Below are 55588 nucleotides of genomic sequence, written 5' to 3'. Positions count from 1 at the left end.
GGATTCGACGTCGAACGTCCGGACCTCGGTCCCGTTTTCCGCCTCGACGACCGTCCACTCGGAGCCGGAGATCGACGTTTGCTGCACCGAGTCAGCGTGGATCCCGTAGATGGGTTCGACCGCGAGTTCGTACTCGTCCATCGACGCGAGCCGCCGTGTGACGGTCTCGTTGTCGCGCGCGATCTCGAGGGCGCGGTCGCGTTCCGCGTCCGTCAGCGGATCGGCCGGTTCGGAATCGACGGTCAGTCGCCCGTCGGCCGCCGCGATCTCGATCGACTCGGTTCCGGAGACGTTCTCGAGGACGGTGACCTCGCGGTCGCCGTCCGAAAACGTCACGTCGGTTTCGGAGACGCTGAACTCGCCGCCGGGGCCGGCCGCGATCGGGTCGCCGAGCCCGACGGCGGCCCCCGCCCACGCCGTTCCGACGCCGAACGACGCGAGAGCGAGCAACGCGATCACCCGGACGACCACGGGACGGTTCATACGTACGTCGTTGTCCGGAAGCCCCCATCAACGTTGTGTCGAAACTCGTTTGAAACGCGTTTCAGGCCTGTTTCAGGGTCGTTTCACGGCTGTTTTCCCGAACCGAATCGGAGGTCATTAGGAGACGTGTTCGAATGGCGACCTATGGACCTGCGGGCCCTCCACACCAGACAGCTCTTCGCGGCGGTCCTCTTTCTCGCGTCGACGATCGTACTGGCGATCCAACTGATCAACCCGTCGCCGGTCATGGTCACGGTCGGCGAAAACGGGACCGAAGTCGCCGAACTGGGCGGCTACTTCGAATACGCCGACGTCGCAGTGATCGCGGTCGCGGCGTGTTCGCTCGGCGCGAGCGGCACGTACATCCTCCTCGGAGACGGAGGCGCGGACTCCGGCACGGCGCGGCGACGGCCGAACGGCGACGAGGAACAGGCGGGACCGGCTCCCGCCGAAACGAAAGCCGACGGCGAACCGAGCGACGAACTCCTCGAGGCCCGCCGCCGGGAGTGGGAGGAGACGGCCGAGCGACTCGCGAACAACGAGCGCGAGATCTACGAGACGCTGCTCGAGGCCGACGGCGTGTTGCCCCAGAGCGAGATCGTCGAGCGGACCGACCTGTCGAAAGCGACCGTCAGTCGGGGATTGGACGGCCTCGAGACCAAGAACCTCGTCGAGCGGAAGCGACGCGGGATGGGGAACACGGTCCTGCTGTTGTAGGGATCATCCGCAAATCTGCCGAAATGCCGCCCGTAACCGTTCCGAAACTCGTTTTCAACGGGTGCCTAAGGGGGCTTTCAAACGACCCGTAACCGGGCGACGCGAACGACCGACCCGGCGGAACGATCGACGCCCGTCGACGGCCGGTCGTCGCGATCGCCCGAGAGACATCATGCAAACGAAAACGAAACTGACCGCACTCGCGCTCGCGGTATTGCTCGCCATCGGGACCGGTGGCGTCGCCGCCGCGACCGGCGCGAGTTCCGGGACTGACGAACCGGCCGACGAACCGCACCACCAGTCGACGATCGACGTCGACGGATACGAGTTTACGGTTTCGAACGAAGACGACGGGTTCGGCGCGGATCGAACCGCCGAACTCGAGGCGATCCCGGCGATGGTACTGAACGACGACGAGGCCGGGGACTGGCTCCGCGATCACGTCGAAACGGACGACCTAGTCCTCGAAGTCTACGGCTCGCTACAGCGGGACGACGACAGCGCGCACGTCCGCATCCACCCGGATCGAACGGCCGAACACGGGGACGCGCGTCCCCTGCTGGAGGCGACGGTCGACACCGATACCGGCACCGTCGACGTCGTCGGCACCGACACCGATCCCGTCGAGTCGGATACCCGACTCGAGGCCACGGAAGCGACCGATATCGACGTGTCCGACCGGCGGATCGAACTCGTCGACGACGGCGCAATCGTGGACGACCTGTCGACCGACGTGGCGTCCACCGTGGAGTCTGTCACCCGGTTCGACGTCCGGTCGGTAGCGACCGGCGACGACGGGGAGACGTTCACCGTCGATACCGACGCCGACGACACCGACGGTGCGTCGACCGACGCCGAACTCGCGGTCCGCGATCCGGACGGCGAACTGACCGACGCCGAACTCGAGACGGTTCGAACGCTCGTGACGAACGACGAAGAGGCGACGGAGCGGTTACGGGATCGGTTCCCGACCGCCGAGACGATCACGCTGGCCGTCCACGGCGTCGAGCCGACCGGTGACATACACGTCGACGCTACTGCACCGGGTGACAACCACGAGACGGCGGTCGTCGTCTCCCCATCTAGCGGCGACGTGTCGGTCGATGCGGCCACGCTGCTGGAAACCAGTGAGAGTAGCCGGATCGATACCGACGGCTCGACGGTCGTCTGGAAGAGTAACGACACATAACGGACCGACGCTCACCGACATCCGGTGAGCGCGACTCGAATCGGCGCTCACGCCGATCGCACGGCCGCCGTGCGATCGGTTGTGACACTGTCAGCAGCGATCACTTGGATCGGTTGCGACGCGCGGTCGAAATCGACCGGCGAACGGACGACTCAGACGTACTCGGAGAGGACCTTCTGGTAGCCGACGCCGTACGCACCGGCATACAGCATGAGGCCGCCGAGCGCGCCGAGCCACAGGGCGATCATCGCCTCACCCGCACCGAGGTGCTGGAGGCTCGCCTGTTCGACGAGGACGCCGCCGACCGTCAGGGCCCCGGCGACGACGGTATAGAGGAGCAGTTGCAGTGCTTCCGCGAGCAGTTCCGGCCCGATGGATGTCATCAGTGTCCCCAGTACCCACCCACACAAGGTAAACCTGTCCCCTCGCGTGCGACGCGTCCGCACGGGCGGCGACGACGACTCGACCGGCAACCGCGACCGGGAACCGACTCGGCTAAACCGCTGGGGACGTAGTCCGGACCGTGCCCGCGTCCGATTCCGAGACCGACGCCGACGACGGTTCGGCGACCGGCGACGACCCTCCCCTCCCGACCGACCGCAACGTCCTCGAGCCCGACTGCACGCGCTGTCCTCGACTGGCCGAGTCCCGCGAGTGCATCTCGTGGGGGACCGGCCCGCCCGACGCGAGCGTCGTGGTCGTCGGCGAGGCCCCCGGCTACGGGAACCCCGAGGCGGACCGCTGGCGGGGCGGTAACTGGACCGGCAAGGCCTACACCTCGAGACACTCCGGTCGCCGAATCCGGCGCATACTCGCCGAGGTCGGCTACGGCGACGACGCCTACTACACGAACGCGGTGAAGTGTTTTCCTGCGGACGCCGACGACCCGACCACGAACCGCGAGCCGACGCCCGAGGAGCGCGCGGCCTGTCGATCGCACCTACTGACCGAACTCGAGGAGATCGATCCGATAGTCGTTCTGGCGACCGGCAAACACGCGACGAAGACGGTACTCGCGGCCGAGGGGCGAGACCTCGGGGGCTTTCTCGACAGCGTCCTCGAGCCGGTCCGATGCGACGAGCTGGACGTGTGGCTCGTTCCGGTTCTACATCCCTCGTATCAGGACGTGTGGATCGGCCGGTTGGGAGACGAACCCGCGGAGTACCTCGGCGCGATCGGCGAAACGCTCGACGACCTGTGTCGCGGCCCGGCCCGCGGTGACGGCGAGTAAGCTTCTTACCACGAGGCGACACATACCCGCGTATGAGTACGATCTTCAGCCAGATCGTGGAGGGTGAGATCCCCGCGCGGATCGTGTACGAAGACGAGACGACGATCGCCTTCCTGGACGCCAACCCGCTCGCGCCGGGCCACACGCTCGTCATCCCCAAAGACGAGTACGAGCGGCTGAACGACGTCCCCGACGACGTCGCCGCGGACCTCTACGACACCGTCCACCGCATGGTTCCCGTCGTCGAGGACGCGGTCGACGCCGACGCGACCACCGTCGCGTTCAACAACGGCGAGGAAGCCGGCCAGGAAGTGCCTCACGTCCACTGTCACATCGTCCCCCGGTTCGAGGGCGACGGCGGCGGCCCCATCCACGCCGTCGCGGGCGAGCGGCCCGACCTCTCCGAGGACGAACTCGACGACATCGCCGACGACATCGAATCTCGAGCCTGACATCGCGACCCGATTCTCGCGCGGCCGGCGGCGTCTCGAGCGGGCCGACCGCGTTCCGCGAGCTGCTCGCGGCCCACGATCTCCGCGGGGCGAACGCGGAGTACGACACCGACGCGGACAACCCCTCGTTCGCGGGCGAGTTATAGTAGCTCTTGAAAGTCAATGCACACCCGATCGCAGGACAGCGTTGTGAGCGGTGTGTAAATCGTTTCAAGAGCTACTATAGAGTCTGGGCCCCGCCACCAGTTCGTCGATACCGAAACGCGGGGCGACGATCAGTCCTACGTCGTCGGTTGAGCGCCGACGCCGGCGGTGTCACGCGATCCGCGCAAGAGACCGCCGTGACGTTTTTGCCGTCCGCACGCGACCCTCGCGTATGGCCATCGCCGGCATCGTCGCCCAGTTTCGCGCCCACCCCGTCGCCACGATCCTGGAACTCGGCAGCGTCCTCGTCTGCTGTCTGCTGTTCGCCGGCACCTTCGTCCTCCTCTCGACCGGCGTGCCGACCGGACGGGGCGGTCCGTGGCTCGTCCTGATCGGCGCGGGCGTCGCCTTCGTCCTCTTCTGGACGGCGCTGGTGCCACTCTACGAGCGGACCCTAGAGTAGGGTCCCGAGCAGGAGGTCGCCGTAGACCAGCGCGATCACCAGTCCGGCGAAGATCGGCACCAGGAACGGCGTTCCCGGCGATATCCAGACCGTCTCGTTCTCGGAAAGCACCTCGAGTCCCTCCCGGAGTGTCTCGGGCGTCGTGCCGTAGGCCGATCCCTCGATGTCGTCCAGGAACGCCTCGGCACCCCACGGATCGTCGACCGCGGGCGCTCCCCGCGCGTCGGACGCCGCGGTCGCGGCCGTCTCGGCCTCGGCCCCCTCGAGCGTCCCGCCGTCGCCCCGGAGGTCGACGTCCGCGGTGACCGCGCCGTCGGTCGGCGGATTCGGCTCGTTCGGGAGGGTCGCGGGGTCGCGGTACCGCTCGGGGGCCTCACGTAGCTCGGCCAGTGAGAGCCCGCGCCAGCGCAGGTACATCCGCAGGGCATCGAGGTCGAGGCCGCCCCGCGAGAGCCCCGTCGGCGTCTCGAGCAGGCGGCCGTGGGTCTCCGGGATCCGGTCCCACGAGACCGGCCAGCCGACGAACATCACCGGCGCGATCCGACCCGCGGCGGCGTTGCGGATCGCCAGCGCGACCGGGAGCGCGACCGCGACGAGGACGGCGTTGGTCAGGATCGTGAACGAGAAAGCACCGATCCGGGTCGGCTCGAGCGGCAGCGTCGCCGCTCCCAGCGCGTACTCGGGGAACATCGGGAACAATACGGCGAGAACGAGCAGGGCCTTCGCGTCGGCTCCGCCGAAGCCGCCGACCCACCAGAACAGGTAGGCGATGGGGACGACCAGTCCCAGGCTGATCGCCGTCGGGACGAGGAAATCGTAGGTCCAGGCGGTCCCGCCGGCGGTCCAAGCGAGCCAGCCGTCCCAGACGAGTAGGACGGTTCCGAGTACCGAGAGGGGGATCCAGACGGTACTCGAGACGCGCCTGGACTCGATGTCGCGGTAGGCCGTCCAGGCGAAGACGGGGACGGCGACGAGTCGAAGGAGGTCCGGCCACGTCGCCACGGTACCAGCGAGTGTCACGGCCGTTCCTCCGAAGCGCGGTGCCGTTACGTTTTCGGCCTCCCGGCGATCGTCACAGCAAACGGCAGATCCGCCCGTCCGCCGAACGTCTCGAGCAAGAGAGACGGTGCGGCCTTCTCGACCCACCGGCGTTTTGCTCGCGGTGCCGGGCCTGCTGGCGTGGGTGTCCGGGCAGGCGCTGCTCTTTCCGAGTCTGGGGCCCACGGCGTTCCTGCTGGCGACGGTCCGCGAGGGGGAGGTGACCGCGCCGTGGCGGGTGATCGGCGGCCACGCCGTCGGGATCGTCGCCTACCACACCATCGCGCCCGGGCTCGAGGTCACGACCGCCGCGCCGACGTTCGTGGTCGACCAGCTTCGGCTGGTCACGAGCGGCGTCGTCGCCGTCGCGGTGACCGCGGGCAGGATGCTCGCGATCGAGGCGGTCCGCGCGCCGGCCTGCGCGACGATCTTGATCGTCGCGCTGGGGCTGCTGGCGTCACGTTCGAGGGCGCGCTCATCGCGCTGCCCGTCGTCCTCGTCGGCGTCCACGAACTCGTCACCCACGATCGGCCGGTCCGCGAGTCCGTGCCGACCGGACGCTGAGGCCGGCGTCAGGCGTCACTGAACTCGTCGAACAGCGCCGAGAGAACGTCGAGTTCGTCCTCGAGATAGTGCTGTAATCGGTCCGTGGCGAGTGTCATCACCAACAATTGAGAGTTAGATCAATTAATTATTGTGGTCGAGATTCGAACACGCCCTATTCATTCGTTTTAAATCGGATAGTCGAGGAGTGAATCATGAAGCAGTGGACCAAGTTATTGAAAAAGAATTCAACTGATGGATCGCGGAGAGACAGTGGCCCGGCCGGGAACAACGGCCGGGACGACCGGCAGGGAGAACTCGTGGCGGGGCAACGACTCCGCTCTCGAGATGAACGGTGTCACGCGCGAACGGCCGGGACCGATGGAGCGGGGAAGAGCGCTATAGTAGCCGCTGAAACGATTCACACACTGATCGCAACGCTGTCGTGCGATCGGGTGTGCAATGACTTTCAGCGGCTACTATAGGATAACCGAACCCGACGAGCCGGTGACTGCGGAACCAACGGAGCGGCGGAAAACGCGACCGAAAGAGAGGTCGCCCGTCACAGCGCCGGTGCGCTGTTTAAATGACGCGGTTCTGCAGGTAGTCGAGGTGCTTTGCGTTGTAGACGATCTTGACCTCGTCGGTCTCGGCCGAGCCGATACAGGTCAGGCGGACGTTCTTCTCTTCGACTTCCTCGTCGGAGAGAATCTGCTGCATGTCCATGTCGATCTCGCCTTCCTTGACGATCGCCGCGCAGTTCGCACAGGCACCTGCGCGACACGAGAAGGGCCAGTCGTAGCCCTGAGCCTCGGCCGCCTCGAGGATGTATTCGCCCTCGGCGACATCGAGCGACCCGTAGTCCTCGTCGTCGAGGCCCGCGTCTGCGGCCTCATCGAAGAGGTCGTCGTCGTCCATGTCCCAGCCGTGGTCGTCCAGTACTTCGTAGTTGAGGTATTCTACCGTGGGCATCAGTCTTCGGTTCGAGTCCCGCACTGGTATAGCTTGCTGTTCAGTCCTAAATTGTCTATGAGTCAGAATCGACCAATTCGAAGGAAAGAATCACCCTGTTCGTTACAGGATCGGCGGACAGTCCCGAGAACAAAAAGAAATGTGGAACGGAACCCGTCAAGTAGTGGTTGTATTTGCCGAATCCGAAATCAACCCCGACACGGAGGTGAATCGTCGCTGGTCGCCGAGGCGGTGGCCTCGGACCACGTTCGGTCCTCCTCGGGGAGACACGGAAGAACGCATCGAACGGTCCCGGTCGGCACAGAGGGCCTCGGGACGCGATAAACTGGCCGTCGATCCGCGAGCGGTCAGAACCCGAAGATCGGGACGAATCGGAAGGTGAAGTAGGCCCCGACCGTCGAGATGGCCGGGACGACGTTCTGCATCAGAATGACTCGAGCGGTCGTCGAGGGATCGAACAGGTCCGAGGCCTTGGGGATGTCCTCGACGTCTTCCTCGCCGATTTCGGGGGAGCGTTCGCCCTCCTCCTCGGCGGTCAGCGCGCCGACCGAGACCCGGGTCTCCTCGCCGCGGGCGGCGTCGGACAGCGTCGTCGTCCGGGTGGCCCGACCCCAGCCCAGCCCGACGATGCTCATCGTCGCGATGACGACGAAGCTGGCGGGGACGCCGATCGACGACAGCCCGATGACGATCCCCGAACTGATGACCGCGACGACGATCGCCGCCGTCAGCGGCAGGTTCGTGATGTCGTTGCCCAGCGTGTCGAGCGTCCGGCGGGCGATCGTGAAACAGCCGACCGCGACCGCCGCCGAGCCGATCAGGATCAGCGGCACCATGTCGACGTCGCCGGTGCCGTAGATCGGCGCGATCGCGTTTGCGATGTTGCTCGTCCCCGAGGAAAAGCCCATGAGACAGCCGATCGCGACGACGGTCAACGCCCCCGTGATCTCCCGGCGGTCGGCGTCGGCGCCGAACTGGAGTCGCGGGACGAGTCCGGACCGGTCGATCGAGACCATCGGTCGACCCCCCTCTTTCGATTCGATGGCGATCCAGGCGTTGATCCGCGGGTAGAAGTACCGGCCGACGACGCCGGCGACCCAGAACCCGAGGATCGGCGCGACGATCCACCAGACGACGATCTCCCCGAGAACGTCCCAGTTGAGTTCGCCGGTCGCCATCCCCAGCGCGGCGATGGCACCGACCGCGGTCATCGACGTCGATGCGGGGACGCCGGCGTAGTTGCCGACGAACAGCGCGCCGCCGATAAAAAAGAGGACGGCGACGTTCGAGCGCAGCGTGAAGATCGAGGTGTCGGTAACGAGTTCTTCGCCGAGCGTCGTGACGACCTGCGGGCCGATGGTGTAGGCCCCGACGAAGAAGAAGATCGACATCAGGCCGGCGGCCATCACCTTGGTGATCACGTTCGCGCCGACGGCCGGTCCGAACGCGGGGCCGGTCGTCGAACCACCGATGTTGAATCCGACGAAGACGGCGACGAGGAGCCCCACGATAAGCAGTACTTCCGGCACGTTCGGACGTGACGAGAGCCGACCCTAAAAATCACGCTATTCGAGCGGACCGTTCAGGGATCGGACGCGAATCCGGCGGCGGGCGCTTCGCCCGTACAAAGTAAATCGCACCGAACGGGAAGACGGGCGACGACGCGATCGGCGTAGGAGCGTCGTATCGGTTGTATCACCACTATTACAACGAGTACGGTCGCCGTCGGAGCAGTCGTTGCTCCTAGTCCATGGATCCTGCCCCACCCGCACGTCCGAACGGTACCGACGGGGATGCGGTCGTCCTCTCCGCGTCCCCGGTCCCGAGTTCCGACGCCTGCGTTCGATCGCTGGCGAACGCCGGCGTCACCACGATCGTCGCCTCGGAGACGCCGACGGCCAAGACCGTCTGTTCGAAATACTGCGACGAGGCCGTGCTGGTTCCGGACCCCGAGACGGCGATCGACGAGTACGCGAACGCGCTGCGGTCGCTCGCGCGCCGGGAGGACGTGCGAACGATCATCCCGCTTCGCGAGGAGGACGCGTACGTCCTCTCGAAACACCGGGCGGCGTTCGCCGATCACGTCGCGACGCCCTGGCCGTCCCTCGAGGTCCTCGAGGGCGTTCACGACCGACTCCGCCTGCGTGACGCCGCGGACGCGGCGGGCGTCCCGGTCCCGCGAACCGTCCCGGTCGGCGATGTCGGAACGGTCGAGTCGCGCTCGATCGTCAAATCGCGGTACAATCTGGTGGTCGACGAGTACGTCGACGCCGAGACGGCCGGCGCGGCGGTCCGGAACAAGACGGTCGAACACCTCGAGCCCGGGGAGGCGCCCGACCGCGCGCGCCTCCGGGAGGCGTTCGGCCACGAGCCGATCGTCCAGGAGTTCGTCCCGATCGCTGAGGAGTACATGGTCGGTGCCCTCTACGATCACGGCGAGCCCGTCGCGACGTTTCAACACGAACAGATCCGAGGGAGCTCCTACGTCGGCGGGGGCGGGGTCTACCGCGAGTCCACCTTCGACCCGGAACTCGAGGACGTCGCGCGTCGGTTGCTCGAGGAACTCGACTGGCACGGGCTCGCCTGTATCGAGTACATGCGCCACCCCGAGACGGGGGAGTTCTACCTCACGGAGATCAACCCCCGGATGTGGACCTCGCTGTCCGCGAACGTCCAGATGGGGGCCGATTTCCCGCGGTACTATTGGCAGCTCGCGACCGGTCGCGAGGACGAGATCGATCCCGACTACGAGCACGGCGTCGGCTGTCACTACCTGAAGGGGGAACTGAACTACTTGCTAAGTCTCTATCGCGACGAATCGCCCCTCGTCGATCGACCGGGGCTGCTCCGATCGATCGGGGAGATAGCGGCCTCTTGCTACCGGCAGCCGAGGTTCGACGTCTTGAGCCGGGACGATCCGCTGCCGTTCGTTCAGGACGGACTCGTCGAACTCGACGAGCTGGTGCCCGCCGACGTCGGGGTGGCCGAGTGGGGCCGTCGGCTGTGCGGAGCCGAGCCGCCGGTCGACTGGCGCGAGTCCGGGTCGCCCCGACGACCGCGGAGCGAGCCGCCGTGATCGGGTGCGGAGACGGCAGTGACCGCGAAACCGTCGCCTCTACTCGCGCCGCCCTCGCGAACTCGAGTGTGGCCGACGATACGAGCGGCGAGTTCGAAGTGATTCCGGCGGTCGACATCTCGGACGGAGACGTCGTCGAGTTGGTTCAGAGGGAAGGCGGTACCGAGAAGCGCGACGGCGAGCCGGTCGAGGCCGCCCGGCGATGGATCGACGCCGGCGCGGGGTCGCTGCACCTGGTCGATCTCGACGGCGAGCGGCGAAACGCCGACGCCATCGACGCGGTGATCGACGCCGTCGACGTGCCGACGCAATTGGGCGGGGGCATTCGGACCGTCGGCCTGCTCGAGCGCGGCGTCGACCGGGTCATCCTCGGGACGGCGGCCGTCGAGGATCCCGACATCGTCACCGAGATCAGCGAGGACCACCCCGACGGCGTCGTGGCGAACCTCGACGCGAAGGACGGCGAGGCCGTCGTCGAGGGCTGGACCGAAGTGCCGGGATCAACCCCGTGGACGCCGCAGGGCGGTACGAGGACCTCGGGGCCGCCACGCTCCTCTTTACGAACGTCGAGGGACGGCTCGAGACGCGGGTCGGTCCGGGCCGATGGCAACGGCAGGTCGTCGGCTTACCGGACGACCACGACGGGAACCGAAGACCGCCGGAATACCTTCTCGGCGACGTTACCGACGAAGATGCGGTCCGAAACGGACCCGCTGTGAGTGCCGATGACGACCGTCTCGTAGTCGTCGGTCCGATTGATGATTGCACGAGCGGGATGGCCGAATGCGATCACGGTCTCGAGTGTTGCGTCGCCGCCGGCGTCCGCGACGATCTCGCGTGCGCGATCGAACACGTTTTCGGCGCGTTCCTCCGCCGCCTCCTCGAGATCGTCGGCGAGCGCGAGTCCCGTCGCGTACCCCCACATCTGGGACGGTTCGCCGACGACGTGTAAGACGGTTATCTCGGCGTCCGGAAAGACCTCGAGGGCGTACTCGAGGGCGCGTTCGCTCATTTCCGAGTCCTCCATCGGAACCAGAACGCGTGAAACCATACGTCCCGTTCCACACCGAGAGGAATAAACACGCAGGGCGGCGCGGTCCCGGATCGGATCGAAGACCGAGCGGGTACGGGAGACGGCCTCGGGCGCTGCCGAGCGCGATACTCGGCCCCGAGTCCAGCACGGCGAACTGAGAGGGCGCCTCGAGTCAGAGTCCGAAGAACGGAACGAACCGAAACGTGGCGTACGCGCCGGCCGTCGCGATGACCGGGACGACGTTCTGCATGAGGACCACGCGGGCCGTCGTCGCCGGATCGAAGAGGTCGGACGCGCTGGGAACCCGTTCGGGGTCCTCGTCGCCGATCGGCGGCAGCGCTTCGCCCGCCTCGTCGGCGGTCAGGGCGTCGACGGAGATCGGGACCGACCCTTCGCCCCGGACGGCGTCGGTCACCGTTATCGGACGCGTCGCCCGTCCCCAGCCGAGACCGATGATACACATCGTCGCGATGATGACGAAACTCGCGGGAATGCCGATGACGGAGAGGAAGATCACGAGCGAGGCGCTCACCGTCGCGGTGACGATCGCCGCCGTCAACGGCAGTTCCGTGAGATCGTTCCCCATCGTCTCGAGGGTGCGCCGCGCGATCGTGACCGTGCCGATCCCGACCGCGGCACAGCCGATGACGATCGCGGGATTCATCGCGAGTTCGCCGCTGCCGACGAGCGGGGCGACCGCGTTCGCGATGTTCGAGGTCCCGGAGGAGAAGGCCATCAGACAGCCGATGACGATCACCATCGCCACGCCCCCCAGTTCGCGCCGGTTCGTGGTCTCGGTCGGCACCGGAATCGGAACGCGACGGGACCGATCGAGCCGGTAGAGGGGGCCCTCACTGCGCGCCATCGCGAGCCGTCGGTTGAGCCACGAGTAGAAGTAGCGGCCGATGATCAGCGAGACCCAGAAGCCGATAAACGGAGAGACGATCCACCAGATGGCGATCTCGCCCATGACCGCTACGTCGAGTTCGCCGGCGGCGAGTCCGAGTCCCGCGATCGAACCGACGGCAGTCATCGACGTCGACGCGGGGACGCCGAAGAAATTGCCTACGAACAACGCAGCGCCGATAAAGAAGAGGACGCCGATACTCGCCTCGAGCGTGAAGACGCCGGGATCCCGGACGAGTTCACGGCCGAGGGTATCGACGACGCGGCGACCGATCGTCCACGCCCCGACGAAGAAAAACACCGTCATCAACACGCCGGCCGCAGTCTTCGAGATCGCATCGGCACCGACGGCCGGGCCGAACGCGGGGCCGGTCGTCGCACCGCCGACGTTGTACCCCACGAAAACAGCGACGAGAATTCCGACAAGAAGCAACGCGGACACCATACTGAGAGGGCTATCACGTCGATTCGGATATTCGTTATGCCGTCTCGTACGCAGAGAGGATCGACGGCCGCAGGACGCGGGATTTCGATCGGCGAAACGCATCGGTGACGAGGGGCTATCGAGCGGCGTCGCCGGTCTCGTCCGGTTCGTCGGCGTCGACGACCGTCTCCTCGAGGAGATCCTCGATTTCGTCCTCGCGTGGCCGACGGTCGATCCGTTCGTCGACGGTTTCGATCCGTTGCTGGACCGTGTCGACCTGCTCGCCGATCGTCTGTTCGACGGCCTCTTCGACCGTCTCTTCCATCTCCCCCGTCATCCAGTCCGGATCGAAGCGCGCCATCTTCCAGATCACGTGTAACGCGTACGAGACGAGGACGCCCAACCCGAGCGCTAACCCGACCCGCGTTCCCTCGACGACGATCAAAACGACCGAGACGAAAATCAGGCCGCCGTAGGCGAGATCGATGATTGCGTCGATGTAGCGCGGCTTCATCGCTCGATCAGCCCCGTCAGCGCAGTCGCCGGTCGGTCTCGAACTCGATCCATACGGGAACGGACGACGTCCTGTCATTTCAGGGTAACGTGTGAGATTACTGTGGGGAACACCCATCAGACGCCCCAGAAGAACGCGATGCCAAGCACGGTGACGATCGACAGCAGCAACTGCAGCGGCGCGCCGACTCGCGCGTAATCGCTGAAGCGATAGCCGCCCGGTCCGTAGACGAAGAGGTTCGTCTGGTAGCCGATCGGGCCGAGGAAGGCGGTACTCGCGGCGAAGGTCACCGCTAGCACGAACGCGAACGGGTTCGCGCCGATTCCCGTCGCCGCGGCCGCCGCGACCGGGATCAGTAAGACGACGCTCGCGTTGTTGCTGATGACCTCCGTGAGCAGGCCAGTCAGAACGTAGAACAGCCACAGGACGACGAGTGTCGGCAGGAACCCCGCCGATTGGACGACCAGCCAGGCGAGATACGCTGCGCCGCCGGTCTCCTCGAGGGCGATGCCGAGCGGGATCACGCCGGCCAGCAGGAAGATGATGTCCCACTCGACGGCGTCGTAGAGTTCGTTGGGCTCCAAGACGCCGGTGACGACCATCGCGACGACGCCCGCGAGTGCGGCGACGAGGATCGGATAGATCTCGAGGGCGGCGACGGCGACGACGCCGATCATGATGGCGACGGCGATCGGTGCCTTATCCGCACGGTACTCGGGTCGGGGCGGCTCGCGCGCGACGATCACGTCGTCGCGGCGGGCGAGTCGGTCGAGCGTGTCCGGCGGCGCCTGAACGAGCAGGGTATCACCGACGTCGAGGCGCGTGCCGACGATGCGGTCGCCGACGAGTTCGCCCCGGTGGCGAAGCCCGAGGACCGCCGCGTTGAACTCCTCGCGGAAGGCCTCGGGGTCGAGCCGTTCGCCGACGAGCCGCGAGTCAAGCGAGACGACCAGTTCCGTAATGACGCCCGCGTCGGCCGGGATCGCGAGGTCGTCGACGGCGGTCGGACGACCGACCGGTTCGATCCCGTCGACGGCCTCGAGCGTCGCGATGGCGTCGCGATCGGTCCGGACGACGAGTACGTCACCTTCGGTCAGTCGCGTCGCCTGCCGGGGCGCGACCGATCGGCCCTCGTCGTGGACGACCTGAACGACATCGATGCTGGCGCCGAGCGCCGCGGTCGCCTCGCGAACGGTTCGACCGGCGAGCGAGGACCCCGGCACGACGGCGATGTCGGCGACGTAGTCTTCGACATCGTATGTCTCGAGGTAATCCGCCCGCGGCGGGATGCGTGCGGGGAGTAGGTAGTGACTGACGAAGATCAGATACAGCGACCCGACGAGGAGGACGATGACGCCGAGTTTCGTAAACTCGAACATCGAGAATCGGTGGAGTTCGGGATACCGGGATCCCAGCCGGGCGCTGACATCGCTCGCGAGGATATTCGTCGAGGTGCCGATCAGCGTGAGCATCCCGCCGATCTGTGAGGCGTACGACAGCGGGATGAGGAGCTTCGACGGCGACGTGTTCCCACGGTTCGCGATGTCGGTGACCACCGGGACGAGCAGTGCGACCACTGGCGTGTTGTTCAAAAATCCCGACACCGGGCCGGTCGCAGCGACGGTCGCGAACAGTTGCTTGCGGAGGCTATCGCCCGCGAACGCGGCCATCCGCCGTCCGAGTGCTTGGACGAGTCCGGTTCGGCTGATGCCACCGCTCAAGATGAGCATGGCCAACACGGTGATCGTCGCCTCGTTCGCAAACCCCGAGATACCGGTCTCGGCGTCGACGCCCGTCCAGGGCTCGAGGACGACCAGCACCACGATCAACAGGATCGCGGTCACGTCGATCGGCAACCGCTCGGTGAGAAAGAACACGAGCGCGAGGACGACGACGCCGAAGACCACGAGCATGTCCGCCGTTATCTCGGGCTGCGTGGACGTCGTTTGGACGAGCGAATCGAACGCCACCAGCGGCATGGACGGACCCACACCGACCCCACTTGTAGTAATTCTGTCCGGAAGTGGAACAGTGTCGCGGCGATGGCGGTTCGCCGAAACCGTCGCCTTTACTCGCGCCGGCCACGCCCACTCGAGTATGACCGACGACGCGAGCGGCGAATTCGGCGAGTTCGAGGTGATCCCCGCGGTCGACATTCAGGACGGCGAGGTCGTCCAGCTCGTGCAGGGCGAGCGCGGCACGGAAAAGACCTACGGCGAGCCGGTCGAGGCCGCCCGGCGGTGGATCGACGCCGGCGCGGAATCGCTGCACCTGATCGACCTCGACGGGGCATTCGAGGGCGAACGGAAGAACGCGGACGCCATCGACGCGGTGATCGACGCCGTCGAGGTCCCCACGCAGTTGGGCGGGGGCATCCGCACCGCCGACGACGCCGTCGATCTGCTCGAGCGGGGCGTCGACCGGGTGATCCTCGGGACGGCGGCGGTCGAGTCGCCGGAGATCGTCGGCGAGATCAGCGACCGACAGCCGGACAGCGTCGTGGTCAGCCTCGACGCGAAGGACGGCGAGGTCGTCGTCGAGGGCTGGACCGAGGGCGCGGGGATCAGCCCCGTCGAAGCGGCCAAGCGCTACGAGGACCTCGGTGCCGCCGCAATCCTGTTTACCAACGTCGACGTCGAGGGGCGACTCGAAGGCGTCGCGACCGACCCGGTCCGCGAACTGGTCGGTGCGACCGATATCCCGGTGATCGCCAGCGGCGGCGTCGCGACCCTCGCGGACGTCCGTGACCTCGCCGACGCCGGCGCGGCAGCCGTGGTCGTCGGGAGCGCGCTCTACGAGGGCAATTTCACTCTCGAGGAAGCACAGACCGCGGTCGACGGTGACGAGTAGTCGGCTCGAGCGAACCGAAAGAGACGGTGTCGGCGGCCGGGAGCGCGACTCGAGCGCCGCGAGAGCCGTGGGACACGGGGGAGGGAAGGCTGCTCCCAATTACAGACCGCGAGCGAACGATTGCGCGGCGCGAAGCGCCGCGAACAGGCGAACGGCGCAGCCGTGAGCGAGTGAGCGAGCGGGGCGACGACCGATGGGGAGGCTCGCTCTGCGAGCCGAAACGGAGGGAGGAATGTTCTCGTGAACGAAGTGAACGAGAGCTCGGAAGACGCTTTTCGTCTTCCGGTGCTTTTATACTGAATTTTGCCGAGGCCCGCTAGGCGCGGCCCGCAGAGCAAAATTTAGGACCGCCAGAACTCCGGCGTCAACAGCACGAGGACGGGAATGATCTCGATACGGCCGATCCACATCATGACGATCATGATCGCGCGGGTCAGCGGCGAGAACGCCAGGTAGTTGTCGAACGGGCCGGCGACGCCGAACGCGGGGCCGATGTTGAGAAAGATCGATGCGGCCGCGCCGAGGGCGTCGAACTCGTCGACCGGCGACCCGACGCGAGCGGCGTCGACGACGATCACGACCGTCAACAGGAAGAAGATGACCAGCGCGAGAGTGACGTAGGTGAAGACGTCGCCGACCGTCTCCTCGTCGACGACGGAGTCGTCGAGCCGAATCGGTCGCACCGCGTCCGGGTGGATGGCGGTAAACAGGTTCCGGCGAAAGGCCTTGAGTACCACCAGCCACCGTAACGACTTGATCGAACACGTCGTCGAGCCCGCCATTCCGCCGGTGAACATACACAGAAACAGCATGTGCTTCGCGCCGGGCGACCAGAGATCGAAGTTCGCCGAGGCGTATCCCGTCGTCGTCACAATCGACACCACGTTGAACAGCCCGTGGCGAACGGTCGGCTCGAGCCCCATCGCGAGGTCCGGATCGAGGACGAGCGTCGCGATGACGATCGCCGTCACCGTCGCGAGCAGACCGGCATAAAAGCGGAATTCGGCCGACTCGAAGGGGCGGCGAAAGTCGCCCCGCGTGATCGCATAGAGCAACACGAAGTTGGTCGCGCCGACGATCATGACGGGAATGAGCGTCCACTGGACCGCCGGGGAGAACGCGCCGACGCTGTCGGGCTGGGGCGAGAAGCCGGCGGTCGAGACGCTGGTCAGCGCGTGGGCGACGGCGTTGTAGAGGTCCATCTCGGGCGCGAGCCCGACGAGCGACAGCGCGACCAGAACGAGCGTCGTCAGCGCCGTCAGGCCGATGTAGATGCTCCAGATGAGGCGGGCAGTCTCGTCGAGGTGAGGGCGGAGCTTGCGGACGTTTCGCGTCTGCGTTTCGGTCTCCATCAACTGGGCACCGCCGACGAGCAGGTGCGAGAACAGCCCGATCGCGACGATCAGGATCCCGAGGCCGCCGAGCCACTGGAGGATCGCCCGCCAGAGCATGATCGCCCGCGAGTGGGCGGAAAAGTCCGCGATCACGGTCGCGCCGGTCGTGGTCACGCCGCTGGTACTCTCGAAGACGGCGTTGACCGGCCGCGCGAGGACGCCGTCACCGGCGACGAGAAACGGGAGCGACCCGATCAGCGCGACGCCAAGCCACGTCAGCGCGACCATCAGAAACGCCTCCCGCTGTCGAATCTCTCGCTCGTCGGCCAGCGCCTCGAGGCCGGCTCCGAGACCGACGGTGACGGCGATCGTGACGAGAAACGGGAGCGGATCGTCGCCGTCGAGGAGTGCGAGTACGAGCGGGCCGCCGAGCGGGACGGCGAGCCACTTCAGTACCGTCCCGGTGAGACTACAACTCGAGCGCCAGTCGACGCGAATCCGCATGGAACACGCCGACATGTGGGACGAACCGGAATAACAATTCGGACACCGGGCGGCGAGGTATCCGTTCCGGGATCGCTCGCGCGAGCCGGACTTACCGGTTGTAGCCGTGGCCGACGTAGAGCGCGAGGACGTTGATCGCGAGCAGGGCCAGGAAGGTCAGCGTCACGTGGGGATCACCCAGCCCCTGCGTGAGAAGCGGCAGATGGATGAAGGGTAACGCGATCGCGCCCCAGAACGACAGGAACTGTACGGGGCGTTTGACCGACCGGCGGAGTCGGCCGCGGTCGCGCTCCGCCTCGGGATTCGACGGGCCGAGCGATTCGTTCGACAGTGGGGAGGGGTTTGGCATCGGATCGGGGCACCTCGTCTCGAGTGAGACATTCACTGCAGGCTGCATATAACGGGTCGACGGTTGGCGTCGTTTCGGTCCGTTTCACCCCCGTGCACGACGCGTAAAAGACTGTTTTATGCCGCCCCAGATTCTTTTAGACGTTTTATTATCGTAGCTCAGCCGGTTTCGTGAGTCCAGACGGATCACGCCGGGTTCGGCGACCGATTCGGACGTCGCCACGACACGGACACCGACGAGCGGAACCGCCTTGTATCGGGGGCGGCATGCGTTGGACATGAGCGAGCGAACGGCAACGGTCACGCGCGAGACGGCCGAGACGTCGATCGAGTGTTCCCTCGAGATCGACGGGAGCGGGACGGCCGCGGTCGACACCGGCATCGGCTTCTTCGATCACATGCTGACGTCGTTCGCGAAACACGGCCTGTTCGACCTCGAGGTCGACTGCGACGGCGACCTCGAGATCGACGACCACCACACGGTCGAGGACGTCGCGATCGTCCTCGGCGAGGCGTTCGACGCGGCGCTTGGCGATCGATCGGGAATCGTCCGGTACGCCGACCGACGCGTCCCGCTGGACGAGGCCGTCGCGGGGGCCGTCATCGACGTCAGCGGCCGCCCGCGGTTTTACTTCGACGGGGCGTTTTCCCAGGCGTCGATCGGCGGGTTCACCAGCGACATGGCCCGTCACTTCGGGGAGTCGCTGGCGATGAACGGCGGCCTGACGCTCCATCTCGAGGTCGACGGCGAGAACGCCCACCACGAGGTCGAGGCGCTGTTCAAAGCGCTGGCGCGGACGCTCGACGACGCGACCCGAATCGACGAGCGCCGGGAGGGGACGCCAAGCACGAAGGGGACGCTCTAGTCACGGCCGCCGAAGGGTGTCTCCCTTCTCGACGAACTCCCCCTCTTCGACCGCGTGATCGACGATCGCCTCGACCTCGCGGTCCTCGAGGTCGTAGGCCCCGGCGGCCAGGTCCTCGACGGCGCGTCGGTCCATGGGGAACTCGCGGTTGCGCAAGAGCCGAACGACCTTGGCGTAGGCCGCCGGTCGGGCGGTCGCGGTCCCGTCCCGATCGTCGCCTCGATCGAGTTCGCTGTCGGCGGCGTCGGCGGCGTCGGCCGCGGTGGAGCCGTCGTCGCCGGCAGTATCGACGGCCGATTCGGTGTCGGAACCGCCCTCGTCGCGTTCGAACGTGATCCCGTCCTCGAGCGACGAGTCTGCGGTATCGGTGTCGGAGTCGCCATCCGCATCGGCGGGGCCGGGCTCGGCCGCGTCGGCGCTCGGCGGGGCGATCGCGGCCGAACTGCCCCCGTCGGATCGCTCGTCGTCGGTCGCGTTGGGTTCTGCCCCACCGGCGGCCCCGCCGTCGCGAGCCCGCGCGAGCAGCGGCTCGAGCAGCCCTTCGAGTCGCTCCCGGCAGTCGGGACAGAGGACGACCCGTCGCTGTTCGGCCTCGGTCGGCTCGAGTCCGGGCGGGACGATCTCGAACGTCCCGGCGGCGTCGCCGTCACAGAAGTCGCAGTTCCGGAGTTCGCGCATACGGAGCGGTATCGAACGGGACGTACAAAAGCCCACGTCAGACGAGCCGCTCGGTCCGCCGGAGTGGAGAGCAACGGCCGAACGGGTTCGATCACCGGGCATTATACCGTTCCGACCGTAGGGCCGACAACGAATGTTCGACGAGATCATGGAGAAGTTCGAGGGATCGCCGAGCCAGCAGGCGGTCATCAGGCTGTTGCTCGAGCGAGGGTTCTCGGTCAACGACGACGGCCGGGTCGTCTCCGGCGGGATCGAGATCCCGAACACCGGCATCGCCCGCGAGATCGGCGTCGACCGGCGGGTCGTCGACTCGACGACCGACGTCATCCTCGAGGACCCGGAACTGCGTCGCATCTTCCAGAACATCTCGCAGGTACCGAGCCTGATGGACCTCGCCCCGGTGCTGGATCTGACGGTCCTGTCGGTCGCGGTCCAGAACGCCGAACAGGAGGGAATCGTCGCCGAGGTCACGGGAACGCTCGCGGACAACGGCATCTCGATCCGCCAGACGATCAGCGAGGACCCCGAGTTCACCGACGAGCCGAAACTTTACCTGATCACCGACGGCGACCTGCCGGGCGAGGTGATCACCGAGATCCGCGATCTCCCCTTCGTCCGGAAGATCGAACTCCAGTAACGGCTCAGGCGGCGTCGGTCCCGTCGGGAACCAGCGCGTCGACGCCGTCGGCGTACTCGTCGAGCACCGACGCGAGCGCACTCGTCAGTTCCTCGAAGCGCTCGATCGACATGTCGTCGGTCGTCACCCAGACGCCGTGTGGGCCCCGAATGACTCGCGAGAGGAACCCGTTCTCGAACATTCGGATCGTCGCCCCGTACTCGCCGAGTTGGGTGTTCCGGTAGGCCGACTGGGAGTGGAACCCGAGCCGTTCGTGTTCGGCGAAGCCGATCAGATCGGCCGTCCGCTCCAGGTCCGAGCGGAGATACAGCTGTTCGACGTCGTCCTCGGTGAAGTAGGTGATACTGCGGAGTTCGTCGCCGACCGTCGTTCGGCAGACGCTGTGGATCTCGTCCGCGAGGTCGGAATCGATTGCATCGCCGTCCATGTGTCCACATAGGGAGTGGGGGGATAATAGGGTATGGGACGCAGCGACATACCCCGTGAGAAGCGACGAACCGCCGGCGCGGATCCCGTGGGAACGCCCGCAAGCCGGTCGTCGCGGGCCCGAGAAGCGCCGACCGACGGGCTCTTTTCTCCGGCCGGTCTACCGGCGAATATGGCACGCGTCCGGCCTCGATCGTGGAGGGGACGCCCGTGAGCGACGCCTACCGGACCGTCGCGGAGCCGGCAACCGCCGAGTTCGTCGTCCAAGGATCGGAGTTTCTCGGCCACGTCCGCCCGGTGGAGTCCGTCGACGCAGCCGAGGCGTTCGTCGAGACCGTCCGCGAGGAGTACGCCGACGCGACCCACAACGTGCCCGCCTACCGGGTCCGGGCCGGCGACGACGGCGAGTTCCTCCGGGAGTACTCGAGCGACGACGGCGAGCCCTCCGGCTCCGCCGGCAAGCCGGCGCTGAACGTTCTCACCCAGCGGGAGATCGAGAACTGTGCGGTCGTCGTGACGCGGTATTACGGCGGCACGAACCTCGGCGTCGGCGGCCTCGTGCGAGCCTACTCCCGTGCGGTGAAGGAGGCCGTCGAAGCGGCAGGGGTCGTAGAGGAGCGGCCCCACGAGCGAGTCGTGATCACCGTCGAGTACGACGACTCGGGGACCGTCCGCTCGATCCTCGAGAGCGAGGGCTACGAGTTCGACGCCGACTACGAGGCCGCGGTCACCTTCGACGTCCGCGTCCCGCTCGCGGAAAGCGAAGCGCTACGGGATCGGCTCCGAAGCGCGACGAGCGGCCGAGCCGACCTCGAGTGAACCTATCCCGTCGCACCGTTCGGAACCCGCCCCTCGATCTCGGCCCGGACCGCCTCGAGGTCCGGGAGTTCGTCGCGGTCGAAACGCACGTCGAAGAGCCCCCGATCGAGGACGAGTTCGTCCTCGCGGAGTCGGACGTGAGCGACGTCGTCCCAGGGGACGAACTCCCGGGTGTAGGGCCGGCGCTTGACGAGGCCGTTCTCGTAGACACGGATCTCGGGCGTCGAACCGATCGACCCGAGCCGCCACCGGCCCTCGGCGAGCCCGTCGGCCGCCCACGCGAGCGCCAGTCCGGCCCAGACGAGCGCTCCCGCCCAGTTCCCGGCGAGTCCGTCGCCGATCCCCAACAGGAGCCACATCGCGAGGAGGAGGAGGGCGTCCAGCCTGGGGCGACTCGGCGACTCCCACCGCCACGCGGCGGTGGGGTCCCCGGGCGTGAGCGCGTCGGCGGAGCGGGTCGCGGCCAGCCAGCGGAGGACCGAGCCCGCGACGGCGACGGCGACCGCCGCCGCGAGCGCCACGACGCCGACCGGCGACTCGAGCGGCGTCACCAGCGATGCGGCGGCCGCGAGCCCGAAGGGGACCGGCAACAGGACGAGCGTTGCTCGACGACCCCACGTTCGGCCGAGCCGGACCGCCAGTCCGCGGACCCGACTCGCGAGGCCGACGCCCGCGAGACAGCCGCCGAGAAACGCCGCGACGGCCGTTCCGAGCAGCGCCGTCGCGGTCGGGTCCGCGAACGCGACGACGACGACCGCGGCGACGCCGGCGACCAGCAGGCCGACGTAGGCCCCGAACGCGAGACGGAAGCGGACGTCCGGCGACTCGGTGGCCTCGAGCGAGCGATAGGTCATGGCGGATCGTACGATCGTTCGTGTTAAAAATGCAAGGGAATGGTGAGGGACCACGGCGTCGCGAGGCCCCGCTCTGTCGGGCGGTTCCACTGGACCGACCTGCCGAGGGACCGCCCGACGGTGGCGGGGCTCGACCGGAAACGAGGGAGGTCGCGGGAAAGCTATACCCGACTCGCAATCGTATCCCCGCTATGGAGCGAAACGTCGGCGGTCTCGATCGCATCGGCCGGACGGTGCTGGCGGTGACCTTGCTGGTGGTCGGCTACCGGAACCGGGACCGGACTCTGGGTTCTCTCGCGTTCATCGCCGGGAGCGACCTGCTCGCGACCGCGGTCATCCGACGGTGTCCGGTCAACGCAGTGCTGGGAATCGACACCGACGACGGAGAACGATAGGGGGTCGGGCTTACGTCTCGGGTTGGGGGAGCGCGACGGCGTCGACCGACGGCACACCGATCGCCACGACGGACGCCCGGTCGTCGGCGTACTCGAGGTCGTCCGGATCGACGACGCTGTACTCCGTGGGTCGATTCGAAGCGGTCCGAAAGCGTCCGTCGCCACCCGTTCGTTCGGCGATCGCTCGAGCGCGAGTTCGTACGGTCGACTGTCCGTCATTGCCGGTGGGACCGCGACCGCCCTGCGGTCCCACCGGGACATCGGGACGGCAAACCGTATCAGGTCGTGCGGAACGCGCGGTCGCCGGCGTCGCCCAGTCCGGGGACGATAAAGCCGTTGTCGTCGAGCCGGTCGTCGATCGAGACCGTCAGCAGGTCGGCCTCGTCGAACTCCTCGTCGACACGGAGCAGTCCCTCCGGTGCCGACACCGCCGAGAGGACGATGAGGTTCTCCGGCTGCACCGCGTTCTCGACGACGTGATCGAGGACGGTACACATCGTACTCCCGGTCGCGAGCATCGGGTCGGCGATGATGACCGTGTCGTCCTCGGTGATCTCGGGCAGTTTCACGTAGTCGACCGTAATGGGGAACGAGCCGTCCTCCTCGCGGCCGGCCTCCTCGTCGCGGCTCGCGCTGATGACGCCCTGTCGCGCTCGCGGGAACGCCTTCAGCAGCCCTTCGACGAACGGCGTCGCCGCGCGCAAGACGTTGATGATCACGACGTCGTCGAGCCCGCGGACGCGTTCGCCCATCGTCTGCTCTAAGGGCGTCTCGATCTCGACGTACTCGGTCTCCATGCGGCCGTCGATGATCTCGTAGCCGCAGATCCGACCGAGTTTGACCAGTCCCTTCCGGAAGCTGACCTGCTCGGTCTCGACGTCGCGGATCCGACTCAGCGTGTCCTTGGCCAGTGCGTGGGTGATGAGATAGGCGTTGTCCCGGTCTTCGATCGGCATACCCGTATGGCCACTCGCCGGGTAGTTCACAGTGTCGATCAGCGGCGACGACCGTGCGACGCGATACCGTCTCGAGACCGTCGCGCCGTGAGAAAGGTCGAATTGTGACCGCTAACACGGTTTTACTGCGCCGTGAGCCACACTCCGTCCGGAATTCGGACGGTCGATGCGACTCCCGAAACCGGCCGTCGCTCGGCCGAAACGGTCGTAACGGTGGCTCCGGTTTAATCGGTCGATCGGCGTAGCCTCGAGTGCCCGATCACGGGCGAGGAGTTCCAATGAGTCACCAACACCACCAGCAGCCGCGACAGGGACCGACGGGACAGCAACCGACGAGCCGAGGCGGAACGCAGGGAACGGGCAACCAACGGATGAGCGGCCAACAGCCGACGGGTGGCCAGCAGACGGGCGGTCAGCAGCCGATGAGCGGCGGCCAGGACACGGGCGGACGGGGACAGCGATCGTTCGAGGATCACCTCACGAACGAACTGCGGATCGCGCTCGAGGACTTCACCGACCTGTCCCACGTCGCCGACTGGTGTGCGAAGACGTGTGCCTCGGAGGGACCACAGCTCGCGACGTGTGCGGCCATCTGTCGCGACATCGCGGAACTGGCGGCGTTCAACGAGAAACTGATCGCCCGCGACTCGATGTTCGGTCCCGAGGTCGCGGACACGTTCATCCGAATCGCCCGGGAGAGCTTGCCGGAACTCCAGCAGCACCAACAGCATCCCCACGTCGCCGAGACGATTTCGGCGATCGATCGGACGATGGATTCCTGTACGACCCTGCTCGAGATGGTCGGCAGCCAGGAGATGGCGACACGAGGAACCCAACAGTCCGGCGGGCAGATGGGAGCAGGCGGTCGACGAACGGGACGACAGTCGATGGGCGGCCAACAGACCGGCGGCCAGCGGTAGTCCGACCCGCAGTGGCCGACGCAAGCGGACGACGGCAGAGAAGTTTATGCCTGTCCGCACGCTACCACTCGGCCAGCCGAATGGAAGAGAGCATCTCGGGGTTCAAAGTCCGCGGTGACTGGGGCGATATCGTCGAACACGGGGAGCGCATCACGCGCGCGCTCCGCGACGTCGACGTCCACGATCCCGACCAGGAGTGGGGCGCGCGCTTCGCACGCGCCTTCGAGGAATGGGACGAGTGGCGACCCAAAGCCCACGAAACCCTCGATTCGGACGTCAGTGAAAAGACCGCCGACCAGGCCAGCGTCGAGGAAGGCAAAGGAGAAAAGGCCGGCAAAGAGCCCGACGAGGACATCAAGACCGCCGGCGAGAAGCTCTCGGAGTCCTACGAGAGCCTCGAGGACGACGACGCCGGGGCCGCGGTCGACAACTGGAAGGAGTCGATCGACTACGTCGCGCGCGCGGCCGACTCCGCGAGCCGCAAGGCCCTGCGTCGGGTCGAGGACACGGTCTACCAGAACGTGATGACCCAGCTCGCGCCCTACTACTTCGACAACGAACTCGTCAGCGCCAACGTCCAGCAGTCGACGCGCAACGGCGGGAACGGCGAGCGGTTCGTCTTCGAGGTCAACGTCAACGACGACGACCTCAAGGAAGCCGTCTCGGAACGACTCGCCGAGTACGAGGACGAAATCGACCGCTGGCACGTCGAAGTCGAGAAAGACACCGACGCGGCCGAGGCCATCGAGGGCGCGGAGCCGCCGCCGGAAAACGGCGATAATTCGCGGTCGACGACGAACTGAACGTTCAACCTACTTCGTTTTCTGATCGCACAGAGGTGATTATCCTATAACAGAGAGCAGCAATTCAAAGATTCTTCACTATACTTAAACAGCAATATTCCTGTCACAGAGGAGCAAAATTAATTTTAGATTGCAATAAAAAATTTAAACTAGATTTCATTTGTATAATTCCACGAATTACCATCTCTCGGAATACGGTATGAGACTTCTCCAACAAAACCCGTCAATGCGATTGGTAAGTATAGTATTTAATTAGTTCTTAATAAACTATTAGTTCTATTAGAATATAAAAGTATATATTAGATTGTTATGATGTTATGGATGAATATGACGCAAAAGAGAGATAGCGATAATCGCTGTACTAACCGAAGACGGATCCTCCAAATGGGTGCTCTCGCAACAGTGGGGACAACTGGACTCATGGGCACTAGTACAGCATCAGAATCAACCCGGACAAATAACGACAGAAAATCGTCTAAAACAGAGATATTGTACTCTGATGAAAACAAGAGAATAGTGCATTATAGCGATGGCCAGGATTTTATCATAGAGATCAATAGTGGAAACTCGGAAACCAATTTGAAAGGGCAACTCAACGTAAAAAAGGCGAATGAGAATCGAGTTTCTGTTTCGGAAGATGATTCATTGAAAAATAAGATTGAAAAAGAGGGTTCAGTTGAGCCACAGATTGATCTACCTGATTGGGACGATGTATGGAATCCGGGATATGAATTCTGGACAGATATCCAAGGAGATTGTCCTGCAGCCCAATTTGAGCAAGATTACACATGGGGCCTTGCAGTAGATACAGGATTGCCAAGCCTTCCAGGATATGCATCTGATAAAATAGAGTCATTAGCCCTTGATTCGTTATGTGAACTTGTCCAAGGAGACCTCTCTAGTTTATCGAGCATAAAATCAGTGCCTGAATCAAGTGAAGCAGAATCCCTAGGATCTAGTTCATCAACTGATGTTAGTGCACAACGTTCTTTGGATCCAAGACAAGCAATTGCAACCGTAGTAGCAGCAAGGAGTTGTAAGTGGGCATTAAGCCCTCTTGTCGGTGTTTTGGCTAACGGTGCTGCAACTGGGATCTGGTATGATTGTCATGATCCTTCTGAATTTAGTGAATTCACAGCAGTATGTCAGACGACAGCTAGTGAATATGTTACTGAAGCAGGGGAAGAAGGAGACGGTGTTCCCGCTGTTCCTGGAGCACACTATGGTCTAGAAGTAGAATATTGGGACTAGTTAATGATATTTGAGTAGCCCACAATTATAATATATTATTGCTAATTGATTGATACTAGTACTAGGAAATGATTTCCAGAAGGAAACTTCTTGAGCTGAATACAAATACAGCACCGTTCAGCGTCGGAATACTGGGCTGGCTCATCCTAATCAACGGAATTAGGAACGGTATTCAAGCCATTAGTGGAGAGAACCCCCTGGAGATCTGGCCAGCAATCGTCTTCAGTGTGTGTACAGTCGGTATCGGCTGGACGATCATCACTGGCCGGCCAATCGGCCTCGCCGGTGGATTCCTCGGTTGGAGTTTTCATATTACAGGGGGATTTCTTGGGATTCTCGACTCAGGTACTGTCCAAGGCGATGACGATCTACTACTAAGTGCCGTGGCTGCCACAACACTCTGGCTGACCGGCCTATGGATCCTGTACAAACACAGGGCGTTCTTTCTCGAGCACGTCGCGACCGATTCCGAGCCAGTGGAGTGATGTATGCGGGTTTCCGACGCGGCACAAAACGGATCTGTGATCGGACAGTTTCTCACGGATCTTTCCACCGCATTGACTCGAGCAGACTCCGCGGTTTAGCCGCTCGGCCGCCACTGGCGACCGCAGGTCGGCACACACTTGTAGGGGCCGCTAATAGGAAGCCAGTAAATGGTCGAAATCGCCACGCTCGGGACCTTTGCCGTGGCCGCACTCGCGAGTCTCTTCATGGCCTGGGCGATCGGTGCCGGCTCGAGCGGGTCGACGCCCTTTGCCCCGGCGGTCGGCGCGAACGCGATCTCGGTGATGCGAGCGGGCTTTCTCGTGGGGCTGCTCGGTTTTTCCGGCGCGGTCTTGCAGGGAGCGAACGTCTCCGAGGCGGTCGGGACGGAACTGATCGGCGGCGTGACCCTCTCCTCGCTGGCCGCGACGCTGGCGCTGCTGATCGCGGCCGCTCTGGTCGCGATCGGGATCTTCACGGGATATCCGATCGCGACGGCGTTTACCGTCACGGGCGCGGTCGTCGGCGTCGGCCTCGCGATGGGCGGCGACCCGGCGTGGGCCAAATACACCGAGATCACCGCCCTGTGGGTCCTCACGCCGTTCGTCGGCGGTTCGATCGCCTACGCGGTCGCCCGCGCGTTACGTGCCGAGGTGGTCCCCGAGGAGTATCTCATCGTCGTGCTGGCCGCGATCGTCGGCGCGATCGTCGCCAACATCGAGTTCGCGCTGCTGGGCCCGGCGGACGCGGGCGGGCAGTCGATCGCACAGGCCTCGAGCGCCTCGCTTCCGGGGCCGGCGATCGCCGGCACCGTCCTCGCGACGGCCGTGATCGCGGCGCTGTGGGCGGTCGCGATCGGGCTGGACCTGCGCAACGGCACCGAACGGGGCGAACGGCACTTCCTGCTCGTGTTGGGCGGGCTCGTGGCTTTCTCCGCCGGCGGCAGTCAGGTCGGGCTGGCGATCGGCCCGCTGATCCCGCTGTCGGGCGAACTCGAGTTGCCGCTGCTCGCGATGCTTATCGGCGGCGGGTTCGGCCTCCTGTTGGGCTCGTGGACCGGCGCACCACGGATGATCAAGGCGATCTCGCAGGACTACTCCTCGCTTGGCCCGCGGCGATCGATCGCCGCGCTCATTCCCTCCTTCATCATCGCTCAGGCGGCGGTCCTCTACGGCATCCCGGTCTCGTTCAACGAGATCATCGTCAGCGCGATCATCGGGAGCGGCTACGCCGCGGCCGGCGCCGGCGGCGGCGTCAGCGCCCGCAAGATGGGCGTGACCGTCCTCGCGTGGATCGGATCGCTGGCCGGGTCGATCACCGTCTCGTTCGTCGGCTACACCGCCGTCGCCGCGATCCTCCTATAGACCGGCCGACATCGAACGGTCTTTACCCGACGGGTCGTGAGTCCGACGTATGGACGAGGACGCCGTCGACGTCACCGACGAGACGATCCAGTGGCGTCGCGACGCCAGTACCTCACGTACCGTCCGACTGCTGTGGACGTTCGGCGTCGGCACCTTTTTCGCCGCGATTCTGACGGTCGTCTGCTGGCGGCTCTACAGGCTCGCCGGCGAGGCGGCCGGCGGAACCGGCCGAACCGTCGTCGTCGCGCTCATCGCAGCCGTCGCCGCGACCGTTCTCGCGATCGCCGCCTCGAGCGACACCGAACGTCACCTCGCGCGACTCCCGGTCGACGTGCCCTCCGAGAAGCGACTCGACCGCGCGATCGACGCAGCCGTCGGAACCGTCGTGATGGGAGCCGTCATCGGCCTGTTGATGGGGGCCGGGCGGTACGTCTCGCAAAACGAACTTCTGGCCGCCGGTGCCAGTCCGTTTACCTTCGTCGCCGCGGCGTTCGTTCCGCTCGCACTCGTCGCGCTCGTTCTCGCGTCGTTTCTCCAGTCGGTCGGCAAACTCGATCCCGAGGACCGAACGATCTACCTCTACGAACCCGAACAGGTGATCGATCTCGGGGTCATCGAGGCCGTTTCGGTCCGCCGACTCGGCGACGCGGCCGTCCTCTCGCTCACGTATGCCCAGCCGGACGGGCAGTACGTGCAGGGACCCCGCCGAATCGTCGTGCCGCCGGCAGTCGCACGAGATGTCGCCGGACTCGTCGGCCCGGAGAACTGATCCGGACCCGAGACACGACTTCGTCCGGACGGAAAACGGCGACTCGGCGGACTACTCGTGGTCGTCGTCGGCCTCGAGCGGCGCGGGCTCCACGTCGGGTTCCGGTTCGTCGTCGGCCACTCGCTCGAGTTTCGTGAGCCGGGCTTTCAGAATGCGGGTGTTTTCGACGGTCTCGACGGTGATGCGGACGCCGTCGTAGGTGATCTCCTCGCCCTCCTCGACGAGGCGGCCGGCGCGGTTGAAGATGAAGCCGGCGATGGTCTCGAACTCCTGTCCCTCGGGGAGTTCGATGTCGAGCGCCTCGTTGACGTCCTCGATGTTGACCTCGCCGCGGACGAGAACGGTGTCGTCGGCGATCTCCTCGATCGGCTGTTCCTCGCCGCCCTCCAGAATCTCGCCGATGATCTCCTCGATCATGTCCTCCATCGTCACCAGCCCCTCGGTAGTGCCGAACTCGTCGATGACGATGGCCATGTGCATCCGGTTTTCCCGCATCTCGGTCAACAGTTCGTCGACGTTTTTCGACTCGGGGACGTGCAGCGTCGGCTGGATGAGATCCGCCAGCTCGAGTTCGTCGTCACTCGCCTCGCCGTAGTTGAGGTCCCGGACGAGATCGCGGATGTGGACGACACCTTGCACGTTGTCGAGGCTGCCCTCGTAGACCGGGATGCGGGCGTGGCCGCTCTGGATACAGGTCTCGATGGCTTCGTCGATCGGGGCGTCTTTCGGCACCGCCGTCATATCGAGTCGCGGGGTCATCACCTCCTTGACGATAGTGTTGTTGAAACGGAATATCCGCGTGAGCATCTCGTGTTCCTCCTCCTCCAAGACCCCCTCGCGCTCGCCGGACTCGATCATCTCCTGGATCTCGTCGCGGGTGACGTAAGGCGACTCGATCGCACCCGTCGAACCGATGAGACGATTGATCTGTCGCGTCAGATAATCGAAAAGAACGATCAGCGGAAAGAGCAGGTACTCGGTGAGCTTCAGCGGTTTCGAGATGCTGACCGCCCACGACTCGGTGTTCTCGACGGCATAGGACTTGGGGACGCTCTCGCCGAACAGGAGAACGATCGCCGTCACGCCGAACGTCGACAGCACGACCGGCACCAGCCCCGACTCGAAGTAGAGGCCGAGAAGCGCCGTCGCGATCGAGGACATCGCGATGTTGACGAGGTTGTTGCCGACCAGAATCGTCACGAGCAGCCGGTGAGGATCGTCCTTGAGCGATTTCACCAGCCCCGCGCCGGCGGTCTCCTCCTCCAACATCCCCTCGAGGCGATGTTTCGGAAGGTTGAACATCGCGATCTCCGAGGAGGAGAAAAACGCCGACAGAGCGATGAGAACGACGATGACGAGCACGCCGATGATCGTCACCATCGACTGGTCGAGCTCGACGCCCACGAGCGGGAGTTCGTAGGCGGCCAACGGGACCGCAAGCGACGGAGACAACGCCATTGATATACAGCCTAATAGCCGAATCGGTTAACCGTTTCCCATTTTACAATGACGGTCATCACCGCCGGTGACGACACGTTTACCCGGCCGATTCCCCTATATTCGGCTATGAACGACACCGACGATCGACCGATCACGTTCTACCGGCTCCAGGGCTGTCCGTTCTGCGAGCGGGTCGCGCGGCTCCTCGAGGAGTACGACCTCGGTTATCGCTCGCGGTTCGTCGAACCGATGCACTCGGAGCGAGACGTCGTCAAACGGGTCGCCGGCGTCCGAACCGTTCCCGTCGTCGTCGACGAGAACACCGGCGTCACGATGGCCGAAAGCGCCAACATCGTCGACTACCTCGAGTCGACGTACGGAGACGGGGCCGCGGCGAGCGCCGGAGGTGACGACTGATGCCGGAATTCGAGGTCGTCGACCTCGGCCCGGCGGATCACCCCGAACCCGGCGCGGACGCGCCCGACTTCACCCGGCCGCTCGTCACCGGCGAGTTCTGGGAGGACCGGACGCTGTCGGAGATCGCCACCGAGACCGACGGCCGGACGATCCTCGTGTTCACGCCGATGACCGGCTCGTTCCTCGCCAAGTACGTCTGGGACGAACTGACCGAGCGAAACTGGGACGAGCGGGCCGGCCGCGTCGTCGGCGTCACGGCTTCGACCCCCTACGGCGTCAAGCGGTTCCTCGGGGACAACGACTACCCCTTCACGTTCTTTAGCGATCCGAGCAACGAGATCGCCGACTCGTACGGCGTTGCACACGACCTCGACGGAATGACCGGCCTCGGCGAACCCCGCGTCGCCTTCTTCGCGCTCGCGGACGACCACACGGTCGAGGGGGCGTGGGTCGCCACCGAGTGGCCCGACTTCCCCGACTACGACGACCTCGAGTCCGAACTCGGCCTCGAGTGATCGACACCGAGCGACAGCTTTTTGCTCGACATCCGCCGAGTTCGACTCGAATGAGCGAGTTCGACCGCGCGGCCGAGGCGATCGAGAACGGGGACCTGGTCGTCTACCCGACGGAGACGGTCTACGGCCTCGCCGCGGACGCCCTCGCGCCCGCCGCCGTCGAGCGGGTCTTCGAGGTGAAAGGCCGGGACCGATCGAAGCCGATCTCCATGGCGGTGCCCTCGGTCCCGTCGGCGCTACAGCACGTCCGTGCGACCGAACGGGAACGACAGTTCATGGGGACGTTTCTCCCCGGCCCCGTGACGGTCCTCTGTCGGCGACGCGAGAGCGTCCCGGAGGAACTCACAGCGGGGCGGGACCGCGTCGGGGTCCGGGTGCCGGACCACGCGGTCGCGCTGCGGCTCTGTGAGCGGGCCGGGACGCCGATCACGTCGACCAGCGCGAACGTCAGCGGCCGGGAGAGCGCGCGCCGATCCGCCGACCTCGATCCCGAGATCCGCGAGGCCGCGGCCGTCGTCCTCGAGGACGTCGACGAGGGAGACTCGTCGGCCCGTCAGACGGAGTCTGACGACGGGGAAACCGACGCCGGGACCGAGAGTACCGTCGTCGACGTCTCGAGCGAGACGATTCACCGTCGCGGCGCGATGGCCGACGAGATCGAGGCCTGGCTCGAAGAGTCCTAACGGCGCGACGGCGACCCGTGACAGACGGTTAGCCGAACCCGAGCAGCGACCGCAGCGTCCGCGTCTTGACCCCGCACTCGGCCGCGAACTCACAGGACTCACACTTCGAGCGGCTGGTCGTCCGCGCCGGCGGGCCATCTAACTCGCGAACCGCCCGGAGCGCGCTCCGATACTGCGCTTTCCGGCGCGTCGTCATGTCGATCGAGCGGATCACGCCGTGGGCCGGATACTCGAGCCAGGCCCGCTCGACCGACGTCCCGTGTTCCCAGGCGACTGCCTTCGCGGCCGCGACCGCCTGAACCGATTGGGACTCCCAGACGCCGCTCTCGGGTGGGTCCCCCGAAGAGATCAGCACCGGCTCGAGCGGGTCGGAAAGCACCTTGTGGACGATCCCGCGACAGTGGCGGCCGGCCGCGAACGCGTCGCGGTCGCGAGGGTTCCGGAGACGGTCCCACTGTCCACGCTCCGCGAGCCGGTCCCGGGTCGCCGTCAGCCGGTCGCGATACCGGACCGACGGGACGGCGATCGGTTCGTCCTCGAGCGCGCCGGGCGGAGCCGCCAGCAGCGATTCGTAGCGGGGCTCGAGCGCCCGGATCGCGTCGACTTCGGGCGGCGGGTCGCGCTCCGCTGCCGGCAGTCGCTGCCGGTAGTAGCACTTCCGGGGGCAGTAGGCGGCGGTCCGCAGATCGCTGAACGAGACGGGAGAGCGGGTCACGGGCCGTCTGGCCGCGGCTTCGTATAAGAAGTCTCGCAGCGTAGCGGGAAGCAGGTGAATCAAGTCGTTGCATCCGCGAGCGAACCCGGAGGGTGAGCGAGCGGGCCGACGACCGATGTGAAGCGAACGAAAGCGCGGCGCGAAGCGCCGCGTATAGACGAGCGGCGCAAGCCGCGAGTCAAGTGAGCGAAACGGAGGGAGGAGTGCTTTTGGTCCAGCTTTTACCGAGGGAGGGTAAAAGGTGGGGTCAGAACTCCACGTCCGTCTCCATTCCCTCGGTCGCGTCCTCGAGGCCGTCCTCGCGGAGGTCGGAGGCCATGCGTTCGGAGAGGTCGGCGTCGGCGAGGACGCTGTCGAACTCGTCGCGGTAGCGGTCGTTGGCGGTCCGCGACTGGTCCTCGGCCTCGGCGACCCGGCGGTAGCGGCGGATCTCGGCCTCGCTGACGCCGTAGTCGTCGGCGAGCGTGGCGTCGTCGGCGTCTCGCTCGCGGATCGCCGCGAGATCGACCTCGGCGGCGTCGTCCTCGCCGACGAGGTGCAGCGACATGCGGGCCTCGAAGACGGTGTCGGGGTCGACGCCGAGGTCCGAAGCGATCTCGTCGTCGCTGCGGTCGTCGTAAAACCCCCGAGCGACGGTGAGTAGTTCGTCGTCCGAGAGCGGCGTTTCGAACGCGTAGCGTTCGCGCATCTGCTGGACGACGCTCTCGAGGCGGTCCCGATCGGTCCGCTCGTCCCGCTCTAAGGAGCCGCGGGTGTCCTCCTGCGATTCGGTGACGGTCTCCTCACCGTCGGTGACGTCGGTGAAGATGTCCCGCAGTTCCTCGGTTTTGTCGTTCATGGGTGGACACTCCCGACGGGCGGCTATTTAAGCCTGTTGCCGTTAAGCGTGAAAGTGAGGCATTTTGGTTTCTATTATATATCATAGGGAATTAAATATAGAAGTGGTAGTACCGACTAGATTGATTTGGGTTTTATTGAGCGTGAGGTCGCTGTAGCCGAGATCGTTCCTTCGACGAGTCGGCTCGTTACTCGAAGCCGGTAGGACATACCGGGGACGTTGTACAGACACGACCCGCAGCGAATACGGCGACGCAGGCGTAATTGTTACTGGACCCATAATACTTATATATTAATTAGTTAATTAATCTTAGTTAATGAATGGAGTATTCATTACTGGGCTCGGCGCACAAGTAGTGTTGCTCGTCGGCATCGTCGGAACGGTAGTCAACGACTCTTTTTCGTTCTGGCCGCCGGGCGACAGGGACTGGCGGTTCTGGACGTACTGGACGGCGAGTACGATTTTTACCGGATCGGTTCTGACGCTTACAATTCTGAACAGGGGGACACTCGCAATGCCGCTGTGGATCAGGTACATCGGTGCCATCGTTCTCGTGGTGAGTGTTGTCTTTACCGCCGTCTCTGCGTATTACATTCGAACTGCAACGCTCGGACTCGAGGGACAGTTGTACACTGGCGGTGCGTACCGATACACCCGGAATCCACAGTATGTCGGGTTTATCGGAATCGCCGTGGGACTGATAGCGACGGCGGCGGCGAAGCTACTCGTTCCGCTGTTGGCGCTCTGTATCGTCTGGCTGTGGATTCACCCTCGCCCCGAAGAAGCGTGGTTAGCGGAACAGTACGGGAGCGAGTATGAGGAGTACTGCGAGAGGGTTCCCCGATTCGTCGACGGGAGGACCTTCCGCCGACTTCTCAAGGATGTGGGAGACAAGAGCTGAGACGGACGGTGACTGCACGCCAAAAATAATTAATAATATATACCTTAATTTATTACCACACAATATGGAACAGATATCAAATCAGGCGATACTCAGCGGTGCGTTCGTGGTGATCGCTGGGTTTTACCTGATCTGGTCAACGGAAACAGCACTGCTCACGATTCGGCGGATATCAAAGATGCTCCCGATCACGCTCGCGTGGGTCGCGTTGACCGGGGTCGGAATCGTGGTTGCGATGAAACCGATCGGCCTCGAAGGGGTAGAGGGGAGTAAGCTTGCTGGCGTGACCGTTGCGATGATACTCGCCCACTGGGGTCAATGGTTCATAAACGACATCACTGACAAAGAGATCGACCAGGGGGCAAACGCCGACAGAGCCACCACGCAGGGACTCATTTCGGAGCGCGAAGCGATCGCAGTCGGAGTCGTGTTGATGGCATTCGCCGTCGCGTACGGTGCCACCGTCAACTCCCTCGGATTCCTGAGTGCCTTGGCCTGGGTTCTCGCAGCGATGATATACACGGTCCCTCCACTCCGTCTGAAAAACGGAGCGATATCCAGTCTATTCTGTTTCGGTATCGGCGGATTCCTATCCGTGATTCTCGGCAGTGCGGTCGTCGGAACCTCCCCGCCGGCCGACGCGTGGCAAATAGCGACGGTGTTGGCGCTCGTGATTATACTCACGATCTCGTATCAAGACCTCAAAGACGCAGAACACGATGCGAAAGCTGGTATCGATAATCTCGTCGTCCGGTACGGCAAGGACCGACTCACCAAGATACTGGTCGTCGCGCTCCCGTCAACGTTTGTTCTCACTCCGATGCTGTTCGATGTCTACTACGTCGTCCCGTTTTTCGCCCTTCTCGGTGGGTTCGGATCGTATATTCTCTGGTCGTGGGACGGAGGAGAGACCACGGACCGCGCTATCACGATCATCAACGCGGTGTTTTTCGTCTCGTTTGCGACCGCGTTCTATTTCTCCTAATCCGTCGCACGGCCGCAATCGCCTTCTACCGGATCGTCAACGGTTCGAATCACGAGATTGCTACCGGTCGCGGGTACGGATCCGAAGCTTGACCGGTCCCGGGTCGAGGGAAACCTTCCACGTGGGACCGAGGGACTCGGTAACGGGTTCGAATTCGATTCGACGGATCATCGCCGCAAGGGAGAGTTGTAACTCAGTCATGGCGAATCGCATGCCGATACAGTGGCGCGGTCCGCCGCCGAACGGGAAGTACGCGTACTCGGGCCTGTCGCATTTCCAGTTACCGTTCTGCTCTGTCTCAGGGAGCCACCGCTCCGGGCGGAACGACTCCGCGTTGCGCCACCAGCGGTCGTCCAGATGAACGGAGGATAACGGCAACTGAAGCGTAGATTCCGGCGGAATTCGATACCCGCCGAGCGTCGTCGATTCGTGGGGCTGGCGGTGAATGAAGGGAAACGGCGGATACAGACGCATCGCCTCGTTGATGACAGCTTCCGAGAGCGTCAGCGAACCCAGGTCATCGATCCTCGGGTTCCGGTCGCCACAGACGGTCTCGATTTCACGGGCGAGTCGACGCTGCATCTCGGGATCGTTGGCGAGTAGCCAGCAGGTATAGGTCAGCGCGGTCGCACTCGTCTCGTGTCCGGCGACGAGGAACTGAACGAGCTGATCGGACACTTCGTTCGGCGAGGGTGTCGTGCCGTCGGGGTATTCGGCCGTCGCAAGCAGCGATAGCAGATCGTCGCTCTCTCCCTCTGACTCGCGGTGTTCGTGGACGAGCGATTCGACGAGAGCGTCGAGGTCGGCCATCGCTCGATCGAACTTCCGTTCCGGTTTGCTCGGCACCCACGACGGGAGTACGGATCGAACGCCGAGCATCTCCGCGTCGACGTACTCGCCAAGGGCGTCCACCATTCGGACGACGACATCCGCGCGCTCGTCCTCGAGGTCGAGATCGAACAACGATCGGGTCAGCACACCCAGGGTAAACGTGGACAGTTCTTCCCGAACGTTCACGATAGTTCCGTCGGTCCACCCATCGGTCATCCGAACAGTTTCGTCGACCATATCGGCCGCATATGCTTCGATCCGTTTCGGTGTGAACAGTGACTGCAGAAGAGATCGTTGCCGCCGCCAATCGCTACCCTCGGCGTAGAAGACGCCGTCCGGGGCGACGATGTCACCGAGCCGACTCTCGAACTCCCCCTTCCAGAACTCGTTGTCGCGAGAAACGAGAACCGTCTCGACGAGTTCGGGATCCGAAATCACCACGAACTCGCGACCGAACGCCACGTATCTCACGACGTCACCGTACTCACCGATCGATCGGACGAAGTCGAGCGGATTACGGATGAACGACAAGGTACTCCCGATGACGGGCAATCCGTCGAGGCCCGGCGGTCGATCCGCGACGTTCGCTGTAGGTTCCGTATTCCGCTTCAAGTGTGACCACCTCATCAGTAATCAGTTCGCATCGAGCCTACTACTAATAACTATAATATTGTTTTGATTTTTATATTATATAGTACATCATAACATCCGTTGGAGATTCGGTGGAACGGCGCTCATCAGTCGCCGTCCTAACCGTCTCGACAGACGTATATGTCGCATATTAATACAATTATTATAGAAAAATATATAATCAAAAGGTTTCTCAATTATAACGCAATGTCGATGAGAAATACAGAGATGGGTATAGAAGCGGCTACGGAGCAAATTGTGGCGGTCTACGAGGACGCTGGGGTAACCCACTCAGGCGAACACGCGACGACGGTCAATCAGTTGACCGACCAACTCCCAGCACTACAACCGCGGACGCTTGAGGCAGCGAGAACGCTGCTTTCGGGGGCAGGGTCGTTTGATGTCGACAAACTCGCAGTCGAAGAGGACAAGGGACTGCCCTTCGGGGTGTTGGTCGCACGGGAGTACTCGCTGCCGCTCGCGGTCGCTCGCTGGTACACGTACGATTTAAATGCTGACCGTCAGTCAGCGGTCGAAATCGATTCTGAGTACTTTTCTGGCGATCTCTACCTGAACGGCATCGAGCCCGGCGACGCAGTCACGATCGTCGACGATACGATCAGTACCGGCGGGACGATGATCGCGATGATCGAGGCCATCGAGAAGGCGGGTGCAGTGGTCGAGGAGGCTCACTGTATCGTCGAAAAGACGCGAAAAAACGGCGTCGACCGCGTCGCCGAGGAAACCGGGGTCGATGTAACGACATCGATCGCTATCGAGATCGAGGGTAACAATGTCAACGTCATCGACAAGTGACCCGTTCCGTGCGTTCGTGACGTTCAATCGGGTGACACCGATCCGCTACTTCGCGATTGATGTAGCCCTATTTGGGTTGCCGCTAGCGATCACCGTCCAAGACGGCGGAATCGATCTCACCGCGGGAATCGCGTTCGTGAGTATGCTCCTCGTCCGCGGTAGCATCCTCACTCACGACGACTATTTCGACGCCGAATCTGACGCGATCGAGAAACCACACCGTCCGATCCCGTCGGGGTTAGTCACCAGAACGCAGGCGTTCTGGATGGGGGCTGCAATGCTCGGTGGCGGACTGGGACTGGCAGTGCTCGTCGGGGACTCGTTTCTCGTAGCCGCGGCCCTCCTGTACGCGATCCTGATCGCGGACCCACTCGTCTTCAACCGGCTAAACGTTACCGGGATCTCGACGCTCGTAACAGTGACTAGTGTTTCGATGTTCAGCGTCATGGGATGGACCGTCTACGGCGGACTCACGGTCGAGCTGGCCGCGATCTTCGCTGCGACCTGGTTGTGGGATATCTGCCACGATACGATTGGTGCGTATCTCGACAGCGACGGCGACCGGCAGGCTGGCATCGCCTCGCTCGGTCGCGATCTCTCGCGGACGGCGGTTGCGGGGACAATCGCTGTGAGCCTCACCGTCTCGGCGGCGATCCTACTCAGTTTCTTTCACCGGGGACCGGCGTCAATGGTTCTTCCGGTACTGCTGCTCGCCGGAACGCTGTTCGCGACGGTCTCGTTCGGGCGAGGTCGCACCGATCCGATGACGGTCCGTCACGCTGTCGAGTGGCACGTCGTCGGGAGCTATGCCTGGCTCGGACTATTCCACCTCGTCGCAGTCCCGCTGTAAGTGGAGTCGTCACGTCCACCGGTTTTTGTCCTTTCGTCCGACGCATTATTTTTGTTCAAACGCCGAGATCTATTGCGTGTCAATCTATTATAAACTGAGAATAGATGGAGTATTTTCGACAGACAGCGTCAAGGCGAATATTGGAACGGTGTAACAAGAATTAAGTTACAGCCTTCCCCCTCATTGGATATGCATGCGCTAGCACAGTCAGACGTGGCGAGGGAGACGTACTGGGGCATTACCAGCGTCGAGTACGCGACGTTTTACCTCCTCGCGGCCACCGCCGTCGCCGTCTTCACCTACGGCGTCTATCGGCGGTTCGCCCGCTACTCGCAGGGCGACGACGACTCCTTCGCGCGTCTGAACGACATGCCGAACCGCATCGTGAGCTCGGCCAAGATCGCGCTCTCGAACGAGAAACAGTTCAACAGGGACCTCTACGGCGGCCTGATGCATTCCTTTATCCTCTGGGGATTCCTGACGCTGTTCATCGCGACACTAATTCTGGGGGCCGATCTATATGTCGGCCAGAAAATCCTGCACATGGCGTTCTGGGAGGGTGACTTCTATCTCGCCTACCAGTTCATGGTCGACGCCATGGGCCTGCTGTTCGTCGTCGGCATCGGGATGGCGATGTACCGACGCTACTGGGTCCGCAACCACCGTCTCTGGGGCCGCCACACCTCCAACGAGGACGATCTCTTCATCTGGACGCTGTTCGCGCTGGGCGTCGGCGGCTTCCTGCTCGAGGGACTGCGCGTCTACAGCGCCGGCATTCCCGACCACGAGGTCGTCAGCTTCGTCGCCTACGGGATGGCACTCGGCTTCGACGCCGTCGGGCTCCCGACGATGGGTGCCGAGCAGGCCGGCCTGAACGGGGCCGGCTTCAACGTCGAGAACCTCCACTGGCTCGCGTGGTGGTCCCACTCGCTGATCGCCTTCTTCTTCATCGCGTGGATCCCCTACGCGAAGCCGTTCCACATGATCTCCTCCTTTGCGAACGTCGTCACGCGCGACGAGAAGGCCGGCAAGCGCCTGCCGAACGTCCCCTCGGATCTGGACGCGACCAACGCCGAATCGATCGACGACTTCACCTGGAAGGAGATCCTCGACCAGGACGCCTGTACCAAGTGCGGTCGCTGTTCCTCGGTCTGTCCGGCCAAGGCCTCCGACCGGCCGCTGGACCCGCGCGACGTCATCCTCGATCTGAAATCCTACCGAGAAGATCTCGAGGCCGGCGGCGAGGAGAAACCGATCGTCGCCGACGGCGGCACCTCGGTGATCGACTCCGAGACGATGGACTCCTGTATGGCCTGTATGGCCTGTATGGACGCCTGCCCCGTCGAGATCGAACACCTCAAGAGCTTTACCCGGCTCAACCGCCAGCTGACCGATCAGGGCGACGTCTCCTCGAGCATGCAGGACGTCTTCCAGAACGTCATGCAAAACGGCAACACCTTCGGCGACTCGCCGCGGTCTCGCGGTGACTGGACCGAAGAACTCGAATTCGACGTGACCGACGCCCGCGAGGAGGAAGTCGACTACCTCTGGTACGTCGGTGACTTCCCGAGCTACGACGAGCGCAACAAGCAGGTCGCCCGCTCGCTGGCGACCATTCTCAAAGAGGCCGACGTCAGCTTCGGCATCCTCTTCGACGACGAGAAGTTCGACGGCAACGACATCCGACGGGTCGGCGAGGAACTGCTCTACGTCGAACTGGCCGGCCACCACGTCGAGACGTGGGAGGACTGCGAGTTCGACACGATCGTCTGTACGGACCCCCACTCCTACAACACGTTCAAAAACGAGTACCCCGAAGTCAACTTCGACGAGTTCGCCGACGACCCGATGATGCCCTTCGAGTACGAGGAGCAGTGGAACGACGACGGCGAGATCGACGTCTACCACTGGACTCAAGCGGTGGAAGAACTCGTCGAGGAGGGCAAACTCGACCTGAACGGAACCGAACTCGACTACACGGTCACCTACCACGACCCCTGCCATCTGGGCCGGTACAACGACGAGTACGAGGCCCCGCGCGAACTCATCAAGGCGACGGGCTGTACGCTCGATGAGATGCCTCGCAACCGCAGCAACTCCTTCTGCTGTGGCGGCGGCGGCGGCGGCCTCTGGATGGACTTCGAGGAGGAGCCGAAACCGAGCGAGGAACGGATCCGCGAGGCGCTCGAGGACACCGACGCCGGCAGCGGGATCGAGAAGTTCGTCGTCGCCTGTCCGATGTGCATGACGATGTACGAGGACGGCCGCAAGACCGGCGACTTCGAGGACGAGATCGAGATCGTCGACGTCGCCGAACTCATCGTCGAGGCCATCGGCAAGGAGGACGAAGCGAAAGTCGAAGTCGCCGCGGACTGATCGACTCCTCGGCGCTTTTGTCCGATCGAACCGCGCTCTTCGAGTTGCGTTCACGAAAACGGCCGATCGATAGTACAGATCGGCCAGCTACGACGGAGAATCGTCACGAAATTGGTCGATCACTTCGTCTCTCGACTCGTAGGCGACCCGAACGATCCGCTCGAGAAGTATCCGTTTCGATACGTCACGACCGGTCTCGCGACGGATTTCCGCCTGTAGCTCCTCGAGTCGATCGGTCGTCGCTTCCGTGAGTTCGACCGTCGGACACATACACTGACACTGTGACTGCTATCGGAAAGGTTTGTCTCGCTGACGTTCGAGTGTACCCCCAGAAGGAGACCGTGGTGGTTCGGCGATCAGTCAGAGCGACCGGTCGAAGCCGAAGCGTCGGTGGCGTCGACTCGTTTGGTTTCGCGGACGAACTCGAGGAAGTTCTCGAACACTAACTTCGCCTCGCAGGATCGCCGGTAGTTCGCGTCGGTAATCTCGGCGAGGACCGACTCGCGGCGCTCGTCGGAGAGCTCCTTCCGGTGGACGAGTTCGCGGGCGGTCTTGGCGTCGTACTCGGGGTGGAACTGGACGCCGAACACGCGGTCCTTGCGGAAGCCGTGGTTGGAGTAGTCGTTTTCGGCGAGCGGCTCGGCACCGGGCGGGAGTTCGGTGACAGCATCGGAGTGGCTGGTAAAGGAGAGGAAGGTCTCGTCGACGCCGTCGAACAGCCGCGACTCGCCGGTGTGGTCGATCTCGCTGTAACCGACTTCGTAGACGCCCATGTCTTCGACGGTGCCGCCGAGGACGTCGGCGAGCAGCTGGTGGCCCCAACAGACCCCGAGGAAGGGGACGCCGCGATCGATCGCCTCGCCGACCCACTCCTTGACCGGACGCATCCAGTCGTCGTCCCAGTAGACCGACGATCGGGAGCCGGTGACGACGGCGCCGTCGTAGTCGAAGTCGTCGGGGACCGTGCCGTCGGTGGCGTCGAACTCCGCCAGCGAGGCGTCGAGTTCGCGCCGGAAGTTCCGCGTCGTGTTCTCGTCCCGGTGAGCCGCGTTCAGGACGGCGATTCGGGGGTGGCTCATTACGCCATAGTGGTCACTCGACAAGAATAGGCCTTCCGCCCGGTGTCGGCGTTGCCGCGACCGCCGACGGCTAGTTCGACACCCGCGCTCGAGCGCCGACGGGATCGAAATCGGTCACGTCCGCGACCCGACTCATCGCAGGTAGTAGGTCCCCGCCTCGTCCCGCCGAAACCGGTCCCCGGTGTCGAACCAGCCGTCGACGAACCGGCCGCGGTCGCCGGCCTCGTCGTCGGCGCGCTCGAGTGCGGCCGGCCCCTCCGACCGCTCGTCGTCGGTTCCGGCAGCGCTTACGTAGCCGTCGGCCACCACCGGGCCCGAGAGCTGGAGGCGGCCGTCGGCCGCTCCCTCGAGGACGGCGTCGTCGACCAGCCGGGCACGACAGTCCGGGACCGGACGGCCGACCGGTGACCCCTCGGCGTCGCCGGCGCGGGCGTCGTCGACGAAGCCCTCGCTCAGGGCCGTCGGACACTCGAGGCGGCCATAGACCCGCGCGACCTGGACGTCGCGGTCCCGGTAAGTTTCGATCACGTCGTCGTCGACCGGCGCTTCGCAGACCGCCCGCTCGAGCGAGTCGGCGGCGGCGTCGAAGTCCGGTTCGGCGACGATATCGCGGAGGACCGTCGCCCGGCCGGGTAACAGCGTGGCCCCCTCCTCGGCGATCGCGGCTGCGGCGTCGCCGGGGTCGAAGGCCCGATCGAGCAGGAGCGTGCCGCCGACGTACAAGACCGACACCGCGACGCGGACGAGTCCGTCCGGAGCGGCCAGCGGCGTCGTGAGCGAAACGACGTCGTTCGCCGCCAGCCCCCACGCGGCGATACCCGTGCGACAGTTTCGCTCGAGGGTGTCGCTCGCATAGCCCGCGATCGGCCGTCCCGACTGACCGTGGAGCGCGAGCAGGGGGAACTCGCCCGGCCGGCGATCGTCGACCTCGATACCGGCGCGGTCGGTCTCGGACAACGCCTCGAGGGTCACCGACCGGTCGAACGGGATCGACCGCACCAGATCGCGCTGGGCCGCCTCCGCGACGACGAGATCGGGCTCCAAGACGTCGAACGGACGGTCGACGGTGGCAGGCGTCAGCAGATGGGAAACCGGCGCGAGCGTCGCTCCGAGCCGTCGGCAGGCGAAAAACAGCGCCAGCGACGCGACCCGGTTTCGGGTGACGAGACAGACCGTGTCGCCGGGACAGATCCCGAGCGCGACGAGGCGTTCGGCGGTCCGGGTCGCGATCGCCGATAGCTCGCCGTAGGAGACTCGATCCTCGTGAATCGCCTCCGCGGGCGCGTATAACCGATCCTCCGAGATGTCGACGACCGCCGTCCGATTCGGGAAGCGGTCCGCCCGGCGGGCCAGCGAGAGGGTCACGGCGGTCGCTTCCACGCTCGCGTACGTAGTATGGCGGGGGTCAGTCGCAAGCACCCCCGGTATCGGTCGAGCCCGTTACTCGGAATCGGTCGTCTGTGCCTCGAGAAAACCCAGCAACAGATCGTTGACCGTCCGCGAGCGCTCGACGAAACAGAGGTGGCCCGCGCCCTCGAGGGGCCGGAACTCCCCGCGGGGCAGCCCTCGTGCCACCTCCTTCCCGGCCGCGGGCGAAACCAACTCGTCCGCGCCGCCGTGGATCACCCGCGTGGGCTGGGTCACGTCGACCAGCCAGTCGGTCGCGGCAACGTCCTCGAGCGCCGCGACCTGTGCCTCCCAGCCCGCCCGATCGGCGTCGCCGTCGGCCCGCCAGTCGACGATCCCCTCGCGTACGTCGGGCTGGTTCTCGAGGAAGTCCGCGGAGAGCCCCGTCTCGAGCGACGCCTCGAGTGCGTCCCGGTCGTCCGGCGGCGCGAACAGGGGCTCGAGGTCGAACGCCTCGCCCCGAGCCGCCGTGCCGAACAGCGTCAGCGTCGCGACGCGACTCGAGGTCCGGGCGGCCTCGAGCGCGATCGCCCCGCCGAGGCCACAGCCAACGAGGTGGGCGTTGCGAACGTCGCAGTCCGCCAGCACCGCCTCGAGATCGGCGACGAGCGTCTCGAGGTCGTAGGGGCCCGGCGGCGCGTCGGAGCGGCCCGTCCCGCGGAGGTCCCAGACGACGGCCTCGTGGGGGCCGGCGACGGCGGCGTGTTGCCAGCCCCACAGCCAGCCGCCGAGGCCGGCCTCGGGGACGAAGACGACGGGCTCGCCCTCGCCCGCGCGGTCGTAGTACAGCGAGACGGCTCCGTTCGATGCGGTCGGCATGGGAGAACCGACGGGACCGCGGTGAAAGAAGGGGACGGTTTCGACTCGAGTTTCGATTCGAGAGCGCTCGAGGTTCCGATCAGGCGTTCAGGATCTGGCGCAACACGTCGGGGGCGTCCTCGAGCGCGTCGTCGAGATCGTCGACGTTGGGGCCGCCGCCCTGTGCGAAGTCCGGCGGGCCGCCGCCGCCGCCGCCGACTCTCGAGGCGAGTTCGCCGACGACTTCGCCGGCGTTGACGCCCACGTCGTCGGGGACGGCGACGACGAACTGGGCACCGCTCTCGCCGCTGCCCAGCACTGCGATCTTGCCGTCCTCGACGAGGGCGTTGGCGGTCGCCCGGAGCTCGTCCATGTCGGCGTCGATGCGATCGACGACGGCAGTCGTCTCGCCGACCTCGACCTCCTCGCCGCCGCCACCGCCGCCGGCGCGGGCCGCGGCGAGCTGTTCGGTCAGGTCCTCGATCTCCTTGCCTCGAGCCTTCCACTCCTCGAAGAACCGCTCGGCGGTCTCGGGGACGTCCTCCGGGGAGACGTCGAGGATCTCGGCGGCCTCGTAGAGGGCGTCTTCCTTCGCTTGCGTGGCCTCGATGGCGGCCTCGCCGGCCGCGAAGGTGATCCGTTCGACGCCGTCCTGGACGCGCTCGGTCGAGAGGAGCTTGATCGTGCCGATGTCGCCGGTGCGAGCGACGTGGGTGCCGCCGCAGGCCTGAACGTCGTCGTCGACGGTGACCAGCCGGATCTGCTCGCCCGGCGGGATTCCGCCCTGATAGAGGTCGAAGCCGTGTTCGGCCTCGGCGTCGTGGCGATCGGGCCACTCCTGGGTGACCTGCGTGTTGTCCATGATGATCTCGTTTGCCAGGGACTCGATCTCCTTGACGTCCGCGCGGGAGATGCGGTCGTAGTGGCGGACGTCGATCCGCGAGGAGTCGACGCCCTTCTGTGCGCCGGCCTGGCGGATGTGTTCGCCAAGCACCTGTCGGGCGGCGTGGATGACGATGTGGGTCGCCGTGTGGTGGCGCATGAGCTGGCGACGGCGGCCGCCGTCGACCTGCCCGTTGACGAACTCGCCCTTGCCGGGGCTCTCGTCGGTCCGGTGGAGGATCACGCCGTCCTCGATCTGGACGTCTTCGACCTCGACGGTCGTGTCGTCGGTCGAGAGCGTCCCCGTGTCGGCGGGCTGGCCGCCGCCCTCGGGGTAGAACATCGTCTGATCGAGGACGACGTCGTAGCCGTCCTCGCGCTCGAAGACGTCCAGCACGACCGCCTCGAACTGGGTGCGCCCCTGGTCGTCGTAGTAGAGCTTGTCCGTCTCAGGGAGGTCCGCGAAGCGTTCGTCCTCCTCGTCTTCGGCCTCCGCGACGGCCTCGGGCGTGTCGTGGCGCTTCGCGACGAGGCTATAGAAGTCGTCGGGGATCTCGACGTCCGCGCCCGATTCCGCGGCGATTTCCGCGACCATGTCCGGCTGGATGCCGTGGGAGTCGTAGAGCTCGATCAGGTCCTCGGTGGGGATCGGCTCGCCTTTCTCCGCGTACTCCTCGGCCAGCGTCTCGACCCGGCGACCGCCCCGCTCTAAGGTCTCGCGGTACTTCTCGACCTCGGTGCGGACGATGTCGCGGATCGTGTCGCGGTTCTCGTACTCGAGCCGTTCGGCCTGCATGTCGACGAGTTCGTCCAGCGGCGCGTCGACCCCGACGGTGTCACAGAGCCGTTTGGTGCGGCGAAGCACCATCCGCGCGAGGTAGCCGGTGCCGACGTTCGAGGGGACGATGCCGTCGCCGAGCATGTACGCCAGCGTGCGACAGTGGTCCGCGATGGCGTAGATATCCTCGAGCGGTTCCATCAGGTCCTCGAGGACGTCGACGTCGACGTCGAGTTCCGCGGCGATCTCGCCGCGGGCGGTCTCCATGTCCTCGGCCTCGTCGATGTCCATGTGGCCCGCGAGCTTGGCGGCGCGGTGGATCAGTTCCTCCTGCTCGTCGGTGTGGTCGAGTCCGGCGTTGTCCTTCAGGAAGGCGATCATGTCGGGATAGACCGCCTCGTAGACGGTCGGAGTGCCCTGGGAGACCCAGGTCCAGCGCTCGAGGCCGTAGCCCGTGTCGACGATGTAGGTGTCCATCGGGCTGTAGCGGTTCCCGTCTTTCATCTCGTACTCGCCGTCGGAGTCTTGCTCCATCGACATGAAAACCAGCGTGGCGAGTTCGACGCCGCGGTAGATGACCTCGATGGCGGGCCCGGCGTTGCCGCCGCCGACCCACGGGTCCTCGATGTAGATGACCTCCTCGAGATCGACGCCCATCGACTCGAAGAAGCCGTCACAGAGTTCCACGGTCCGGTCCTTCCAGTAGACCTCGCCGTGGTAGGCGTACTCGTCTTCGTCGACCTCCTCGCGCGTGTTGAACGCGTGGTGGGCCATCATCTCGAAGGCCATCGTGTGTCGTCCGGTCTTGCCGACGTTGTCGATGTCCTGCATCCGGATGCAGGGCTGCGAGACCGTCAGCGGGTTCGCAGGCGGGGGCGTCTCGCCGCTGGTCACCAGCGGCTGGAAGTCGTAGATCGACGCCTGGGTCAGCAAGACGTCGTCGCGCCAGCGGTTCGCCGCGACCGGGTAGGGCTCGATTCGCTCGTGGTCGTGATCCTCGAAGTAAGAGAGAAAGGCCTCGCGCATCCCCGAGAGGTCGTACGACTCCTCGAAACCCGAGTTGTCGATGAAGCCGTACTCCTCGCAGGGCGGTTCACCGCAGGTCTCCCTGCCGTGATCGCGCGTCCAGAAGTGTGCGCCACACTTCGGGCACTCCTTGCGCTCGAACCCTTCCTCCTCGAAGTACTCGAGGCGGTATTCTGCCGCCAGTTCGCTCATTACGCGTCTATTGCCCCTGCAGCGCGTAAAACAGTTCCGCAACCCCGCCGCCCGAAGGGGATGACGAGACGAACGGTATCGGGAACGCGAGAGTCGAACGCAGATGTTACCCGACGGCGAGCGGTCGTGAGCGGTCCGATAGGGGCCGTCCGTCGCAAATTATTTCATTATATAATTAGTTAGAAATCAATAAGTAATGGGGCGTGTTCCTGTAGAACGAATTATCAATGAGGCAAACGCTGTGGGATCGGAACACACGACGAACGATCGGCGGAGACGGTGCGGAGCAACGGCCGCCGACCCCGGCATCTGTAGTTCGACGCCGTCGACGGCGGAGGTAACCGTATCGACGCGACGGAGCCTCCTCCGAAAGGCCGGGCTGGCCGGCGTCGGAACGATCGTCGGAGCGGCGCTGCTCCCGTCCCCGCCGGACGAAACCGACTCGAGCGGGACGGTCGAAGCCGCCGAGCCCCCGGCGGCGGTCGCCGACTGGGTCGACGAGCCGATCACCGACGAAAGCGACGCGCCGGATGCGACGGCGTCGATCGGTGTCGCCCTCGACCATCCTCTCGTCGGCCGCTATCGGCGGCGGACGGCGCTGACGATCGCGTATCTGGGCGGTCTAGTCGCGATGTTCGTCACCAGCTATCTCGGCGCACAGGTGACGGTCGGTGGCGACGTTCTCGACACCGTCTCGTCGAAGGGGTTCGACGCGCTCAGCATGGTCTTCATCGCGTTCGTCACGCTGACGCTGCTGGTCGTTCCCTTCTGCTATGCGCTCTGGAACGGCGGTCCCGGACTGGCCGCGCTCCTCCCGGTGGTTCCCGTCGCCCTCGGCGACCTCGTCGTCGGGAGCTACGTCCTCGGTCTCGACCTCGCGACCGGACTGACCGTCGGTGCGAGCGCGGCCGCGGTCGCGCTCGTCGCGGCGGACGCCCGGCGAGCGGGCTCGCTCCGGTTCTGGGCGGTTCCGATCGACGACGACGGGTTGCTGTTCGTCACCGCCGTGTCGATCGTCGCCGCGTTCGGCGTAGCCCGGTTCGTCGCCGCCGCGCCCGCGTACGTCTACGAGTGGTACGCACCGTTTGGTGGGCTCTGGCTCGTCCCCGCCGGGATCGTCGGGAGCTACTGGCTCCGCCGGCTCCGGTCGGCGTGGCAGCCGCGGACGAACACCACCGCCGACTAACCCCCCCTCGAGCCGATCCGATCGGCGGCCGCGGTTCAGCGGTCGATGCGTGCAACAGAACTATGTCCCACGGGTCCAGTCACGTGGGACAGACGTGAGCCGCGACGGCACCCCCTGCGGCGACCTCGCGACCCCGAACGGTTCTCTACGTGGCCGACACCGAACGGGCGGCCAGCGACGGTGCCGACGCGCTCGAGGCCGTCGAGTCGGGGCCGACGCGGTCGGTCCAGGCGGTGACGACGGTCGAGCGGGTCCGCAACTGGGCGGCCGCGTCCGACTGCGTCGTCTTCGCCGAGACGCCGACGACGGCGGCATCGCCTTCGCCTTCCGCGGCGTCGACTCGGTCGACGACGAAACGTAGACAACCGCTCAGGACTCGTTTTCGAGCGCCAGCGACGCCAGCATCGCCTCGAGTTGCAACCGTTCGTTCGCCCCTTCCGTGATCCGGTAATCGACCTCGCCGAGGCGCTCGAGCAGGCGCACGGTCGCCCGCTCGGGGACGTCGAACTCCCACGCCGAGCGGTGGAGTTGGTCGATCACGTCGCCGCCGGCGAGTCCGCGCTCGGTCAAGAGGTCCTCGAGGGCGGCCCGAGCGGCGGTGAAATCGCCGTCGATGGCGTGTTCGACCATCGCCTCGACCTCCTCGGGGCGGGCGGTGGCGGTGATCGCGAAGACCGTCTCCTCGTCGACGGTCTCGCCCATCACGGCGGCGGCCTGCAGCCCGTTGATCGCCTTCCGCATGTCGCCGTCGGCCGCGAAGACCAGCGCGTCGACCCCGTCGTCGGTGACCTCGATCCCCTCGTTCGCGGCGATTTCGCGCACCTGCGCCTCGATGGCGTCCTCGGTGAGTTCGGTGAATCGGAAGACCGCACACCGCGACTGGATGGGGTCGATGATCTGGCTCGAGTAGTTACACGAGAGGATGAAGCGAGTGTTGTTCGAGAACTGCTCCATCGTTCGGCGAAGCGCGGACTGGGCGTCGGAGGTCAAGGCGTCGGCCTCGTCGAGGAAGATGATTCGATGCGAGTAACCGCCGAACGAGGAGCGTGCGAAGTCCTTGATTCGGTCGCGGACGACGTCGATCCCGCGCTGGTCGGAGGCGTTCAACTCGAGGAAGTTCTCGCGCCAGTCGTCGCCGTAGACTTCGCGGGCGATGGCCTGTGCGGCCGTGGTCTTTCCTGTTCCAGCTGGGCCAGCGAAAAGAAGGTGGGGGAGGTCGTCCTGCTCGACGTAGTTCTCGAGTCGCGGGACGATGTTCTCGTGACCCTTGATATCGGCGAGCAGTTCCGGGCGGTACTTCTCGATCCAGACCTCCGTTTTCCCGGGGGTTGGCTCCGCCGCCTCGACGTCGGTGTCGGCCTCGGCCTCGCTCATACCGGGCGAACGGGCGGCCGGAAAATAAATCGACCGAAGGTCGCTCTCCGACGGCGCGTCCGCGGGTTCGGTCGCGTTGCCGACGGGTCACGAAACCGGACGGTTTCCCGCCCGGAAACCGTGGTGGCGGGTTTTACACCCTGCTCGAGGAAGGACGACACGCAATGGTTGAGAGAGCCACACTATCACGGATCGCCGTCGCGGTGCTGGTCGTCCTCGTGGTCTGTGGGACCGTCCCGGCGACGGTCGCCGCCCAGTCGAACGGCCAGACCGGCGGCACCGTCGTCGTCGAGGAGGACGAGACGGTCGACAGCCTCGAGGCGTTCGGGGGAACCGTCGTGGTTCGGGGAACCGTCACCGGCGACGTCAGTGCCGTGGGCGGCGACGTACGGATCGAACGCACCGGCGAGGTCGGCGGCGACCTCGAGGCGGCCGGCGGGAGCGTCACCGTCGCCGGCACCGTCGACGGCGACGTCGACGCCGGCGCGGGGAGCCTGACGATCACCGAGGACGGAACCGTCGGCGGAGCCGTCACGGCCGGCGTCGGGACCGTGACGATCGACGGCACGATCGAGGGCGACGCCGAGATCGGAGCCGAGACGATCCGGCTGGGCGAGACCGCCTCGATCGCCGGGGATCTGCGGTACGACGGCGACCTCGAGGGCAACACCGATGCGGTCGCGGGCGAGATCGAGGCGGACGCCTCGCTGGGGGTCGACGTCGCGCCGACGATCCAGCCGTTCGCGTCGTGGCTGTTCACGGCCTACGCCCTGGCGGTGAACCTGTTGCTGGGCGCGCTCTTGCTCGGGCTGTTCCCGCGGTTCTCCGACGGCGTGGCCGATCGCGTCGCGAGCGGTCCGCTCCGGTCGGGACTGGTCGGGCTAGCCGCCCTGGTCGTGATTCCCGTCCTCCTGATCGCGCTCGCGATCAGCGTCGTCGGCCTCCCGCTGTCGTTCGTCGGCGGCTTCGTGTTCGCCCTGCTAGTGTGGGTCGGGATTATCTACGGTCGTTTTGCCATCGCCGCCTGGATTCTGTCGCTCGTCGGGCTCGGGAACCGCTGGCTCGCCCTCGTCGTCGGGCTGGTCGCCGGGGCCCTCCTCTCGCAGCTGCCGGTTCCGATCGTCGGCGAGGTGATCGGACTGATCGTCCTCCTGCTCGGGCTCGGCGGGCTCGTTCGCGGACTCGTCGGCCACTGGCGGACCGCACGGGGTCGCGACCGCGAACGATCGGTCGGCGGCGGTCCCGACGAGCCGACCGCGGACTGACGACGGCCGAGGAAGCGAACCCGGTCCAACCACCGCGTCGACCGCGAGCGACGCGCTCAAGAGCGCCCCGTTGCAAGTGGTGGTATGTACGTCACCGTCGACGTCAAGGGCGAGGACACCTACGAGTTCGATCTCGAGGCGGTCGCGGGAGCCGACGCTGACGCCGCCGACGGGAGCGACACCGAGTCGCCGACCTACGCCGATCTCCTGCACGAGGTCGATCTGAGCCCCCACGAGGTGAGCGTCCTCGTCGACGGCCGTCCGGTCCCCGAGGACCGACCGGTCGAGAGCGAGCAGGTGACCGTACTGCGGCTCATCAAGGGCGGCAGCCGGTAGATGTTCGTCCGTCCTGCGACCCCCGACGAGTCCCTCGACGTGCGACGAATCCTCGACGCAGCCATGCTCGAGCCCGGCGACGTCGAGGCCCGGATCGAGGACGGCGACGTTCTCGTGGCGGGCGACCGGCGCGGCGGGAGCGCCGACGGCGCGGCCGGAACCGATCGAATCCTCGGCACCGTCGTCCTCGAGCCCCTCCCGGACGAGCGGGGGGCCCACGTCGCGTCGATCGGCGTTCGCCGCCGTCACCGCGGCCGGGGGATCGGGTCGACGCTGATCGACCGCGCCCTGAAGCGCGAGCGCAGGCTCACGGCCCGGTTCGACGACGGCGTACGGCCGTTCTACGAACGGCTGGGGTTCGCGATCGAGGCGATCGACGGCCGGCGACACCGCGGCGTTGCGGTGCGGGGAGACGACGACTGATACGGACTGCTGTCAGTCAGTGCCGGCGCGACAGCGACTGCCTGCGATCGTCGGGACCCAGCGACAGGAGGACGTACGACCGGAGCCCGTCGCCTGCCCGGCCCAGCTTTATCCGACAGACCGTGGTAGCAACCGCCGCATGGCGCTCCAACGGCTGCTCAGCGGTGATCCGTCGAAGAGTTCGAAGGTCTATCTGGCGATCGGTGCGCTCTCGCTGGCGAAGGCGATCGCGGTCCGCAACGACCGGGAGCGGTTCCGACGCGAGTTGCGCGACGCCGGCCTGTTCCTCGGCGTCGGACTGGCGCTACGCCGGTTCGGCAAGATGCGGACCCAGAAACGGCGGGAACTCGAGGCACAGGTGCCCGACTGGGCGATCGAGCTTGCGACCTCCGAACCGGCGAAACGGGGCGTTCGAACCGTCGCGAAACGGCGGCTCGGGCGCGCAGCGGAACCGCAAGCGGAACCGAGCCTGAAGGATCGAGCCCAGCGCGTCCTCTCGAGTCGCTGATCGTGCAGTGCAGCGACCGCCTCGCACGATCGGTCGCGTTCTCACGACGGGTTCGGCTCGAGGCTGGCAGTGAAGTGACGCAACTCGCGGTTTTCGGGCTCGGACGTGATCTCGAGTCCGTCGACTGCTTCGCGCTTCTCGAGGACGGTCGCAGCGGTCTCGGCGACGTGTTCGAAGTGTTCCGCGTGGTACGTACGGCGCGGTACCGCGAGGCGGACCAGCTCCGGTCGGTCGGTGTCGGGGAACGCGAAGCTCCCGAGTTCGACCCCGCGGACACCGCCCTCTCGATACAGTTCGCAGACCAGCGCCTGGCCCGGGAACTCGTCGGCCGAGAGGTGGGGAAGCGCCGCACCGGCGTCGAGGTAGACGGCGTGACCGCCGGGCGGCGTGTAGATCGGGACGCCCGCCTCCTCGAGTACGTCCGCGAACGCGCGGACGCCGTCGAGGCGGTCGGCGACGTAGGCCGCGTCGACGGCCTCGCGGAGCCCGGTAGCCATCGCGGCGATATCCCGTCCGGACATCCCGCCGTACGTGGGAAACCCCTCGTAGAGGATCGCCCGCTGCTTGCATCGCTCGAACAGCGTCTCGTCGTCGGTCGCGACGAAGCCGCCCGCGTTGGCCAGCCCGTCTTTCTTGCCGCTCATGACGATCGCGTCGGCGTAACCGAGTTGCTCGCGGGCGATCTCGTCGACGTCGGCACCGGCGAACTCGTCCTCGCGGCGGCGGACGAAGCCGGCGTTCTCGGCGAACCGGCAGGCGTCGACGACGAAGGTCGCGTCGATCTCGTCGGCGAACGCCCGCACCCGACGGGTGTTCTCGACGGAGACCGGCTGGCCCGCCGTCGAGTTGTTCGTGACCGTCAGAATCACCAGCGGCACGCGCTCGGTGCCCACTTCGTCGACGACCGAGCGGGCCCGCTCGAGCGAGAAGTTACCCTTGAACGGCTCGTCCGACTCGAGATCGTGAGCCCCCTCGACGGGGCAGTCGACCGGGTCGGCCCCCTGATTCGCGACGTGGGCCCGCGTCGTATCGAAGTGCGTGTTGTTGAGCGCGACGTCACCCTCCTCGAGAAGGGTGCCATAGAGAACGTTCTCCGCGCCGCGACCCTGGTGGGTCGGGACGACGCGCTCGAATCCCATCACGTCCCGAACCGCGGACTCGAGCTCGGCGAAGCTCCGCGACCCCGCGTAGGACTCGTCGCCGCGCAACAGGGCGGCCCACTGGGCGTCGCTCATCGCGCCGGTACCGCTGTCGGTCAGGAGATCGACGAAGACGTCCTCGGCATCGAGATCGAAGACGTTGTAGCCGGCCTCGGCGAGCGCTCGTTCGCGTCGGTCTCGAGAGGGGAGCCGGATCCGTTCGACGACTTTCGACTTGTAGGCGACCATACGGCAACGAGGGCGGCGCGCGTGTTCAGTCTAGTTGCGGCTCCGTGTCCATCGATGGCGCGAACCGTCCGTTGCAGGATGGATCGGCTCATCGACGGCCGAAGCGGACGGCCTGCGGTCGAACGCGGCGGCCGAGCGCCTCGTCGACCGCGGTCAGCGGGCACCGGTGTCGCCGAACACGTCGTTCCCGACCCGCGTCGGCGTCGGGTCGGGGCCGACGAGTTCCAGATCGGGGCCGGTCCGGACGGCGAGCGCGGAATTCGAGTCGCCACCGTCTCCGCCCGCATCGCCGGTCTCGGTCGCCTCGACCCGCCCGCTCGAGGCCGTGGTACCGCCACTCGAGGCGGCGTCGGAGCCGTCGTCGGTATCGGCCGACGCGTCCTCGCTCGGCCCCGTCTCCGTGACGGCGCTGAGTTCGGCCGCCGTCGCGTCGATCACGTCGCCGTCGTCACGGACGACGACGTCCGAATCGCCGACGAACTCGAACTCGAGGGAAGCAGCGGGATCGGCCTCGCCGTCGGCCGCGTCGCTCCGATCGGAGGGGACCGGGTCAGCCGACGACGCCGCGTCCGCCGACGTGACGTGCTGGAGGTCGTCGAAGAGTTCGGCCGCCGTCGTATCGTCGACGGCGGCGTCGTCGGGGATCGGGTCGTGAGCGCCGTCGCCGTCGAGGTCCGCCGGCGAGTCGACGCCGAACTCGGCGAGGACCGCGTCTGGATCTGGCTCGACGTCGGGGAACACTTCCGTCGGGGTCGAATCCGGGCTCATGACTCGCCCCATTCGGTGCCACCCCTTCGTTACGGCGTCGCTACCGTTGTTTCGGCGGCGATAGTAACGTACTAAAATTCGTCTCGTCGAACGACAGTCACGATCGGAAATCGATCGAGCGGCATCGGAGCGGACCCGACGCCGGAAACCGGTGCCTAGAACAGGTCCTGTGTCAGCTCGAGGGTCTGCTCCCGGTCCTCCCAGTCGACGAACAGCGCGACGCTGGTCGCGCTGGTGATGATGTCGTTGAGGTGGATCCGGGCCTCGGCCAGCGGGTTGACGATCTCGCTGATGATGCCGGGCTGGTTGGGGAGTTCCCCGCCGGTGACGCGGACGACCGCGACCGGCGAGTCGACGGTGACACTCGAGAGTTCGTCGCGGGCGATGACCTCTCGGTGGAGGATGTTCTCGGCGCGTTCGGCCTCCTCCTCGTCGATGTAGAAGGTAATGGTGTCCATCCCGCTGGCGACGGCGTCGACGTTGACGTCGCTTTCGGCGAGCGCCTCCGAGAGGTGGTTGAAGATGCCGGGCTGGTTACGGATCGCCCGGCCGGCGACGGTGAGACAGGCCAGCGGCCGCTCGCGCAGATCGACGAGGTTCTTGAATTCGCCCTCGATGCTCGTCCCGCCCGACAGCAAGTCGCCGTGCTGGTAGTGGACGACGCGGACGTCTAGCTTGCCGTCCTTGTAGGAGAGCGCGGAAGGAGCGACGACCTCGGCCCCGCGGAACGAGAGGTTTC

58 protein-coding genes and 2 pseudogenes (2 of these 60 running past the window's edge) are annotated in these 55588 nt (G+C 65.4%); 32 read left to right on the top strand and 28 right to left on the bottom strand.

Features of this window, described 5'->3' with window-relative positions; genetic code table 11:
* A protein-coding gene (locus A6E15_RS16645) for a hypothetical protein (RefSeq protein ID WP_076147865.1) crosses the window boundary here: on the bottom strand, positions 1–483 show its 5' portion. The gene continues 171 nt to the left of window position 1, outside the view; the window shows 483 of its 654 coding nt (coding positions 1–483); its start codon is at positions 481–483; the stop codon falls past the left edge of the window.
* A gap of 144 nt (positions 484–627) precedes the next feature.
* Here A6E15_RS16645 and A6E15_RS16640 point away from each other — a divergent pair, with 144 nt between their 5' ends.
* Both A6E15_RS16640 and A6E15_RS16635 read left to right on the top strand, forming a co-directional pair.
* The gene (locus A6E15_RS16640) at positions 628–1200 is read left to right on the top strand and encodes a helix-turn-helix transcriptional regulator (RefSeq protein ID WP_076147863.1); all 573 of its coding nucleotides are present in this window, start codon (positions 628–630) and stop codon (positions 1198–1200) included.
* Between the two features lie 172 nt (positions 1201–1372).
* Positions 1373–2389, top strand: a complete 1017-nt coding sequence (locus A6E15_RS16635) for a hypothetical protein (RefSeq protein WP_076147862.1) — start codon at positions 1373–1375, stop codon at positions 2387–2389.
* A 152-nt stretch (positions 2390–2541) separates the two neighbouring features.
* Here the strand turns inward: A6E15_RS16635 and A6E15_RS16630 are convergent, their stop codons facing one another.
* Positions 2542–2772 (bottom strand): hypothetical protein, encoded by a 231-nt coding sequence (locus tag A6E15_RS16630; RefSeq protein ID WP_066300284.1) that lies wholly within the window; start codon positions 2770–2772, stop codon positions 2542–2544.
* Positions 2773–2912: 140 nt separating this feature from the next.
* On the opposite strand from A6E15_RS16630, the gene A6E15_RS16625 reads away from it, so the two are divergent.
* The 3 genes from A6E15_RS16625 to A6E15_RS16615 all read left to right on the top strand — a co-directional run bounded on the left by A6E15_RS16625 (position 2913) and on the right by A6E15_RS16615 (position 4679).
* On the top strand, positions 2913–3620 hold the full coding sequence (locus A6E15_RS16625) for a uracil-DNA glycosylase (protein ID WP_076147860.1): 708 nt from the start codon (positions 2913–2915) through the stop codon (positions 3618–3620).
* Between the two features lie 32 nt (positions 3621–3652).
* The gene (locus A6E15_RS16620) at positions 3653–4072 is read left to right on the top strand and encodes an HIT family protein (RefSeq protein ID WP_076147859.1); all 420 of its coding nucleotides are present in this window, start codon (positions 3653–3655) and stop codon (positions 4070–4072) included.
* A gap of 376 nt (positions 4073–4448) precedes the next feature.
* A complete protein-coding gene (locus A6E15_RS16615) occupies positions 4449–4679 on the top strand; it encodes a hypothetical protein (protein WP_076147857.1) in 231 nt (76 codons plus the stop codon).
* Here the strand turns inward: A6E15_RS16615 and A6E15_RS16610 are convergent.
* Positions 4671–5699: an A24 family peptidase gene (locus A6E15_RS16610; protein ID WP_076147856.1), complete on the bottom strand. Its 1029-nt coding sequence runs from the start codon at positions 5697–5699 to the stop codon at positions 4671–4673. The genes A6E15_RS16615 and A6E15_RS16610 overlap by 9 nt on opposite strands.
* 48 nt (positions 5700–5747) lie before the next feature.
* Here A6E15_RS16610 and A6E15_RS16605 point away from each other — a divergent pair.
* A pseudogene (locus A6E15_RS16605) lies at positions 5748–6281 on the top strand (HPP family protein).
* Between the two features lie 561 nt (positions 6282–6842).
* Here the strand turns inward: A6E15_RS16605 and fer are convergent.
* Together fer and A6E15_RS16595 are read right to left on the bottom strand one after the other, a co-directional pair.
* Entirely contained in the window at positions 6843–7232 is a 390-nt protein-coding gene (gene fer, locus A6E15_RS16600) for a ferredoxin Fer (protein ID WP_076147854.1), read from the bottom strand.
* 347 nt (positions 7233–7579) lie between these two features.
* Entirely contained in the window at positions 7580–8761 is a 1182-nt protein-coding gene (locus A6E15_RS16595) for an inorganic phosphate transporter (RefSeq protein ID WP_076147852.1), read from the bottom strand.
* A 221-nt stretch (positions 8762–8982) separates the two neighbouring features.
* Here A6E15_RS16595 and A6E15_RS16590 point away from each other — a divergent pair, with 221 nt between their 5' ends.
* Both A6E15_RS16590 and A6E15_RS16585 read left to right on the top strand, forming a co-directional pair.
* Positions 8983–10308: a carboxylate--amine ligase gene (locus A6E15_RS16590; protein WP_076147850.1), complete on the top strand. Its 1326-nt coding sequence runs from the start codon at positions 8983–8985 to the stop codon at positions 10306–10308.
* Between the two features lie 68 nt (positions 10309–10376).
* Positions 10377–10891 (top strand): annotated as a pseudogene (locus tag A6E15_RS16585) (HisA/HisF-related TIM barrel protein); the annotation flags it as partial.
* A gap of 42 nt (positions 10892–10933) precedes the next feature.
* Here the strand turns inward: A6E15_RS16585 and A6E15_RS16580 are convergent.
* The 4 genes from A6E15_RS16580 to A6E15_RS16565 form a co-directional block, all read right to left on the bottom strand.
* Positions 10934–11359 carry a universal stress protein gene (locus tag A6E15_RS16580; RefSeq protein ID WP_076148421.1) on the bottom strand — a complete coding sequence of 142 codons (426 nt, stop codon included), beginning with the start codon at positions 11357–11359 and terminating at the stop codon, positions 10934–10936.
* A gap of 154 nt (positions 11360–11513) precedes the next feature.
* Positions 11514–12692, bottom strand: a complete 1179-nt coding sequence (locus A6E15_RS16575; RefSeq protein ID WP_076147849.1) for an inorganic phosphate transporter — start codon at positions 12690–12692, stop codon at positions 11514–11516.
* A gap of 115 nt (positions 12693–12807) precedes the next feature.
* Entirely contained in the window at positions 12808–13185 is a 378-nt protein-coding gene (locus A6E15_RS16570; protein ID WP_076147847.1) for a hypothetical protein, read from the bottom strand.
* Between the two features lie 116 nt (positions 13186–13301).
* Positions 13302–15164, bottom strand: a complete 1863-nt coding sequence (locus A6E15_RS16565) for an SLC13 family permease (RefSeq protein ID WP_076147846.1) — start codon at positions 15162–15164, stop codon at positions 13302–13304.
* Positions 15165–15282: 118 nt separating this feature from the next.
* Here A6E15_RS16565 and hisA point away from each other — a divergent pair, with 118 nt between their 5' ends.
* On the top strand, positions 15283–16035 hold the full coding sequence (gene hisA / locus A6E15_RS16560; RefSeq protein WP_076148419.1) for a 1-(5-phosphoribosyl)-5-[(5-phosphoribosylamino)methylideneamino]imidazole-4-carboxamide isomerase: 753 nt from the start codon (positions 15283–15285) through the stop codon (positions 16033–16035).
* Between the two features lie 341 nt (positions 16036–16376).
* Here the strand turns inward: hisA and A6E15_RS16555 are convergent, their stop codons facing one another.
* Complete coding sequence (locus tag A6E15_RS16555; protein WP_076148418.1) at positions 16377–17873, bottom strand: TrkH family potassium uptake protein; 1497 nt, start codon at positions 17871–17873, stop codon at positions 16377–16379.
* Between the two features lie 91 nt (positions 17874–17964).
* Positions 17965–18222: a hypothetical protein gene (locus tag A6E15_RS16550; RefSeq protein ID WP_076147844.1), complete on the bottom strand. Its 258-nt coding sequence runs from the start codon at positions 18220–18222 to the stop codon at positions 17965–17967.
* 277 nt (positions 18223–18499) lie between these two features.
* On the opposite strand from A6E15_RS16550, the gene hisB reads away from it, so the two are divergent.
* Positions 18500–19087: an imidazoleglycerol-phosphate dehydratase HisB gene (hisB, locus tag A6E15_RS16545; protein WP_076147843.1), complete on the top strand. Its 588-nt coding sequence runs from the start codon at positions 18500–18502 to the stop codon at positions 19085–19087.
* Here hisB and A6E15_RS16540 read toward each other — a convergent pair whose 3' ends face one another.
* On the bottom strand, positions 19088–19765 hold the full coding sequence (locus A6E15_RS16540) for a hypothetical protein (protein WP_076147841.1): 678 nt from the start codon (positions 19763–19765) through the stop codon (positions 19088–19090).
* Between the two features lie 133 nt (positions 19766–19898).
* On the opposite strand from A6E15_RS16540, the gene A6E15_RS16535 reads away from it, so the two are divergent.
* Positions 19899–20402: an amino acid-binding protein gene (locus A6E15_RS16535; RefSeq protein ID WP_076147839.1), complete on the top strand. Its 504-nt coding sequence runs from the start codon at positions 19899–19901 to the stop codon at positions 20400–20402.
* A 4-nt stretch (positions 20403–20406) separates the two neighbouring features.
* Here A6E15_RS16535 and A6E15_RS16530 read toward each other — a convergent pair whose 3' ends face one another.
* Positions 20407–20829, bottom strand: coding sequence for a DUF7522 family protein (locus A6E15_RS16530; RefSeq protein WP_076147838.1), 423 nt, complete (start codon positions 20827–20829; stop codon positions 20407–20409).
* Between the two features lie 209 nt (positions 20830–21038).
* Here A6E15_RS16530 and A6E15_RS16525 point away from each other — a divergent pair, with 209 nt between their 5' ends.
* A complete protein-coding gene (locus A6E15_RS16525) occupies positions 21039–21647 on the top strand; it encodes an IMPACT family protein (RefSeq protein ID WP_076148416.1) in 609 nt (202 codons plus the stop codon).
* A gap of 2 nt (positions 21648–21649) precedes the next feature.
* Here the strand turns inward: A6E15_RS16525 and A6E15_RS16520 are convergent, their stop codons facing one another.
* Positions 21650–22501 (bottom strand): hypothetical protein, encoded by an 852-nt coding sequence (locus A6E15_RS16520; protein WP_076147836.1) that lies wholly within the window; start codon positions 22499–22501, stop codon positions 21650–21652.
* Between the two features lie 191 nt (positions 22502–22692).
* Between A6E15_RS16520 and A6E15_RS16515 the strand changes: the two genes are divergently transcribed.
* Positions 22693–22896, top strand: a complete 204-nt coding sequence (locus tag A6E15_RS16515; protein WP_076147834.1) for a YgaP family membrane protein — start codon at positions 22693–22695, stop codon at positions 22894–22896.
* Positions 22897–22906: 10 nt separating this feature from the next.
* On the opposite strand, the gene A6E15_RS16510 is transcribed toward A6E15_RS16515, so the two are convergent.
* Both A6E15_RS16510 and upp read right to left on the bottom strand, forming a co-directional pair.
* Positions 22907–23149 (bottom strand): hypothetical protein, encoded by a 243-nt coding sequence (locus A6E15_RS16510; RefSeq protein ID WP_076147832.1) that lies wholly within the window; start codon positions 23147–23149, stop codon positions 22907–22909.
* Between the two features lie 25 nt (positions 23150–23174).
* Entirely contained in the window at positions 23175–23852 is a 678-nt protein-coding gene (gene upp / locus A6E15_RS16505) for a uracil phosphoribosyltransferase (protein ID WP_076147831.1), read from the bottom strand.
* Positions 23853–24274: 422 nt separating this feature from the next.
* Here upp and A6E15_RS16500 point away from each other — a divergent pair, with 422 nt between their 5' ends.
* From A6E15_RS16500 to A6E15_RS16480, 6 genes are all read left to right on the top strand, one after another.
* Positions 24275–24772, top strand: a complete 498-nt coding sequence (locus A6E15_RS16500) for a hypothetical protein (protein WP_076148414.1) — start codon at positions 24275–24277, stop codon at positions 24770–24772.
* Positions 24773–24852: 80 nt separating this feature from the next.
* Positions 24853–25575 carry a DUF5828 family protein gene (locus A6E15_RS16495; RefSeq protein WP_076147829.1) on the top strand — a complete coding sequence of 241 codons (723 nt, stop codon included), beginning with the start codon at positions 24853–24855 and terminating at the stop codon, positions 25573–25575.
* A gap of 384 nt (positions 25576–25959) precedes the next feature.
* On the top strand, positions 25960–26826 hold the full coding sequence (locus A6E15_RS20495; RefSeq protein WP_139326617.1) for a hypothetical protein: 867 nt from the start codon (positions 25960–25962) through the stop codon (positions 26824–26826).
* 68 nt (positions 26827–26894) lie between these two features.
* Positions 26895–27311, top strand: coding sequence for a hypothetical protein (locus tag A6E15_RS16490; RefSeq protein WP_076147828.1), 417 nt, complete (start codon positions 26895–26897; stop codon positions 27309–27311).
* 168 nt (positions 27312–27479) lie between these two features.
* Positions 27480–28673 (top strand): inorganic phosphate transporter, encoded by a 1194-nt coding sequence (locus A6E15_RS16485; RefSeq protein ID WP_076147826.1) that lies wholly within the window; start codon positions 27480–27482, stop codon positions 28671–28673.
* Positions 28674–28722: 49 nt separating this feature from the next.
* The gene (locus A6E15_RS16480) at positions 28723–29442 is read left to right on the top strand and encodes a hypothetical protein (protein WP_076147824.1); all 720 of its coding nucleotides are present in this window, start codon (positions 28723–28725) and stop codon (positions 29440–29442) included.
* Positions 29443–29493: 51 nt separating this feature from the next.
* Here the strand turns inward: A6E15_RS16480 and A6E15_RS16475 are convergent, their stop codons facing one another.
* Positions 29494–30900, bottom strand: coding sequence for a hemolysin family protein (locus A6E15_RS16475; protein WP_076147823.1), 1407 nt, complete (start codon positions 30898–30900; stop codon positions 29494–29496).
* Positions 30901–31008: 108 nt separating this feature from the next.
* Between A6E15_RS16475 and A6E15_RS16470 the strand changes: the two genes are divergently transcribed.
* The 3 genes from A6E15_RS16470 to A6E15_RS16460 are packed head-to-tail and all read left to right on the top strand — an operon-like array spanning position 31009 to position 32497.
* On the top strand, positions 31009–31299 hold the full coding sequence (locus tag A6E15_RS16470; protein WP_076148413.1) for a glutathione S-transferase N-terminal domain-containing protein: 291 nt from the start codon (positions 31009–31011) through the stop codon (positions 31297–31299).
* Positions 31299–31814 carry a redoxin domain-containing protein gene (locus tag A6E15_RS16465; protein ID WP_076147821.1) on the top strand — a complete coding sequence of 172 codons (516 nt, stop codon included), beginning with the start codon at positions 31299–31301 and terminating at the stop codon, positions 31812–31814. Before A6E15_RS16470 ends, A6E15_RS16465 begins: the two co-directional genes overlap by 1 nt.
* A 50-nt stretch (positions 31815–31864) precedes the next feature.
* A complete protein-coding gene (locus A6E15_RS16460; protein WP_076147819.1) occupies positions 31865–32497 on the top strand; it encodes an L-threonylcarbamoyladenylate synthase in 633 nt (210 codons plus the stop codon).
* 28 nt (positions 32498–32525) lie between these two features.
* Here A6E15_RS16460 and A6E15_RS16455 read toward each other — a convergent pair whose 3' ends face one another.
* A complete protein-coding gene (locus A6E15_RS16455; RefSeq protein ID WP_076147818.1) occupies positions 32526–33212 on the bottom strand; it encodes a CRISPR-associated protein Cas4 in 687 nt (228 codons plus the stop codon).
* 247 nt (positions 33213–33459) lie between these two features.
* On the bottom strand, positions 33460–34050 hold the full coding sequence (locus A6E15_RS16450) for a conditioned medium-induced protein 4 (protein WP_076147816.1): 591 nt from the start codon (positions 34048–34050) through the stop codon (positions 33460–33462).
* A 316-nt stretch (positions 34051–34366) separates the two neighbouring features.
* Here A6E15_RS16450 and A6E15_RS16445 point away from each other — a divergent pair, with 316 nt between their 5' ends.
* Positions 34367–34951 carry a methyltransferase family protein gene (locus tag A6E15_RS16445; RefSeq protein ID WP_076147814.1) on the top strand — a complete coding sequence of 195 codons (585 nt, stop codon included), beginning with the start codon at positions 34367–34369 and terminating at the stop codon, positions 34949–34951.
* Between the two features lie 64 nt (positions 34952–35015).
* Positions 35016–35936, top strand: a complete 921-nt coding sequence (locus A6E15_RS16440; protein ID WP_175607280.1) for a UbiA family prenyltransferase — start codon at positions 35016–35018, stop codon at positions 35934–35936.
* 60 nt (positions 35937–35996) lie between these two features.
* Here A6E15_RS16440 and A6E15_RS16435 read toward each other — a convergent pair whose 3' ends face one another.
* The gene (locus A6E15_RS16435; RefSeq protein WP_338141485.1) at positions 35997–37379 is read right to left on the bottom strand and encodes a cytochrome P450; all 1383 of its coding nucleotides are present in this window, start codon (positions 37377–37379) and stop codon (positions 35997–35999) included.
* Between the two features lie 159 nt (positions 37380–37538).
* Between A6E15_RS16435 and A6E15_RS16430 the strand changes: the two genes are divergently transcribed.
* The 3 genes from A6E15_RS16430 (at position 37539) to A6E15_RS16420 (ending at position 41439) form a co-directional block, all read left to right on the top strand.
* A complete protein-coding gene (locus A6E15_RS16430) occupies positions 37539–38213 on the top strand; it encodes a phosphoribosyltransferase family protein (protein ID WP_245800588.1) in 675 nt (224 codons plus the stop codon).
* Positions 38191–39063, top strand: a complete 873-nt coding sequence (locus A6E15_RS16425) for a UbiA prenyltransferase family protein (protein WP_076147808.1) — start codon at positions 38191–38193, stop codon at positions 39061–39063. The genes A6E15_RS16430 and A6E15_RS16425 overlap by 23 nt, the downstream gene beginning before the upstream one ends.
* A 189-nt stretch (positions 39064–39252) precedes the next feature.
* A complete protein-coding gene (locus A6E15_RS16420; protein WP_076148409.1) occupies positions 39253–41439 on the top strand; it encodes a (Fe-S)-binding protein in 2187 nt (728 codons plus the stop codon).
* A 356-nt stretch (positions 41440–41795) separates the two neighbouring features.
* On the opposite strand, the gene A6E15_RS16410 is transcribed toward A6E15_RS16420, so the two are convergent.
* The 4 genes from A6E15_RS16410 to alaS form a co-directional block, all read right to left on the bottom strand.
* Positions 41796–42518 (bottom strand): type 1 glutamine amidotransferase, encoded by a 723-nt coding sequence (locus tag A6E15_RS16410; RefSeq protein ID WP_076147805.1) that lies wholly within the window; start codon positions 42516–42518, stop codon positions 41796–41798.
* A 132-nt stretch (positions 42519–42650) separates the two neighbouring features.
* Positions 42651–43898 carry an AMP-binding protein gene (locus A6E15_RS16405; RefSeq protein WP_076147803.1) on the bottom strand — a complete coding sequence of 416 codons (1248 nt, stop codon included), beginning with the start codon at positions 43896–43898 and terminating at the stop codon, positions 42651–42653.
* A gap of 60 nt (positions 43899–43958) precedes the next feature.
* Positions 43959–44744, bottom strand: coding sequence for an alpha/beta fold hydrolase (locus A6E15_RS16400; RefSeq protein ID WP_076147801.1), 786 nt, complete (start codon positions 44742–44744; stop codon positions 43959–43961).
* Positions 44745–44823: 79 nt separating this feature from the next.
* Entirely contained in the window at positions 44824–47601 is a 2778-nt protein-coding gene (gene alaS / locus A6E15_RS16395; RefSeq protein ID WP_076147799.1) for an alanine--tRNA ligase, read from the bottom strand.
* A 241-nt stretch (positions 47602–47842) separates the two neighbouring features.
* Here alaS and A6E15_RS16390 point away from each other — a divergent pair, with 241 nt between their 5' ends.
* Positions 47843–48787 carry a hypothetical protein gene (locus A6E15_RS16390; RefSeq protein WP_245800587.1) on the top strand — a complete coding sequence of 315 codons (945 nt, stop codon included), beginning with the start codon at positions 47843–47845 and terminating at the stop codon, positions 48785–48787.
* 369 nt (positions 48788–49156) lie between these two features.
* On the opposite strand, the gene A6E15_RS16380 is transcribed toward A6E15_RS16390, so the two are convergent.
* Positions 49157–50161, bottom strand: coding sequence for a replication factor C small subunit (locus tag A6E15_RS16380; protein ID WP_076147795.1), 1005 nt, complete (start codon positions 50159–50161; stop codon positions 49157–49159).
* Between the two features lie 164 nt (positions 50162–50325).
* Here A6E15_RS16380 and A6E15_RS16375 point away from each other — a divergent pair, with 164 nt between their 5' ends.
* The 4 genes from A6E15_RS16375 (at position 50326) to A6E15_RS16360 (ending at position 52693) form a co-directional block, all read left to right on the top strand.
* Positions 50326–51426 carry a bactofilin family protein gene (locus A6E15_RS16375; RefSeq protein WP_076147793.1) on the top strand — a complete coding sequence of 367 codons (1101 nt, stop codon included), beginning with the start codon at positions 50326–50328 and terminating at the stop codon, positions 51424–51426.
* A gap of 84 nt (positions 51427–51510) precedes the next feature.
* Complete coding sequence (samp2, locus tag A6E15_RS16370; protein ID WP_076147791.1) at positions 51511–51762, top strand: ubiquitin-like small modifier protein SAMP2; 252 nt, start codon at positions 51511–51513, stop codon at positions 51760–51762.
* Positions 51763–52185, top strand: a complete 423-nt coding sequence (locus A6E15_RS16365) for a GNAT family N-acetyltransferase (RefSeq protein ID WP_076147789.1) — start codon at positions 51763–51765, stop codon at positions 52183–52185.
* A 139-nt stretch (positions 52186–52324) separates the two neighbouring features.
* Entirely contained in the window at positions 52325–52693 is a 369-nt protein-coding gene (locus A6E15_RS16360; RefSeq protein WP_076147787.1) for a hypothetical protein, read from the top strand.
* Positions 52694–52734: 41 nt separating this feature from the next.
* Here A6E15_RS16360 and A6E15_RS16355 read toward each other — a convergent pair whose 3' ends face one another.
* The 3 genes from A6E15_RS16355 to A6E15_RS16345 all read right to left on the bottom strand — a co-directional run.
* Entirely contained in the window at positions 52735–54081 is a 1347-nt protein-coding gene (locus tag A6E15_RS16355) for a tryptophanase (RefSeq protein ID WP_076147785.1), read from the bottom strand.
* Positions 54082–54234: 153 nt separating this feature from the next.
* The gene (locus A6E15_RS16350) at positions 54235–54861 is read right to left on the bottom strand and encodes a hypothetical protein (protein WP_076147783.1); all 627 of its coding nucleotides are present in this window, start codon (positions 54859–54861) and stop codon (positions 54235–54237) included.
* 143 nt (positions 54862–55004) lie between these two features.
* Positions 55005–55588: the end of an aspartate kinase gene (locus tag A6E15_RS16345; RefSeq protein WP_076147781.1), read on the bottom strand. Its footprint extends 595 nt past the window's final position; the window shows 584 of its 1179 coding nt (coding positions 596–1179); its start codon lies beyond the right edge, outside the window — the gene reads right to left on this strand; the stop codon is at positions 55005–55007.

This window comes from Natrinema saccharevitans (assembly GCF_001953745.1).
Classification (GTDB): domain Archaea; phylum Halobacteriota; class Halobacteria; order Halobacteriales; family Natrialbaceae; genus Natrinema; species Natrinema saccharevitans.
The sequence above is the reverse complement of the archived record's forward strand: the minus strand, read 5'-3'. Positions and strand labels throughout refer to the sequence as shown.

What these genes read in the sequence shown, in the direction of transcription:
- A6E15_RS16640 (WP_076147863.1), top strand. Translation starts at nt 628, where the DNA reads ATGGACCTGCGGGCCCTCCACACCAGACAGCTCTTCGCGGCGGTCCTC.
- A6E15_RS16635 (WP_076147862.1), top strand. Translation starts at nt 1,373, where the DNA reads ATGCAAACGAAAACGAAACTGACCGCACTCGCGCTCGCGGTATTGCTC.
- A6E15_RS16630 (WP_066300284.1), bottom strand. Translation starts at nt 2,772, where the DNA reads ATGACATCCATCGGGCCGGAACTGCTCGCGGAAGCACTGCAACTGCTC.
- A6E15_RS16620 (WP_076147859.1), top strand. Translation starts at nt 3,653, where the DNA reads ATGAGTACGATCTTCAGCCAGATCGTGGAGGGTGAGATCCCCGCGCGG.
- A6E15_RS16615 (WP_076147857.1), top strand. Translation starts at nt 4,449, where the DNA reads ATGGCCATCGCCGGCATCGTCGCCCAGTTTCGCGCCCACCCCGTCGCC.
- fer (WP_076147854.1), bottom strand. Translation starts at nt 7,232, where the DNA reads ATGCCCACGGTAGAATACCTCAACTACGAAGTACTGGACGACCACGGC.
- A6E15_RS16590 (WP_076147850.1), top strand. Translation starts at nt 8,983, where the DNA reads ATGGATCCTGCCCCACCCGCACGTCCGAACGGTACCGACGGGGATGCG.
- A6E15_RS16580 (WP_076148421.1), bottom strand. Translation starts at nt 11,359, where the DNA reads ATGGTTTCACGCGTTCTGGTTCCGATGGAGGACTCGGAAATGAGCGAA.
- A6E15_RS16575 (WP_076147849.1), bottom strand. Translation starts at nt 12,692, where the DNA reads ATGGTGTCCGCGTTGCTTCTTGTCGGAATTCTCGTCGCTGTTTTCGTG.
- A6E15_RS16570 (WP_076147847.1), bottom strand. Translation starts at nt 13,185, where the DNA reads ATGAAGCCGCGCTACATCGACGCAATCATCGATCTCGCCTACGGCGGC.
- A6E15_RS16565 (WP_076147846.1), bottom strand. Translation starts at nt 15,164, where the DNA reads ATGCCGCTGGTGGCGTTCGATTCGCTCGTCCAAACGACGTCCACGCAG.
- hisA (WP_076148419.1), top strand. Translation starts at nt 15,283, where the DNA reads ATGACCGACGACGCGAGCGGCGAATTCGGCGAGTTCGAGGTGATCCCC.
- A6E15_RS16555 (WP_076148418.1), bottom strand. Translation starts at nt 17,873, where the DNA reads ATGCGGATTCGCGTCGACTGGCGCTCGAGTTGTAGTCTCACCGGGACG.
- A6E15_RS16550 (WP_076147844.1), bottom strand. Translation starts at nt 18,222, where the DNA reads ATGCCAAACCCCTCCCCACTGTCGAACGAATCGCTCGGCCCGTCGAAT.
- hisB (WP_076147843.1), top strand. Translation starts at nt 18,500, where the DNA reads ATGAGCGAGCGAACGGCAACGGTCACGCGCGAGACGGCCGAGACGTCG.
- A6E15_RS16540 (WP_076147841.1), bottom strand. Translation starts at nt 19,765, where the DNA reads ATGCGCGAACTCCGGAACTGCGACTTCTGTGACGGCGACGCCGCCGGG.
- A6E15_RS16535 (WP_076147839.1), top strand. Translation starts at nt 19,899, where the DNA reads ATGTTCGACGAGATCATGGAGAAGTTCGAGGGATCGCCGAGCCAGCAG.
- A6E15_RS16530 (WP_076147838.1), bottom strand. Translation starts at nt 20,829, where the DNA reads ATGGACGGCGATGCAATCGATTCCGACCTCGCGGACGAGATCCACAGC.
- A6E15_RS16520 (WP_076147836.1), bottom strand. Translation starts at nt 22,501, where the DNA reads ATGACCTATCGCTCGCTCGAGGCCACCGAGTCGCCGGACGTCCGCTTC.
- A6E15_RS16515 (WP_076147834.1), top strand. Translation starts at nt 22,693, where the DNA reads ATGGAGCGAAACGTCGGCGGTCTCGATCGCATCGGCCGGACGGTGCTG.
- upp (WP_076147831.1), bottom strand. Translation starts at nt 23,852, where the DNA reads ATGCCGATCGAAGACCGGGACAACGCCTATCTCATCACCCACGCACTG.
- A6E15_RS16500 (WP_076148414.1), top strand. Translation starts at nt 24,275, where the DNA reads ATGAGCGGCGGCCAGGACACGGGCGGACGGGGACAGCGATCGTTCGAG.
- A6E15_RS16495 (WP_076147829.1), top strand. Translation starts at nt 24,853, where the DNA reads ATGGAAGAGAGCATCTCGGGGTTCAAAGTCCGCGGTGACTGGGGCGAT.
- A6E15_RS20495 (WP_139326617.1), top strand. Translation starts at nt 25,960, where the DNA reads ATGGGTGCTCTCGCAACAGTGGGGACAACTGGACTCATGGGCACTAGT.
- A6E15_RS16490 (WP_076147828.1), top strand. Translation starts at nt 26,895, where the DNA reads ATGATTTCCAGAAGGAAACTTCTTGAGCTGAATACAAATACAGCACCG.
- A6E15_RS16485 (WP_076147826.1), top strand. Translation starts at nt 27,480, where the DNA reads ATGGTCGAAATCGCCACGCTCGGGACCTTTGCCGTGGCCGCACTCGCG.
- A6E15_RS16480 (WP_076147824.1), top strand. Translation starts at nt 28,723, where the DNA reads ATGGACGAGGACGCCGTCGACGTCACCGACGAGACGATCCAGTGGCGT.
- A6E15_RS16475 (WP_076147823.1), bottom strand. Translation starts at nt 30,900, where the DNA reads ATGGCGTTGTCTCCGTCGCTTGCGGTCCCGTTGGCCGCCTACGAACTC.
- A6E15_RS16470 (WP_076148413.1), top strand. Translation starts at nt 31,009, where the DNA reads ATGAACGACACCGACGATCGACCGATCACGTTCTACCGGCTCCAGGGC.
- A6E15_RS16465 (WP_076147821.1), top strand. Translation starts at nt 31,299, where the DNA reads ATGCCGGAATTCGAGGTCGTCGACCTCGGCCCGGCGGATCACCCCGAA.
- A6E15_RS16460 (WP_076147819.1), top strand. Translation starts at nt 31,865, where the DNA reads ATGAGCGAGTTCGACCGCGCGGCCGAGGCGATCGAGAACGGGGACCTG.
- A6E15_RS16450 (WP_076147816.1), bottom strand. Translation starts at nt 34,050, where the DNA reads ATGAACGACAAAACCGAGGAACTGCGGGACATCTTCACCGACGTCACC.
- A6E15_RS16445 (WP_076147814.1), top strand. Translation starts at nt 34,367, where the DNA reads ATGAATGGAGTATTCATTACTGGGCTCGGCGCACAAGTAGTGTTGCTC.
- A6E15_RS16440 (WP_175607280.1), top strand. Translation starts at nt 35,016, where the DNA reads ATGGAACAGATATCAAATCAGGCGATACTCAGCGGTGCGTTCGTGGTG.
- A6E15_RS16430 (WP_245800588.1), top strand. Translation starts at nt 37,539, where the DNA reads ATGTCGCATATTAATACAATTATTATAGAAAAATATATAATCAAAAGG.
- A6E15_RS16425 (WP_076147808.1), top strand. Translation starts at nt 38,191, where the DNA reads ATGTCAACGTCATCGACAAGTGACCCGTTCCGTGCGTTCGTGACGTTC.
- A6E15_RS16420 (WP_076148409.1), top strand. Translation starts at nt 39,253, where the DNA reads ATGCATGCGCTAGCACAGTCAGACGTGGCGAGGGAGACGTACTGGGGC.
- A6E15_RS16410 (WP_076147805.1), bottom strand. Translation starts at nt 42,518, where the DNA reads ATGAGCCACCCCCGAATCGCCGTCCTGAACGCGGCTCACCGGGACGAG.
- A6E15_RS16400 (WP_076147801.1), bottom strand. Translation starts at nt 44,744, where the DNA reads ATGCCGACCGCATCGAACGGAGCCGTCTCGCTGTACTACGACCGCGCG.
- alaS (WP_076147799.1), bottom strand. Translation starts at nt 47,601, where the DNA reads ATGAGCGAACTGGCGGCAGAATACCGCCTCGAGTACTTCGAGGAGGAA.
- A6E15_RS16380 (WP_076147795.1), bottom strand. Translation starts at nt 50,161, where the DNA reads ATGAGCGAGGCCGAGGCCGACACCGACGTCGAGGCGGCGGAGCCAACC.
- A6E15_RS16375 (WP_076147793.1), top strand. Translation starts at nt 50,326, where the DNA reads ATGGTTGAGAGAGCCACACTATCACGGATCGCCGTCGCGGTGCTGGTC.
- samp2 (WP_076147791.1), top strand. Translation starts at nt 51,511, where the DNA reads ATGTACGTCACCGTCGACGTCAAGGGCGAGGACACCTACGAGTTCGAT.
- A6E15_RS16365 (WP_076147789.1), top strand. Translation starts at nt 51,763, where the DNA reads ATGTTCGTCCGTCCTGCGACCCCCGACGAGTCCCTCGACGTGCGACGA.
- A6E15_RS16360 (WP_076147787.1), top strand. Translation starts at nt 52,325, where the DNA reads ATGGCGCTCCAACGGCTGCTCAGCGGTGATCCGTCGAAGAGTTCGAAG.
- A6E15_RS16355 (WP_076147785.1), bottom strand. Translation starts at nt 54,081, where the DNA reads ATGGTCGCCTACAAGTCGAAAGTCGTCGAACGGATCCGGCTCCCCTCT.
- A6E15_RS16350 (WP_076147783.1), bottom strand. Translation starts at nt 54,861, where the DNA reads ATGGGGCGAGTCATGAGCCCGGATTCGACCCCGACGGAAGTGTTCCCC.